Source organism: Shewanella sp. UCD-FRSSP16_17, assembly GCF_001675935.1.
Lineage (GTDB): Bacteria > Pseudomonadota > Gammaproteobacteria > Enterobacterales > Shewanellaceae > Shewanella > Shewanella japonica.
In genome coordinates, this window is the sequence record NZ_LZFV01000013.1 from 57,672 (window position 1) to 115,342 (window position 57,671).

Genomic DNA, 57,671 nt, shown 5'->3' on the forward strand with positions numbered 1-57,671 from the left:
CGGTAATCGCCGTCTTCTTGTCGATGACCAATTGGGGCGCAATAATGAATTCCGTTAACTGCACTGATGGTGAGTAAGGTAATTTCATAGTCAAAATCCACAAAGCCTTCGACTATGACGCGCCCACCGCCTGCGCGGCCGCCTTCTTGAGCATATTGCCAAGCTTGTTCAATTTGCTGTGCTGATTTGATCACACTTTGGCCTTTGCCTGATGAACTCATGACGGGTTTTACCACGCAAGGCAAGCCAATATCTTCAATTGCTGTAGTAAATTCAGCTAAGGTGTCGCAAAAATAATAAGGTGAAGTCGGGATACCTAAGGTTTCAGCAGCTAAACGTCTGATCCCTTCTCGATCCATCGTCAGCTGCGTTGCTTTGGCTGTAGGGATGATATTAATACCAGTGGCTTCAAGTTCCACTAAAGCTTGAGTAGCAATAGCTTCAATTTCTGGAATGACTAGATGAGGCTTTTCTAGTTCAATGACAGCTTTTAACGCCGCTTCATCCAACATATTTACCACATGACTTCGGTGTGCCACTTGCATGGCTGGTGCGTTAGGGTAACGGTCTACACCAATCACTTCTATTCCGTATCGTTGTAGCTCAATTGCTACCTCTTTGCCTAGTTCACCACATCCTAGCAGCATAGCTTTAATCGCACCTTCAGTACCGGCAGTACCAAAATCTAATGGGGTCTTCGCGTTCATTGTTTTACCTTCTAGGAAGCCTGTAGGGAGTTTGCTGCAGAATGTTAACTTGTATTCAAACTTGATTGATTAGCAAAGCCTATAAATGTGTAAAAGATCACGTGAAAAGAGTTATTTTTTTAACGAATAAACAGTGTTTTATAGTTATTTTATTGATATTCATGTGTTATCTTGATGTTGTGTTTGTGTTGCGCTAATTGGTTGCGAATTGGTGAGGTTAACTTAAAACAATACTGGTTGGTTTTCTGGCTATGAGTCGATAGGAGAGTCATATGTTTTTGGATTATTTTGCATTAGGGCTGCTGTTTTTTGTGGTGCTAGTGATTTTTTACGGTGTGATTGCAATTCATGATATTCCCTATGAAATTGCCAAGAAACGTAATCACCCTCAGCAGGATGCATTGCATATAGCGGGTTGGGTGAGTCTTTTTACCATGCATGCTATTTGGCCATTTTTATGGATTTGGGCAACCTTGTATCGTGAAGATAGAGGCTGGGGATTTAGTAATGGTAAAAAGCGAGAGTTAATTCTTGAAGGTGAGGTACGCGAGTTAATGGAAAAGGTTGAAGATTTAAATCAGCGCTTAGCCTCTATTGAGACGCCAAAAACTGACAAGGTTTCAGAACACACGCCAGAACAACAACCTAAGCAAGAGGTGTAATCATGGATCTACTACTGATTTTAACTTACACCGCGTTTTGTGTAGCAATATTCAAGATATTTAAGATCCCATTAACCAAATGGACAGTACCGACAGCAGTATTAGGCGGTATTGTGTTAATTGGTACACTGCTTATCTTAATGAACTACAACCACCCTTATACTCGTTTTGCACGTGAGTACTTTGTATCTATTCCAATCAACCCTGCTGTGCGTGGATTAGTGGTTGAAGTGAATGTGAAGCCTAATATTCCAGTGAAGAAAGGCGATGTTTTATTTAAAATAGACCCGACACCATTTATTGCTGCGGTTAAACAAAAGCAAGCTGCACTAGAAGATGCTAAGCAAGCAGTACCGCAGTTAAAAGCATCTTGGGATAGTGCTATTGCTCGTGTAACTCAAGCAGAAGCTAATCGCGATAGAGCGAAATCAGCTTTTGAACGTTATGATGAAGGTAAGCGAAAAGGTGGTAAAAACTCGCCATTCTCAGAAATTGAACTCGATAACAAACGCCAGTCATATTTATCTGCTGAAGCACAGTTTAAAGCCGCTGAAGCAGAAGAAATTCGCTATCGATTGGCTTATCAATCTAATATTGATGGAGTGAATACCGATGTTGCGGTTATTCAAGCGCAGCTAGAAGAGGCGCAATTTAATTTAGACAGTACAGAGGTACGTGCACCCGTTGACGGTGTTGTTACGCAAATGGCTCTTCGTCCTGGTGTAATGGCAGTTCCTATTCCCCTTAGACCTGCGATGACGTTTATACCTGATGAAGATAGATACTTTGCTGGTGCGTTTTGGCAAAACTCATTATTACGTCTTAAAGAAGGTGATGAAGCTGAAATTATTTTAGATGCAATGCCAGGGGTTGTTCATAAAGGTCGAGTAGCTAAAGTGTTACCAGCCATGGCTGAAGGTGAGTTACAGTTTGGTGGGGCACTTAGGTCTTCTAATCAATTGTTTCAGCGTGGTCGTGCTCTGGTATTGATTGAGCTTGATGATGAAAATGAATTGCTTAGAACATTACCTGCGGGTGTCGCTGGGCAATCGGCCATTTATACTGAGCATTTCACTCATGTATCGATTATTCGTAAAGTATTACTGCGTATGCAAGGTTGGTTGAACTACTTGTTTGCAGAAGGTCATTAACCGCTATCTTTCTGATACTGTCGATAGTAGTCAATCATGGCTATAGTAAATGGCAATAGTAAATAGTGACGATAATGAAACTAGCGCCATAATGAATAAGCACAATAATGGATAGTCACGAGCTAACCTTATAGCAGTAAAATAAAAGTCCGCACTATGCGGACTTTTTTGTTTTTGATTAAGTACCTTGAAGTTGTTTTAACACTTTGGCTGCTTAGTTAACCTTTGGGCTAGGGGGGAATAAGGCCAGTATATTGGTGATGGTTTTACTGGTTTCTACGACTTTCTCGTCGCCGCCAGATTCAAAATCAAACTCATCTGTTCCACGCCAGATAAGGCGGTTCTCTTTTGCATCGATGATGTCTACTTGAATAACTTGGATTTTCGCACTATCACTACCGATTGGGATCCCCATACTGGTGCCCACACCGACACCACCGTGGCTCCCACTGGTGCCAGTACCTAAACCAATCGATAACCCAGAGCTTTTAGGTTTATCTTTGGTTAAAAAGCCATAACTAACAGTAAAATCGCTGTTTTCTTGTTGTTCAACAAACCCCTTAGCTGTGAGAGTAGAAAGAATATTTGCCCGAATGCGTTCAGCGCTTAGTGGATCGCCTTGATCTGGCGTATCAATGAAATGGAACGTTTTTAGATCAGAGAAATCATACTTGGTATCATAATCAGACTGAACATTAGTGCTTTGGCAAGCCCCAAGGCACAGTAGCATGGTAAATAACATCATATATCGATAAAACATAAACTCTCCACTAATTCGAACGTTTCAGACTGCAACTCATGCTTTAATGAAATGTTTTAAGCACAATGTAGTTATTAATTTAACGGCAGTTTGTTCATAAACTTACTGTTAGCTTAATGCAAATTCAGTGCTTTAACCAATGTTAGCGATGGCATGCTACTGATTAATTGATGAATAATTGTTTAGTTATATGGCAATCTGCTTATTTAATGCTAAGTTAGAATGATTATTGTGCAATACGAAAGAGGTTATGGAGCAACTCAGTTTTCTGTCGGTACCCAGTCCGTGTATAGGTGTGTGTCAAACAGATGCGCGCGGATATTGTGTGGGCTGCTTAAGAAACCGAGATGAGCGTTTTAACTGGCTTCATTTTAGTGATGCGCAAAAGCACAATATTATTCGCTTATGTATACAGCGTAAACGTCGTAGGCAATATGCAAAATATAAAGCCCATCAAATAGCGGTAAAACAGCAGCAAGCCGAAGTTAACCCTCAATTTGATTTTGATGAAAAGCCAGATGATGACCTTGATTTTGGGGATTTTTCGTTAGATTAAACTCGCTAAGGTGTTTGATTTACCTTGGCCATATTAACGTAAAAGCCGTGGCCTTGTGGTCACTTTCTAACTTCACTTGTCCTTTATGGCGCTGCATTATTCGTTTAATAATCGCTAAGCCTAATCCGTGTCCTTTATTGCCTTTATGTTGAGATTTACTGCGATAAAATGGCTCAAACAGTTTAGGCTGATCTTCTTCTGGGATAGCTTCACCATCATTGACTACCGCTAAATAGACTTGCCTTTCATCATAACTTAGATAGATATGAATATCGGTGTTGGCGTATCGTTGTGCGTTTGTCACTAGGTTCTGAATGGCTCGCTCGACAAGCGATGTTTCCGCCATAATACCCATGTTATTCATAGAGTGATGAAAGTGAATAGGTTTCTCATTCAATGGCTGCAGGCGGCTGACGAGATCCTCTGTTAGACTCACTAGCTCGCATTTTTCTAATGTCGGCTCTAGTTGAACCTCAAGGCTTGCATAGGTTAATAGCTCTTGCAGTAAGGTTTCCATTTCTTTTATGTCTAACTGCATTTCATCTAGAAAAGCTTGTCTGCGCTCTGCATCACTTTTAGGAAGGCAGTATTGAGGTAGAAGCGCTAAAGCAAATTTTAATCTCGCTAAAGGGGTTCTTATTTCGTGTGATACTGCATTGGATAGGTGTTTCTGGTTCTCAATTAAGTCACTGATATGTTTTGCCATATCATTGAATGTATTGGCCAGTGGAGCAACCTGTGAACCTGCATTAAGTTCGATGCGAGTGTTCCACTTGGCCTCACCAAAGTTTTGGGTCGCTTTTTTTAATGTTTTAAGGTCTTTTGATAAAGGCCAAACCCAAATTAGCGCAACAAATGCGAGTAATAAATAAAAGAAAATGGTGAACAAGTTTCTAAGCTGACCTCTTGGGTCAACATCCACAGGGCCTGCCATCAGGACTTGATCGCCTACAGCAATGAATTGCAGTTCATGATCTTTATCTGCTGTGGTGGTAATGATTTGATTGTCAGAGAACACCACTTCAGCACTGAGTGCTATTTCATGTTTTTCAAATAGCTGTAAGGGGTATGGGTATTTTTCGATGATCGCTTCTAGCTGCTGTTGTCGATCAGCTTTAGGTTGTTGCGCCAATAGAAGGGCAAAAGCGATTAAAGGCGAGTCTATGTTGTCGTGTTCGTCGACTTGTTGTTGCCAGAGGCTATCTAAAGTCCAGCCTATACCTAAAAAGCTTAAGCTTAATAATAGGTATAGGCTGATGAAGAGTCTTTTCAAAGTCTTCTATAACTCGATTAGTTATTCCACGCTTCCGGCGCGAATAAATAACCTTGTCCCCAAACAGTTTTAATTCTGAATGGTGTCTCAATACTGTCGCCTAGCTTTTTACGCAAACGCGAAATACGGACATCGATTTTTCTATCTTTACCATCAAAGTCAATATTAAGCAGGTATTGGTAAATATATTGACGACTCAACACTTGGCCCGCTTGTGAGGCTAATAACCATAATAACTCAAACTCATGGCTAGTTAGATCTACTTCCGTATTCCCCAAGCGAATAGCTTGAGTATGAGGATCAATACTTAATTTACCAAAACTTAAACAGTGTGACTCAGGTTTTGAAGGCTGTGCCTGACGGCGAAGTAAGTTATTGATTCTAGCTACTAATAAACTAGGGTCAACAGGCTTAACTACGTAGTCGTCAGCACCCAATTCTAATCCTTTGATTTGATCTTCAGGTGAGCCTAATGCGCTCATTAATAAAATTGGACCTGCAAAATAGTCAGGTAATTTTTCACAAAGGCTTAATCCATCAAGTCCAGGTAGCATGATATCCAGTAAAATAATATCAGGCTTGTAACTAATTAATCGTGTTAGAACGGTATCGCCACGTCGCTCAACTTCAACGTGCATATCGTGTGACTTTAAATAGTCCACAATCAAATTGGCAAGACGAATATCATCTTCAACCAATAAAACTCTATGAGTTGATGGGGGGGTTGCCATTAAAATAAACTCCAAGGGTTTCGGTAACGTCGTCGAATTTTGGGCTCAGACGTTTTTGTGACTTTTAGGATTACTTCCGCCAGTTCATTATTATTGTTTTTATTTATTAAGATAAAATGAATATCTTCATTTGTACTTACTGATATTTGCAACGAGTGTTCATCAGTTGAATCACTACACCAGCGAGCAATAGGTTGGTAATTTGACTGGATACAAACCAATTGTTCGTTTTCGACCTGCCAATTTAGCTCAATGTCAATTTCACAAATACTATCATTTGCATCAATAAGACATAAACGAGGCGTAGCCGAAAGCTGTGCTTGCCCGATAAGCGTATCAGCTTTGGCAAAGAAAGCACTAAAAATCAGTATTAATATACCGAAAAGGTGATAGACCTTATGTTCTTTGAGGAACAAGGTTAGAACCTATATGCAGCTCCTGCAAAATAGGAGTTGGAGTAATCTTCATTTATTATTGGGCTGTCTATAATTTCATCTGCAAGTAGAGCATGGCGCAAAGCTAATAATAAGTCCCAACGCTCTGATATACGGTATCGCGTTGTTAATTCTATTGCTTTATTCCAGCCTGAACTTGGTTGGTATTGTTCACTCCAGTATGCATTTTCACTGGGGCGAATACCATAGTAATAATCAATGACTTCAGCGCTTTTCCATTCCGTTTCTAGAGTGAGATCAAAACGCCAATCACTCACAGCTAAAGAATAGTTCCAGCTAATATTTACTTCTTGCCCGTTATGGACATTCAGTAAGTCATGAGCGGCTGCTATTTTTAGCACGCCAAACTGGCCATACCAAAATAATTCAGCACCACCATATACGGTGAAGTTTCGACTTTCAAGTTCATTTAAAACAACGGGTTGCTCAACACTCTGTACTCCAAACCCTCCAATATTAGGTAGAGAAGAAACCGGGTCAGTATTAGCAGATTGAGGAAGAAAGATATTAGAAGGATCCCAGCGATAAAAAAAAGCGCGTTCATCGTTATAGCTTGTTGCTAAGTTGATGGTAAAGGTTTCTTGTTCTGTTAGGGTGTAGCCAAAATTAAAGTTGTCAAAAAACCAGCTTTCACCATAGTAAGCTATTGATGGTATTACATATAATGGAATGTCGTCGTAATTGGCAATAGGATTAGTTTTATTGCCATAGCCAACTGCAACACTAATATCCCATTCACCTACAACAACGCAATCACCGTCAAGTTGACAAGGTTCATCCGCAATGGCAGGAAAAAGAATAAATTGTGATACAAATAAGGCAAAAAATAATCGATACATCAAAAACAAACAACCTATATTTATCAATTAAACCGATGAATAGGTGCCACTTTAACACCTATTTAATCAATGAAAAATTTGTTTAATTGATTTGATACAAACTGATACTTATGTTTGCTTGGCGTTGCTTAGGTTGTGTGTTGGTTTGTTTTTGGCTATATCAATGTTTTTACAGGTTAAATGTTTTCTTTTGTCTCATCTGTTTTTGCTAGCTGACGTTGGCGTTGATAGCCCATTTCAATCAGTTGAGCATTGATGCAATCAGATACAAACTGTTGCCTTTCGTTTTTATCCACTTGTTCTTCGGTTGCTGTTGTTTCACAGGCGACAGTAAGTGAATTAACAATATCAATTGGCGCTTGCGTATTATTGGCTAAACTGGCTGAACTCACTATGAGTGATAATGAAATGAATGTATAAAAAGCTGGCTTTTTCATGTGTTGTCCTTTGAGAACTTATTATTGGTTTAAGGCCACAGTGACATCTTTTTTCATTGTTAACTCATTAAAATGTGGACAAATAATGTGAAGTATTTATCCACTTAAATTTACTAATGACTTAACCTCGTTACGCTCATAGGTAGCCTTGTACGTTATTTAGTCAGCTTAAAATGGTATTAGTTCAGTTTTAGATTAATAAACGCTATGGCAGCATCATTTAAGCAACGCTTAGAAATGTAATGCTTTAATGATTGAGTGGTTAATAAGAAGCCTTCACCGGTCTCTTTAGCACGACAGATATCTGTCCAAGGAAGAAGGTGATCAATATAGCTAGATTTAGAATGTATTCCCTGCTCATTAATCGTAATAGTAACGGGGTTGTTGGCCGACTTACTGATCATTTGTCTCATTAGCCACCATGCGCGATTAAAGCGAACCTGTAATGCTTCAACGCCACCTAAACCAATAAAAAAGTAGGCAAGATAAGGTGTCACATCGGTGAATGTCATTAAAAATCCTGCAACAGTAAAAGCGATCGCTTTGAGGTACCGTTTGGGACTTAAATTAACTTCGACAGATTGGTCGTAGGTTTCTTCAAAATGAGATTTATCAAGGATATATTCTTTAATGTAACTGAAACCGACGGTATTGGTGTCATCGGTTTCAGCAACATGATTAATAGTACTGGCTTCAGTTTGATTATGACTTTCAGACATATAAGGCTCTAATACAACAAAGATAAGGCAATTATAATGTTGAAGTGATCGATTTGACTAATTTTTCCTGCAGTTCAGCTTGCTCCAATTCAGTTAACTGTGCGCCATGTTGATTAGATAAGGCAAATACATTATCAGCACGTTCGCCCACAGTACTAATTGCTGCTGAATGAATGTTGAGATCGAGTGCTCTAAAGGCACTGGCAATTTGCCCCATAAATTCATGGGTTTCTAATGCCAGTACATGCACTAGTGTGCGGTCGGCCTTTTTAGAATGAATAAACTCAATCGTGGGTTTATTATCAAAGTTTTTGGTATGGCGAGAAGGTCGAGTTTTAGGCGGTGACATATTGTCATCGAGTACCTGACGTAATTTTTTAATGACTTGTTTACGGCGTTGGGCACTAAAAATAGGTTTGCCATCAAAATCGAGCACTTTAAATGCTTCAACAACATATCCGTCTTTGGTTTTAGATATTTGAGCTTGGTTAACGGAAATTTTTAGTGTCGACAGTGTGTTAAATAATGAAATAAATAATCCAGGTCTGTCTTTGGTGTAAACAAAAACATCACTACAGCCTTTAACGCTACTGTCATCAAGTAAGATGAGTGAGTGATCATCAGGATGATTTTCTTGTTCGTGGCTTAGAATACCTAGGCTGTATTTAGCGATTTCACTTGGAATTGCATTACTAAAGAATGATAACGGTAACCGTTTCCACAAGGCATTTATTTCAGTAAGTTGAGCTTCACTAGGACTAATAATGCCTAAAGCATCTTGTTTGTGCTCTCTGACGAGGGTTCTTAATTGCAACACATTTTCTAAGCCATTTCTGAGCGCTTTTCGCGTTGCAAAATAGAGGTCGGTAAGTAAGCTTGCTTTCCAGTCATTCCATAAATCGTCATTGGTTGCTTGGATATCTGCAACTGTGAGGCAATATAGTGCATCAAGTTTTGTAATACTACCAACTGATTTTGCAAAGGTTTTAACCACTTCTGGGTCGTGTATATCCATTCGTTGAGACGTAATAGACATTAATAAATGTTGCTCAACTAACCAGCTGATTAATTGCTGTTGTGAGGTTTTTAACCCGTGAAACTTTGCGAATAGTTTGGCATCTACTGCGCCAAGCTCACTATGATCGCCGCCACGACCTTTTGCTAAGTCATGGAATAACGCTGCAAATAATATGGATTCTTTTGCTTGAAAACGTTCAAAAATATCAGCAGCCAGTTTTTGATCTGCTGGCACTTCATCTTGAGTTAAGCCATATATTTTTTTCAGTAGCTTATGAGTATGCTCATCTACTGTATATGCGTGGAATAAATCAAACTGCATTTGACCTACGACTTCACGCCATTGAGGTAAGTAGGAGGCTAAAATACCGTGCTGATGCATTAAGGTTATTGCCAGACCCATTCCATGAGGGTGCTTAAATAAGCTAACAAATAACTCTCGGCAAACCTGATAATCTTGCAAGTCACCCATTAATCTTCGCCGCACTTGGCGCAATAGTCGTAATGTTTCTGGGGTGATACCCGTTACTTGCTCATGATAAATGGCAATAAAGGTAAACATCGACATGATTTGGGTACGATCAATAAAAACGTCTTGGTTTTGAGCGTGAATTTGCCCATTATAAATTTGGAAGTTTTCATTTATCTCAATTATCACAGGTGTTTTTTGTGGCACAATTTCACGTTCGAAATAAGCCATTAACATTAGATTTAGCTCACGAATACGTTTCATGGCTCTAAATAATTGACGCATCATTTTTTCAATGGCGATATTACCGCTATCGCCAAAACCTTGCAGACGTGCAACTTCAGCTTGGTGCTGGAGTAATAATCGATTTTCAGAGCGGTTAGAGGCCTGATGCAAAGCAAAACGGACACGCCAGATGAAGTTTTGACACTCCATAAACTCAGCGTATTCATCGTCAGTTAAAAATTTAAGTCGGCGTAGATCTTTTAAACCATCAATAGAGAAATGCTTACGAGCAATCCAGGTAATGGTTTGAATATCCCTCATGCCACCGGGACTGTTTTTTAAATTGGGCTCAATATTAAATGCGGTGCCTTGCGCCTTATTGTGACGCACTTTTTGTTCATCATATTTAGCATCAAAAAATGCTTCACTTGACCAAATCGTTTCGCCATAAAGCTTACTCAGAACTTGGTGTTGGTGATTCTCGTGGCCACAGATATGTCTAATTTCTAGCAGTGTTGTCGCAATAGTGACATCTTCTGCGCAGGCTTTAAAAGTATCATCAAGTCGTCTTACTGCATGGCCCAAATCTAACCCTAAATCCCATAATTGAGTTAAAAAATGGCTTAAGGAGTTTGCGTCATGTGTTGATAAGTCACTGTCATGGATAATGCAAATATCAATATCAGAAAAAGGGTGAAGTGTTTTACGCCCATAACCACCCACTGCATTTAAGGAAATGGTGCTGGTTTCAAACGGGGTAGCTTGCCAAAGGTGGTTTAGTAAAATGTCGAAAAACTGCGCTCGATGCTGCAGTATTTCTGCGATAGAACAACTATTTATTTGTTGTTCTAACCAGGTATCAAACTCAGTAATGGATTGTTTTAGGTCTACAATGCTCATTTCTGGCTGTAAAATCGGATAAGCTGGTTGCAAAGACATGTTACTCCTTTATTGTTTTGCCTTTAAACAGGGTATTCGATTTGGTTTGTTAACTCAAACGAAGTAACTAAATGAATCGGAATAAGTTAATTCTTTTAATTAGTTAATTGAGAATAAATTATAAAATGCGAAGTAAGCGAAGTCGGTTAGATCAATTTTTTGCTCAAAAGCTGCAAATTTCTAAGAAAGCTGTCAGGCAGTTATTGCTTGATAATCGCATTGAAGTGGATGGTGAAATTTGTAAGTCAGTCGATTTACAAATTGATGAATTTACTCATATACGCTTTGATGGTGAGTGGTTACAACATCATACTCGGCAATACTATATGTTAAATAAGCCTGATGGTGTCGTCAGCGCAACTAAAGACCGTATCCATCCCACTGCTTTGTCATTACTTGACAATATCGATCTGGATTTGATGCATATTGCAGGTCGCCTAGATTTACATTCAACTGGATTACTATTAATTACCAACGACAGCCGTTGGTCTAAAATGCTGATGGCACCTGATACTAAGGTTAATAAGCAATACTTGGTGACGTTAGCAAACCCACTCGATGAAAGTTATATTGCTGGTTTTTTACAGGGGATGCATTTTGGATATGAAGATATTGTCACCAAGCCAGCAAAATTAGAAATTCTATCGACTTTTCAAGCTAGGGTGACTTTACAAGAAGGTAAGTATCATCAAATAAAGCGTATGTTTGGGCGCTTTAGAAATCCTGTTTTGGCATTACATCGTGAGTCGATAGGTAGTATCAACTTAGATACTCAACTCGAGTGTGGAAAATTTCGTCATTTAACTGAGGAAGAGATTTTAATGAAATAATTTAAATAGATATGAGCAGATTCAAGATTAATAAGTCTGCACTGGATCAATATACTTTGTAAATATTAGTGCTAATGTTTTGGCTGGATGAAATTTAAACAGGCAATAACATGGATATAAAAGCACTAAAAAAAATTAGCGAACTTGATGTATTCAGTTTATTGGTTTTCAAAATTATCTATGAAACGGGGTTTGCCAATCTTGCTGCAAAAGAGCTTGGCGTTTCAGCGCCTAAAATTAGTCGCTGCCTCACAGCACTTAGGTTGACCTTTGACGACGAGTTGTTTTATCGTCGCCAGCAAGGTTTAAAACCTACCGCCTTAGCTGAACACCTTTATCAACCCATCTGCGAATTTTGTGAATCTGCCTCAAATATAGAAAGAATTGTTTGTGCAGGGAATAAAACCAATTCTTCTAAAGTCCTCAATATTGCTGTCACTCCTATCATTATTAATTCACTGGCTTTGTCTTTAGGCCGTGAAGAGGTGATGGATAAATTGGGTAAAGTGAGGCTTCATTTATGGAACGAATACTCAGAAGAGAAAATTCATCAAGGTGATATCGACCTCGGGATTAATTTTGGCGGGGCTTGTGTGACTGAATTAGAGTCTCAAGTTATTGGTACTTCTACTTCTACTTCTATTGCTGCTCGGCGAAATCACCCTATTTGGAACAGCGGTTATATTGATTTAGAAGAAATTAGCAACTATCCGTTTTTGATTCTTGAAGGAAAGGGGTTTAATGACAAATTAGATCCGTTTGAAATCTATTGTCGTCAATCGGGTATCGAACCACCAAGCATCAGTCGGGTGACTTCTGTTTCAGAGTGGTTTTGTCATCTATTGACGATGAGAAGCTTCAGTTTTATGTCGACTGCTGAATCCAAAGTGTTGGGTAGCTTAGACGATATACGTGTAGAAAAGCTCCCCGCTTTTGAAAGACAAAAATTGGTGGGTAAATGTTTATCCCCTGAGTACAACATTATTGAACGTTCATCGCCTTATAGACGTTACTGTGAAAATAGCAGAGAAATTATATTGGACTCAGTGAAGTATTTGATCAGTTTGTAACGCATAGTTTCTCGAAATAAACGCCTAAAATGAAGCCGAAAGGCTTCTTTTTTTAACCTTCAAATTAAGTCTGGTTTTTGAGTTAGTTTACTGTGTTTAAATGAGTTTATTTCTACTCAGACGATAGTACCTATTACCCATCATTTTGTTACTTTGTTTTCCTCCCAGTTTTGCTGATTATAAAATTGTAAATATTATAAATTGAACTCAAACTATCAAATAAAAGCAATAAGTTATGTGAGTTTTATATAGCGAAATTGCTAAGCTCGAATTGTGCAATTTTTAGCTAAGAATCTTTAAATTTCAATCACAATTACCACACAAGTTTAATACATATTACAGGCTGTCTTTTATATTGGAATCACTGCCACGGCAGAATCAAATACCTAAAATAAAGGGATACGATAATGAGAACTTATAAGAGAACAATACTCGCAACAGCGTTGATGGCTGTTATTGGGTTAGTGGGATGCAGTGATGGTGAAGATGGCCAAGATGGGGCTCCGGGTGAGCCAGGGGCACCTGGTGAACCGGGTACACCTGCGGGTAATGTTGTTTCAACAGTAGAATCTGCAGCAGACTTTATATTAACGGTTGCACCAGAAGATATCGTTGTAGTGGGGAGCGAAGAATTTTCTGTTAAATTTACTGCCACAGGTAAAAATTCAGCAGGTGAATCTTTACCTTTTACTGGTTTAGAGCAAGTGGCTATTTATGTGGCTAACCAAACGGAAAATATGACTGATACCGGTGCACCTCTTGTTTGGGAAAGTAATGGTTTAGCAAATGATTTTAGCTACAGCATGTATTGTACGCCTACGGGCAAAGCAGATTCATGGGGAACAGAGGTAGATGCCTGTACTCTGGTTGAAGATGAAGCCAATCCTGGTACATATACCGGGACTTGGGAGCATGATGGTAATGCGCCTATTGTCTTAGAAAATGGGGATACTAATAGTCTTCATCGTGTCATGGTTCGAACTTATAATATTGTCGATAGTTCTGGCACATCGGTTTCAGATAAACTGCTTTCTACCCCAATTGACTTTATTCCTGCGACTAATGAAATCGCAATTTCAGAGAAAGACTCCGTTTCAAATGCGGCATGTATTAAATGTCACGGCCAGTTAGATGGTTATGAAGATACTGATTCACGTATCGCTGATCTTAGCGCGCACCATAATTATCAAAAAGTAGAAAACTGTGTGTCTTGTCATAACCCTTCTTATCCAGTGACGGATGAAGAAGCGGAAGCCTTAGGTTATAACCTTAACTTTAATGCCATGATCCACACCATTCACGCTGGTCATCATATTGATAATCTAGAAGGTGCAGCTAAAGAGATGTTCTCTGAAATTGCCTTCCCTGCAGAGTTGAATGAATGTACAACCTGTCACGACAACGGTACTCAGTGGAATGACAATGTTTATGCAGAAGCCTGTGTGTCTTGCCATACCAATGTCGATTTTGAAACTGGTGAAGGTCACTTAGGAATTGTGCCTGAAAGTGACGCTTCATGTTCAGGTTGTCATGGTGCGGGCAGTTTAAGCCCTATGCAAGCTCATGGTGTTGGCGGCAGAGATGAGTTAGCTGATAAGTTTATTATTGATATTCAATCAGTAGCAGTAGAAGCTTCAGCAACTGCTGGGATGTCTACGTTAGTCGTTACGTCAGAAGTGAGCATGAACGGCTCCTTACTTGATGCTGCAACCTATGCGTCAATCACAGATTATATGACTAATGCTGGCCGTGGTTTATTAATCGGCACGTTAGATGCAGATACAGGCGCTGTGTCACATGGCTACGGTGCCGATGGTGGATTTAAAATGGACTTCGTTGGTGGCGTGATGAGTTCTGATGGCGTAGTCGTTAACGAAGCTGAATTTGCGACTGATTTATTAGTGGGTCCAATTTACGCAACAGCTGAAGTGCAATTATGCGGCTCAGGAAGTGAAATTGTCGAGTGTACCCAAGATGATGATGGTAATATTGTTGAAATGGGCGTGGCGAATCTGGCTGAAACTAAGTACTTTAACCTTACGCCTGATGCAGATATTGTTGAGATGCGTATCGCTGATGCAGATCGTACTTCAATTAGTGAAGCTAAGTGTAATGATTGTCATGGTAACTTAACGCATATAAAAAGCACTCACGGTGTCACTGAGTTCACACAATGTGCTTATTGTCATAGCGAAAACTTAGGTGGTTCTCCTACTTATCACCCTACAGCATCGTATAAAACTGACGAAGTAGATGCTGATGGCAATGCAATATGGGATGTCGTTGAAGGTTTATCTTTTGCTAACCGAGACCTCGTTACCGTTGCTCATAGATTCCATGCTGGCTACTGGGATGGCGAACCAGCTGTATACCGTGATGCTGAAGGCAATCTTAATGGGTACTCTGCAATGTTAAATAATTGTCAGGCTTGCCATAAAGAAGATAGCACCGTATTTGCTGCAGATGGTGGATTAACATCAGGTAAACGCTCTGTCGAAACTGATGCTGGTTTCATCTCGCCAATCTCTGAAGCTTGTCGTAGTTGTCACGTGAGTGCCTCTGCATTAGCTCACTTCAAGAGTAATGGCGCTTATGTACAGGATGAACCTGGTTCAGTGGTTGATTTACCGATTGAGTCTTGTTCAACGTGTCATGCCGAAGGTAAAACCTATGGTGTTGATGTGATGCATAGTGGAACAAGTCATTAATGACTTTTCGGTTTATTAGCATGCTAAAAAGGTTACGATAACTTTTTGTGATTAGCATAATGATTAAAGGAGCCTTAGGGCTCCTTTTTATGTTTTATTGCTTAGAAAAGGGTTAACAATGCAATCGCGAATTCAAATAGTTTAGAGTGAAGAGTTTAACGTGTAGTGTCATGATGTACGACCTTGAATTTTTACACTACTTTAATACTTGCCCAATAAAAAAGCTGACATCATAGTCAGCTTTTTACTATTTACATACTGAGTTTGGTATTAGCTTTGTTGTAATTTGTATAACCATTTACCGTAAAGGAAAATACCTACTGCTGAAATAGTGCCGATGGCAGCGATGATATACCACGCCATACCAATGTTATGGGTGTTATACAGCAAGGTTGTGAGTTCTTGAGCAGGTTCACCTGTGAAAGTCACTAATGTACTAAAGGCTTCACCTTGCGGAATAGCGCCAATTGTAGCAGCATCCATGCCTCGCTCAGCAAGGAGTTGTAGTGAGAATACTTCTTTTGATGCGTACATTTCATATAACTTAGGGCCAAAGTAGCCTTCAAGAGTCCAGCCAATCCCTTGCGGTAACATCACAAAACCTAAGTACATCGCTTTTTTGCCTTCAGGAGCAATATTACCCATGAACTCGTTTTTCTTCGGGCTAATCATCATTTCACCGAAAGAGAACATAGCAATGGCTAGTACAATCATCCATGCCGCATTAGTTGCACCTATAAATACAAATGCGAGGATACTCAGCAAACAACCACCTAGCATTGCTGTGGTAATACGGTATTTAGCAGTAAGCGCTGCCACCAAAAAACAACTGGTCATAATCATACCGGCATTGAGGTTAAGCATGCCTTCTGGCATGACCTTAGTGCCTGTGTTATCTAGGCCTAACCAGAATTGGAAAAAGCCATTAGATGTGCCATCGGGGCCAAATAGCGAGGTCACAATCACACTGGTATCGACCCATTCAGCAATATGAATAGGCAATACATCAAATAAGGCATTGAATAAGAACCAGAAACCAGCAAACACTAGCATGTAGTAAATCACCACTGGTTTTTTAAGCTCGTTTAAGGCATCACGCCATAGGGCTTCTTGTTTAATTTCGCCAGATTTAATTTTACGATTTCGCTCAAGACGTTCTTCTTTTCCTGGCTCTTTATAAGCTAATAGAAATAAAAAGTTTAACGAGATAATGGCAGCACAGGCATAAAACACATTATCCCAAGATAATTGGCGCATATGCACAGCAACTAGCGGACCTAAGAACCCACCAATATTAACGACCTGGTAGAATATACCCCAAGCCATTGAGGTGTTTTGTCTGCCAGTGGATAGCACTAAGGTACCTTGAATACCCGGTTTAAAAATACCTGTACCCGCCGCCAGCAAAATGGCACCAAAGAGGAAACCATAAAAGCTTGGGAAGAAAGCCATGACAAGATAGCCAGCGATTTTAATTATCGTAGAGGCAAAAATGGTTTCTTTGTAACCAACGCGATCTGATATGCCGCCCGTAAAGACAGGTATGAAGGTTTGCATGAAGGCCCAAATTGCGATGATCACACCATAATCGCTAAGGCTAATACCTAAGCCACCTTCAGAGGTGGGGGCTTTTGCATAAAGACCAGCACTGGCCTTTACACCGTAGTATGCGATACGTTCAACCAGCTCCATGCCGCCGACGATCCAAAAAATATAACTCAGGCTGGCAATCGATGCCCACATTCCAAGTTGTTTTACTTCACTGAGGTCGTTACCTGAGTGTGAATTTTCACTCATATCTCACCTTTTATTATGATTATTATTAACATTAAGCTGGCAGACACTTTACCTAATTTGAAACAAAATACAAAAGAACTGTGATAAAAATTGCGCTTTATATTGAATGTTAAATCTTTGAGAGGAAGATTGGCGTCATGCGAGGGTTACACAATTGAAATATGGACTGATTATTGCGCAGGTTGCTGCTTTTTTAATTATGGATAACCGTTCTTCAAATTATTTTTTAACCACTTAGGCATGATTTGTTATGAAGTAAAAAAGCGGTAACAGCCAATCCATGGCTAATGAAGCGGCAACTGGGGGTTAGAAATACCATCTAGTGGCTAATTGCCACTGCTGCTCTAGCATCTCTTTGGGTAAACCTTGTTCAACTTTGGCATCACGAGTCGCGTCTATACGGTTATATTCAGCTTGGATAAACCAGCTTTTTTGTAAACGATATTGATACGACAAGGTGAGGGCGTTGCCTTGTTCATTATTGTTATCGTCGAACGTGGCATCATTGTCTGATACCTCAAAATCTTCAGCTCGAATAGTCAGGCGATGTTTATCCCAACGTTTAGTTAATAAAACAAAGGCGGCTTGATAGTCATTATTAACCACATCTACCGCTTCTGGTGACTGCATTAACGTGCTGCCATACATGACTTGGCTGATGAGTTCGATTTGGTAGGGTAAACGCCATTTGACACCAGCATGAGTAAACTTTGTTAGCCAAGCATATTGGCCATTCTTAAAGACGAGAGTATTGGCATTGTTATCATAATAGCCTAATGACACTTCGCCATTTCCTTTAAACCGCCATTGACCATGTACGTGATAACCAAAACGATCATCTAGTTCGATAAAAGGATCTGATTCATCGGCCTGATCATCTAAACTGCCTCCTGCTAAGCTGGGCATATTACTTAATGGCAAGGATTCATGGAGTAAGGTTTGACGGGAGCTGAGTGTCCAACCATGCCAAGCGAGCATGGCGCCAGCGGTATCATTATATTGGAATAAAGCTGCAGATAAGGCTAAGTCATGTTTTGAGTTATGGAATTTTCCTAAGCGCTCAAGGGTGAGTTCTGCACCAAGATGGCGAAACTCCTCACCTAACCAGCTGTTTATCGCCGAATAGCTTAATGTATAAGGGGACGACCAAGCTGTGGCGATATTTTCCAGAGAAATATCAGGGAACATTAAGCCTAATCGACCTTTTAACCTAAGGCCATTTTGCCAGGGCAAACTGCGATAATTTAAAAATGCTTCGGTAATACCAATATCATTACGGGTATTATCAAGATAACCATTGGCTGTCACATGTGCTGAAAATGCGTTTTCCCAATCCACTTTATAGGTCAGGCCAACTTGGGAAAGTGATAATTGAGTGCCATCATCAAAGCGAAATTTTCCTAAGCCACCATCGACATAAGATTCAGTGCCATCTGTGTAACTGGCTCTTACATCAATCAGGCCTGAAAAGTGATGTTCTGCAGCAGTGGCTGAATGACAAGCTAAATATAAAATACAAATCCATTTTCCTGTTCTTTTCCAATATTTCATCCGCGTACCTTATTGATTTATTTATAACGGATTAGTGACGTGTTAACGGTAATTTGATTGTGATAACCATTGGGTTAACTTTTCGGCATCAACGGGTTTTGACAAGTAAAAGCCTTGGCCCATTTCACAGCCTCGCTGGATTAACCATTTGAGAGAACCTTCATCTTCAATGCCTTCAGCCACCACTTTTAAACCTAGGTTATGGGCAAGCTGCAAGGTTGAACTGACAATAATTTTATCGTCTTCGCTGCTCATCAAGTTTTGCACAAATGACTTGTCAATTTTTAGCTCATCCACGGGAAGTTGTTTTAGCTGTGCTAAAGAGGAGTAGCCAGTACCGTAATCATCAATTGATAGCTTAAGCCCATGCTGTTTGAGCTCTGTAAGTTGCTTGATGGCATGTTCAGGATCGGCAACAACGGCATCCTCGGTGATCTCCAGTGTTAATGCTTCGATAGGCACTTTCTTATCTTTAATCATTTGCAAAATATGCTGGCAAAATTGATCATCCTTTAAATTCTCAGCTGAAATATTGATTGCTATGGAGAGCTCAACTCCTTGTTGTTGCCATAGTAGGTATTGGTCTAGCGCTTGATTGATTACCCAGTTCGTTAGAGCATTCATTTGTCCCATTTTTTCAGCGATAGGAATAAAGCTATCTGGCGGGATCATGCCTCTTATCGGATGTTGCCAACGAACCAATGCCTCTACATGGGTCACTTTATTGAGCTTGAGGTTCAGCTTAGGTTGGTAAAATAACACTAGCTCATCTTGCTCAATTGCCAGTTTTAGGTCGTTGACTAGTTGCAGTCTGTCTACGGTATTAACATCAATTTGCTGGTGGTAAATCTGTAAATGTTGATGATGTTTCTTCGCATACTGTAAGGCGGTGTCGGCTTGGCGTAATAGTGTTTCGAGATCACTTGGGTAATAAACAAAACTGATGCCGATTGTGGTTTGTAAATGCAACGAAATGTCTTGATAGCAGTAATTGGCTTCAACAGTTTGTTGGACATGATTAATTAATGCGGTAAGTGATTTTTGCTCTGTGTGCTCAATAGCAAGGACAAATTCATCGCCGTTAATACGGCAGACGAGATCTATTTCATCAAAGCTTGCTAATCGACGGCCAACTTCTGTGATCACCATATCGCCAACAACATGACCTAAGGTACCGTTGATTTCAGTCATACGACGAATATTAATCAGGCATATTGCTAATGGAGATTTGCTTTCGAACCAACTCGAGGTGATGCGGATTAACTCGTTTTTATTACCTAGATTGGTCAGTGGGTCATGGTAGGCTTGAAAGGCGATTTTGTTTTCACGGCTTAATATGGCTTGTTGCATGGCAGTGATTTCTTCAGCGAGTTCTTTCATCTCTGCACTGTTGCCAACTTCTACCTTTGAATTGTAATTACCTTTTGCAATAAATCGAGCTTGTTTTATCAATAATGTAAGTGGCTTAGTGACACCTCGAGCAATAATGTAGGCCACAAATAGTGACATCGGCAACATTAATAAAATCAATAATAATTGTTGAAACCAATGATCTTGTGCTGATTCAAGCGCAGCATTGCGACTCAAATACATAAAGGCATGTAGTTGAACATTGTCTTGGCTATCACGCTTAACTTCACCTAAATCTGATTGCCATAAAATGTATTCATCATTGGTTTGATCGTGTTCAATAAAGTCACTGATGACTTGATGGTCTTCGTGGGTGAATCTGGTATTGGAGAGGCTAATTAATTGGTTACTTTTTTCAGATGTGAGCAAAAATCCTGTGTTCAAGCCGGTTTGCTCCGATAACGAATGCGTTAACTCGTCGCCAATGATAAAGCCAAAGCCCACCCAGCCAATAATGTTTGCTGCGCCACTGGTTAATGGTGAAAACCTTAACTGATAAACATGCTCGCCAAGAGGGTATAAGGGGCTACTGGTTTCAAATTCTGTTGCGAGCGGGAATCTAAATGGCTGACCTTGCTCTGGTCCAACATTAACTTTGCCTTTGTTAGGTCCTTTTGCTGTCGTTAACAGCTCGCCAATCACATTCCCTTGATGATCAACTGCAATAGCTAAGTCTGCATTGATGCGTTTTCGATGATTATTTAATGCCACCAAAAAACTGCGGCTGTCGCCATCAATAAAAATATCTTTAAGGCCAAAGTCTTTTGCTGCCGTTTCGGCAAAAGCGGATAAATAGTAATTTCGGTTGTCATATTCTGACTTAAATACCAACTCAGCTACTGACAGTTGGTTTTCTAACTGCTGTTTTTCTAAACGTTTATTCGAATAGTAATTAATGGCAAAAGAAATAGCTTGAACAGCTATTAATAACACCATGAAAAAGGTGAATATTCGAGTTTGAATACTATTAAACGTATTTCGCATTAATATCCATCCAGAAAGTCAAAGTCATCCAAACTTTGTTGAGTTGGGATGTCGTCCATTGATGCAGTTATTTGTATGGTTAATGCCTCTGCTAAAGGCGTTGTTATTGTCTGGCTAAATTGATTGTTATCTGCCCGTAATTGCGGGTGCCAGACAACGAGTTGATATTCAGAATCAGGTAGCTCGTCGAATATGACGTTACCATTTGAATCAGTCACGCCGTAATAAGGAGTATCGACCACCAACACATGTCCGCTCATCCAGTCATGGATGTTACACCCCATTGAAATGTGGCCTGCTTGATCAAATAGCATATCTTGTTGAGTGCTATCTTTGCGTAGTTTAAACGAAAAGCGTTTGGGGCCTGATGCCGAATAAATGTGGTGAGTAATATCATCATCATTAACAAATTTGAGTTGGTAACCTTGTTGAATAACCGTGATATATGGGCTGAACTGTTTATTTTCTTGATGTATTTCAATTGGAGGCTGAGTTGATTCAGGGGTTATCTTTTTTGCTGAAGAGAGAGAGGCAGGAGTGAGATATACCACCATATTTGCCATAGGAGTATGGTTACTGTTAACGAGACTAAATTGTTGACTCATGACGGGCCAACTTAGGGTAGCGCAGCACAAGATGCCCGCCGTTATCAAGGACTTTACTGCTATGACTGTGTTCACTCTGACCTCTAGTATCACGTTGGTTGATTAATTAACCTGTTGATAAAAGTGTTGCCTTTTATTAAGCACACTAAGACTGAGTATAATAAGAACGAAGTTAAGCTTATAATATTTCACAAAATAAAGATATTTTCATAACAAAAAATGGAATCAAAAACATGTTTTGATTCCATTTTTATTGTTCAAGCTAAAGTGGTGCTTAGTGCGTCGCTTTAAGCTGTTCTAATGAATTACTTAAGCCAAGACATGATTAACCACAGCACTTTTTGTATTTTTTACCACTGCCACAGCTGCAAGGAGCGTTGCGGTTAATTTTTGCTTCGGCTGTTACAGCGGTAGGCTTATTGATAATGCCCTCTAGCTCAATAATATTTTCAGGGTTATTTTCATCAACAGTCATGTTCGCAAACAGGTTTTTGTCATCTAGTATTTGCTGTACTTGCGCAGCCCTTTCTGCGGTTTGAACTGACAAGGTTAGTGGCTTAACTTTAGTACCAAGCTTAGCCTGACGTTTAGTATTGTAACCACTTTCGCCATAGGCAGGTTTAGGCGTTTGACGGCCTTTAAAGAAAAATTTGTCTGACATAATCGTACCTGCCCATCTTATAAATATGAAAAATTGAATCTTTATATTGATTGACTTTTATAACGTGCAAGCTTGTTGGCTTTGATGTTTGCAAACAAAGTGCTTGGTTAAGAAAGTTGAAAAATATTCTAGAGGCGATGCTTATACAGGAAATCAGAGCAATTGACTAGAAACACTTGTCAATATGCGAGTATTGTTTAGCACTTACAATAAAGACCTGTGAAAGAAAGCGCTATTGCGTTGTTTTGTCGGTTAGTGATAATTCACTTCAATGGTGTATGACAATTGCTGTTGCCCAACATCTTCAACGTTCAGCACATCCACTTTGCCACCGACATTGATAATTGTTGCTGTTTCAGATAATGCAAATGATTGCTGCTGATTGCCATTGGGCAGAATAGGGGTAAATAATACGTTGGACGTGGAAGTTGGGTAAACCCTCACGTTAATGGAAGACTCGCCATTACCTTGAATTTTAAATTGACCGAGTTGATTATCGGAAGTGAGGCAGCCGTTACCTTGACGGTTAAATTGATCTAATTGGCAATTAACGTTGGCTTGGTTGTATATCATTCCAAGATCCATTGGTCGAATTTGCTCAATAGACACAGGGGTCACTAAGTTAAAATGGGCTTGTGAAACGGCAACCACCAACATAAAGAGTGACATGCTTTACTTGTTTCCACATCAATAAATCCATAATTTATTCTAGTTGTTGCTGAATAAATGCGCACTTATTTATCTTGTTTTGGTTTAACGAGAAATGGTTTGTGTGGCGAGGGTCACATATTCACCTGGCTTCAGTTCGATTGGTGTGGCTTGGCGTTGTTTATTGATTTCAATTTGATAGCGACCGGGTACCAGTTGCTCAAAGATAAACACTCCATCGTACTCTACTCGGGCATGATATTGATTATCAGCGTCATCAATTAACGTCACCAGCACACCTTTTGCCGCAACTCCATCATCATAAAATATCTCGCCATCTAGCTCTGCAGTAAATAACACAGGAAATAGCACTTCGGCTACATTCCCTGGATGAGCGTTTACTAATAAAATGCTGTTTTGAGGCAGTAAAAATGGGTCAGGTAGTGATTGCTCATTTAGCACAAGACGATGTGGTCTTGAAGTTTGTATGTGGGTAATTAATAACTGGCCGCGCTCATCCGTTGCGCTATCAGCTTGACTGTGGCCTGAAAAACGTAGGCCACTGAGTGGTAATTCATCCTCATCAAATAGGCCGTTGTTGTTGTCATCTTGAAAAGCGATAATTTTTACACTTCCAGTATTTAAATGGCTCACTCTGTCGAGTAACCAAGTGTTATCGGGTGCAATTAATAGTGCTGAACTACTCCACTTAAATTGTGCAAACCAATCACCTTCAGAGTCATTTTCTAATGTCAGCCTTAAGGTACTGGTATCTAGAAAATAAGATAAAGAGTTTCTCACCGTGACTTCTGCTAATGCCGTTGGTTGGTAACGAACTTCAAACTGATAGTTACTTTGCTCGCTTAAAGACGTACTGGCATTAGACACTAACTGGGTGAGTTCTGTTGTGGGCAGCAGTGCAATATCAGCATAGCTACGTAAGTACCAGTCGGAGATTCGACCTGAAAGGGCTAATCGATTGGCCCAACTTTGTGTATCGGCGATGTTTTGCCAACTTAACTCGTTACTCAATGCTAGGTGCTGAAACTGGCCTGCTACAGTTGCTCCAAGGTAAATGCTGTCTGTACCAAAGTTTTGTTCTTGCCATGAGCCATTGAGTCCCCAGCTCATACTCGTGTGGTCTAGGTTGCCATTCACATTAATATTGGCCAGTTGTTTTACTTGGTTATTTGGATTCTCCCATGATTCAAAGTCTTGGTAGTGTGCCCATTCTGCTTGCCAGTCAATTAGGCTATTACTCCCTTGGGCAATAATGTTAGCTGCTGTTCCAGTTTCATTTCCTGTGAGATTAAGTTGCCAGACACTGTTGTCGGTTAACATACTGAAAGTCAAAGAAGGGTTAAACAGCCATTTGTTGTCACTAACCTGTTGCTCAATTAAGGCAATACCAGCCGAGAAGTTATCAGATATCGCCCAGTTTGCACTCGCATAAACTTGTTTTAAATCATCTTGCTCTCGTTGCATCACGCCAAAGTTCATTCCGAAGCTGTCGGCTTGCATTAAAGAAGGGTCGAGCAGTTTACTAAAGGACTCTGTTCGTGTTTCACCATTTGGCCCAAATAAACGTAATTGGTATTGGTTAGTTCCAATATAATAGGGGACTTGTTCAAAGCGATATTGTCCATTATCACCAACACGTTGGACACTGATTAAACCGCCATTTCGGTATAATTCAACATCCCACCCTGGCTCTAACTCACCTTCAACGACAATGTATCTAATGTCATCTGAAAATGCGTCACCAGCATTAAGAATGAGACCTTCACCAGAGCTGGCGCCTGAAACCAACGCCAAATTATGGGAGTCGATACTGCCAAGTCGATAGTATTTAACCCAAGTGTCGGCCATTGCTTTTTCTACATAGGCGTTAAATGTTTCGCCGTATTCCGACCAAGAGTAACCTGCATAGGCACTATGTCCGAGTAAATCAGTCCTCGCTTGGATAAACCCATCAACATTCGGTTGTTGGGTTTCTATTTGTTTACGTTGTGAGACGCCGACATCTGCATGTAACGCCAAATCGCCAATCGTGGCATACTCGCTAGTTACTTGACGCATTCTTTGTTGGCCATTGGCATTTTTTTGATGATTAAATTGCTGGTGGCGCTTTTGCCTCTCAAGCAGCTGACTTAGTGGAACTAAGGTATTTTCATTCACTGCTAGTAACTGACGAGCATGATCAAAGTGAATTTCTAATCCTAGTATTTGTTCTACCACCTCAATATCGACATAGATGTCCCAATCATCAAAATAGACGTCAGTTGGGTTTTGATTACAATTACTATTTTGCGTAGTAAATTGCATGAGGTGTTGGCTTATATCCACAGTGTTTTCCGTGGTCAAATACCAGCCGCTCACGCTTAATGGTTGCATGTTAACTTGTAACGGTAGCATCAAATTATCGGCTAAAAATTGTATTGGCAGATAAAGGGTTGCTTTATCTTGATAGATAAAAATCTCATCGCTTAGCTGCTCAGAACCATAATTAAACTGCCCGACAAGAAATTGCTCTTCATTTGCTGCAGAGCTTGTGTAACTTCGAGTCAGTCGTCGAGAACAATTCGCTAATGCTATTTCAGGGTTATTTGCTGTTGAGGCTACAGTCACTGGCGAAGTAGCCTGAATGAGCTTTGCCGCGTCAGATAGTGTCACTTGTTGGCTATTTTTTTGACTAGATTGTTGACTAAGTTCTTGATTAGGGCGCTGGTTGTTAAGGTCATTAATGGGGGCAGAGTCAATTGTTGGTGCTCTCTTGGAAGAGACAGTTTCAGGCTGAATGTTAACTTTTTTCTTGCTCTCAGAGTTCACTATGATGGGGTTGACTAACGCTGAAGTAGAAGCTGAAGTTAATACTGTTGATGTAAGTGCTATCGGCTTTGATGTGACAGTTAACTCAGGTTCTGGCGTAGTTGTTATTGATTCTGAGGCCATTGTCTTTGATTTGGTTTGACGTTGAAATGAAGTGCTTTGCTGTAATGATGAGGCCGTTTTCGTTAACGAGTCATTGACGGTAGCTTCTTTGTCAGGGATTTCTCTTTCTTTATGTTGGGATTGGTTGTTTGAGGCGGCGAGATTGAGATTGGCAATAAAATCAATTGAATCGGTTCTCCAGGGCGTTGATGATTCAAGCCCTGGATTGATTGTTTCTATGTATAGCAATAATAAACAAATACAAAAAGTATATTTTGCTATACGGTTGATATGCCGAAAAAGCATAATCTGCCGAGATAAAGTAGGTGTTTTTCAGTCACACTGTCCTTATAATTTGATCACGGATTCGATTGTTTTAGCCTCGAATAAAGTGTCATTTTCAACATATCTAATCAGTAGATCCGTCCCAGGTTTTACTGCTTGGTTAAGTGTTATAGCAAATCGACGTTGATCGTTTTCTGTATAGATGGATGCATTTTTTAAACTGCCAACTAATTGATTAGATGCACTGTCATACACTTCAATATCACCGTAACTGCTACGTTGACCGCTGCGGCCGATATCAACAATTAGTTGTTGCTGATTATCTGGGCTTGCTAGCAATTCTCCGTTCACTGTTAATTCTGCGATTAAATCACCGACTCTCATGATCACCGGAATGGCAATACGTAAATAGGCTGTGACTGATAAGTTCATCGTGTCATTGGATTCAGTGGTGTCTGAAACTGTGGTCGGGGCTAAAGGGATTTGATGAAAAACGATGTAGCTTCGGTATTCACCAGCTTTGATGTCTTTTGGCGGACGCACAGCAAGCCTTACTCTTGCACCTTGCTCAGGGGATAAACTGACTCGTCGAGGAGAGTAACGGGTGAAACTGGTAAGTGAAGTTGGACTTGTTTTAGGCGCTAAAGTTAAAAATTCGTCATTGGAGAGTAACTGTTTGTCTTCAAGGTAAATTTCGTAGCGAGCGGTGTCGCTGCTTTTATTAACTAATGAAAAAACGGCGCTTTTGTTGCGCTGGTTGTCAAGTTCGACACGGGTTGGTGTCACGAGTAAGTTTGCACTCACACTAGGTATAAGACTTAACACCAAAGTGGTTATAAGTAGTAAGTTTTTCATATTGTTGCCCAGCTAAATTTTGATGCATTAAATGCAAATTTATTAATTATTATTGTTAGCTTACTTCGAGCTTATTTTAATTTTGTTTGTTAGTGGGGTGAATATAATCCCGCAACCACGTTGCGGGATTCATCAATGTTACTGGTGATGTAAGCAATATAGGTTAGGGTAAATTGCTTAAATCAGATAACAGGTTTAGTAAACCACTGAAAGAGTGTACGACAGTGCGTGAGTCCCTTCAGTTGCTGAAGCTGCAACGATATCAAGTGTACCAGCAACGTCAACGTCTAACGTATTACCAGTGACAGTACCCGTTGCACTAGCAAGAGTTGGGGTAAACGTAACGCCAGAAACAGACGTATCAGGACCAGATACTGAAAGGTTTACTGTTCCGTCAGCGGCAGCCACATTGAACACACCAGTACGTGCAGCATTACCACCAGCAACACATGCAGCTCCAGAAGTTGTATCTGAGTAATCAAGAGCACACTGGCCATCAGCAGCGATTGATACATCACCAAATTCCATTTGGGTCGTTTCAGATACAGTGATTGGGTAGATTAAGTTGAAGTTAGCAGTACCTGTTTCGTCTGCGGCACCCACTTGAGTAGAAAGAAATAGCGTAGAGGCGATAACAGATGATAATAGTATTTTTTTAGTCATTTTATTGTTCCCAGGTGTAATATTATAATTTTAATAGCCCATAATTTTTATGTGGATATTTGTCGCTTTTAAACAAGGACTTAATCAATGGGTAAAGTCAAAATAGCAGCATTGAAATAATTTGCAACACTTTGGTTACAATTGTGTGTTGCATTTCTTTATATAGCTAAGAGTTATAAGTTATTGCTAAAGTTTAATTTAAAATACTAGCTACAAAGTATTAGATTTCAAACTAGCGTTTAACTCTATGAAAATTAGAATAATATCGGCTATGAAAGATCTTACTTATTAGTTGAGTAGTTTGATTGGTTTTTTGATGTTGTTGATATAATGGTGTTTTTGTTTAATTTTTGGTCAGTTAACAAGGTTTCATCTAGACGATCTTTTGATTTAAAAATGTACAACATTGATCTTAGGCTGGGAATTTTACAGAATTCAACGAAAAATTGAGTAGACTGAACTCGTCAACATTGTCTGACTTTCTTAGATGAGTTTGTTGATTTTTTGTAACGTTACTGAGATGATGCGAGAAAATATTGATAAGACTATTTGATACAAAATGTTTTTATAGACTTAATTTAGCTTTTATTTGCTTAAGGTTTATTAATTACATTTTTGTTTTTAAAATATTTTAAAATCAATGACTAATAAAAATAATAATAAAATTGGGTGGTCAGCGGTATGCCAACTTGTATTGACTCTTCCAGATATCTCCAGCTCATAAAGTTGACCTTGATCGCTGCGTTAAGTGTGCTGTGTTGTTCTTCAGCCTTCGCACAAATTGTTATTACAGAAATTCAGCCTATTAAATTTCCTACGGTGTTACAAAATAGTGGAACAAGTTCTACTGTGGTAGTGAACTGGAAAGGCGGGATTGGTAATTCAACCAATGCGACGTTGCTTGATGATGATTATTATCAAGGGCGCTATTTTATTACTTCTGATACTAGCGATCCCATAACGATTAATTTTATTAGTTTGAATAATGAGCCGCTAATCCAAATAAAAAACATTAAAATTCGCTATAAAAATACCACTTATAAAACGTTTCCAGCAATGGGGTTAGACAATCCTGGTGTCGATGGAGAGTACATCGAAATAGGCGCTAAGGTTGTGGCGAATAAAAAATCTAGCCAAGGGGCTAAATATCCGCAATATACCTTAAGCGTCAATGAGCAATAAGTTTCCTCATCTAGCATCTAGCACCTAAGATCGGCAGCAGTTCACAAATAGGCTTTGACTGTGCAAGTCAATTTAGACATAGAAGAAATAAAAAAGGCCATCAACTTTTGTTGATGGCCTTTTTCGTATTACTGAGGTTAACTTTCTAGTTTAGCCAGTTCAGCTTTTTGTTCGGTTAACTTTTCAATATCGCGTTGGTATTCCGCTTGTTTAGCACGCTCTTTTTCGATCACGGCTGCAGGTGCTTTAGCGACAAACCCTTGATTCGATAACTTGCCTTCAATACGTTTGAACTCGCCGGCTGCTTTTTCAAGTAGCTTGTCGATACGAGCCACTTCTTTAGCAACATCAATTAATCCAGCCATTGGAATTAACAACTCCATATCGCCTACAAGCTGTGTTGTCGACATTGGCGCTGTTTCACCGTCGGCAAGAATAGTCATAGATTCAAGCTTAGCTAGGGTCTTGAAGAAGGTTTGGTTTGCTTCTAGACGTGCTTTGTCTTGTTCACTCACGCCGCGTAGTAGGGCGTTAAGTGGTTTAGAAGGAGCAATGTTCAATTCTGCACGAATATTACGTACAGCCGTAATCACTTGCTTAACCCACTCAAGATCTTCCATCGCTTGAGAGTCTACTTTAGTGGCATCAAATTCAGGGAATTCAGCCAACATTAACGTCTCTCCCTCAACTCCTGCTAGCGGTTTAATGCGCTGCCAGATAGTTTCGGTGAGATAAGGCATCATTGGGTGCATTAAACGCTGCATTTGTTCTAGTACAGTGACTAGAGTATGACGTGTACCACGAAGCTGTGCTTCGCTACCGCTTTGCATTACAGGCTTCGTTAGCTCTAAGTACCAGTCACAGAACTGATTCCAAGTGAACTCATAAATAGTGTTAGCGGCTAAGTCAAAGCGGTAGTTTGCCATATGCTCATCATAAGCTTTTACCGTTTGATTGAACAAACCGATAATCCAGCGATCAGCAAGAGACAACTCCATCGCACCTGGCTTGCCATCAACGAGCAGTTGACCGCAATCTAACGCTTCACCGATAGCATCATCATCAGCGCCTTCAGCTTGTACTTCGGTGTTCATTAGTACGTAGCGTGAAGCATTCCAGATTTTGTTACAGAAACTGCGGTAACCGTCTAGGCGTTTCATGTCCCAGTTGATGTCACGTCCTGTTGAAGCCATTGACGCTAAAGTGAAACGTAGCGCATCAGTACCATGTGCTTCGATACCGTCAGCAAACTCTTTACGCGTGCTTTTTTCAATTTTAGCTGCAAGTTTAGGCTGCATCATGTTGCCAGTACGCTTAGTCACAAGTGACTCAAGGTCAATACCGTCAATCATGTCTAATGGGTCAAGTACGTTACCTTTAGACTTCGACATTTTGTTACCCGCTTCATCACGGATAAGACCTGTCACATACACAGTCTTGAACGGGACTTGCGGTTTGCCATTTTCATCTTTAATGAAATGCATGGTCATCATGATCATACGGGCAACCCAGAAGAAAATAATATCAAAGCCTGTAACCAACACATCTGTTGGGTGGAAAGCTTTTAATTCTTCGGTGTTTTTTGGCCAACCTAATGTTGAGAATGTCCATAACGCAGAGCTAAACCATGTGTCCAATACATCGTTATCTTGGCGTAAGACAATAGACTCATCTAAGTTATGCTTTGCACGAACTTCAGCTTCGTCACGGCCCACATAGACTTTACCTGCTTCGTCGTACCAAGCTGGGATACGATGKCCCCACCAAAGTTGGCGAGAGATACACCAGTCTTGAATATCGCGCATCCAAGAGTTGTACATGTTCTCGTATTGTTGTGGTACGAATTTGATGTCGCCATTATCAACAGCTTCCATCGCAGTTTTAGCCATTGGCGCAACAGAGACATACCACTGATCTGTCAGTAAAGGTTCAATGACAACACCTGAACGATCGCCATAAGGCACTTTCAATCCGTGAGGGTCGATTTTGCCAAGTAAACCTAGTGTTTCGAACTCTTCAACAATGGCTTTACGGGCGGCAAAACGTTCAAGACCGGCATAGCGCTCAGGCAAGCTGTTATCAAGTTCATTATTTGCTGTACCATCTGTATTGACGACTTCTGCAGCACTGCGGATTTCTGCATTAATCGTTAAGATGTTGAACATGGGTAGGGCGTGACGCTTACCGACTTCATAATCGTTAAAGTCATGTGCAGGTGTGATTTTCACACAGCCTGTACCAAATTCCATGTCTACATAATCGTCAGCAACGATAGGGATAAGACGGTTAACGATTGGCAATAAAATGAACTTACCAATCAGTGATTGATAACGTTCATCGTCAGGGTGAACAGCAACTGCACTATCACCTAACATGGTTTCAGGACGTGTGGTGGCGACTTCTAAATAGTCTTTACCATCAGCAGTTAATGCACCCTCAGCAAGCGGATAGCGGAAATGCCACATGCTGCCTTGCTTTTCTTTGTTTTCAACTTCAAGATCAGAAATTGCAGTGTGCAGTTTTGGATCCCAGTTTACTAAGCGTTTACCACGGTAAATCAACTCATCATCGTATAGACGTACAAACACTTCTTGTACGGCTTCAGACATGCCTTCATCCATGGTAAAACGTTCACGGTCCCAATCAACTGATGCCCCTAAACGACGTAGCTGTTTAGTAATAGTACCGCCAGATTCATTTTTCCAATCCCAAATGCGCTCAATAAAGTTATCGCGGCCTAAGTCGTGGCGGCCTAATCCTTCTTCTGCAAAGACTTTACGTTCAACCAGCATTTGAGTTGCAATACCCGCATGGTCAGTACCCACTTGCCAAAGGGTATTTTTACCCTTCATGCGTTGGTAACGAGTCAAGGTATCCATGATGGTATCTTGGAATGCATGACCCATGTGCAAACTACCCGTCACATTCGGTGGCGGGATCATGATGCAATAGTTACCTTTTGACTCATCGCCATGTGGTTTGAAGTAGCCTTGCTCTTCCCAGTTTTGGTAAAGAGATTGCTCAATTGACTGCGGATTATATGTTTTTTCCATGGGATTTTTGTTTTCTCAATCTAAATTAATAGTTGGTATTGTTAACGAATCAACTGACTTAAACGCCAGTGAACTCAGTTGTTGTGAGTTCAATGCCTAATTGCTTATATTCGCGATAGCGAGCACGTGCAATTTGTTTTAGCGCATCATCATTAGCAACAAAATCGATAATATGCGGAAAGTTAACCGCAAATGATGGCACTTGATCTGCGAGATTAATGAGTAAATGGCGGCTTTTATTCGCGCCTAATTTATCAAAACCAATTTCCACAGGTGAACCGGTTACCGGTCCTTCCCCTTTTAAATTGTGGGGAACAAATGCCGTTGGCTCAAATTGCCAAAGTAATTCGTCAATGGCGTATGCCTGCTGCTTGTCTTGGCAATGAATATAAATTAATTGCTGCTGACGATAATGCTTTTCTGCTAATTGGCAGGCGCTTAAAAATACACTTTCGATTGCACTTGGCTGCGTATTGATGGCGGGCATTAAGTAAAACAGAGTCTTTGGCATGCTTTTACTGTATTTGACGAAGTAAAGACGGATTTTACACTAAAAGCAACTCATGGGGCTAGGGTGGACAGCGGTTAAATTAACATTTAGATGTGATTAGTTTTAAATCATTTATAAATAAAAAAGGTGAAGAATGATTTCTTCACCTTTTTTCATAAAACGCATTGTCTAACTTGGATAATAAGGCTTATTCGCCTTGATCAACACCAGCTCTGTTAATTAAGAACTGACTTAATAATGGCACAGGGCGACCCGTAGAACCTTTATTTGCGCCGCTGTTCCAAGCTGTACCAGCCACATCGATATGTGCCCAGTTATATTTCTTAGTGAAACGAGATAAGAAACATGCTGCAGTAATAGAACCTGCGGGACGACCGCCTAAGTTAGTCATGTCAGCAAATGGGCTCTCAAGCATTTCTTGATACTCATCCCAAATCGGCATACGCCATGCTCGGTCACCTGATTGCTCACCCGCATTTAATAGTTCGTGAGCTAACGGGTTATGTGAAGAGAATAAACCAGAGGCATGTTTACCTAAGGCAATCACACAAGCGCCAGTTAATGTTGCGGTATCGATAACCAATTCAGGGTCGTAACGTTCAACATAAGTCAGTACATCACAAAGCACTAAGCGTCCTTCTGCATCAGTATTTAATACTTCGACAGTTTGGCCTGACATAGTGGTTAAAATGTCACCTGGACGGTAAGCATCACCTGATGGCATGTTTTCACAGCCAGCAAGAATACCAATAACGTTTATAGGTAAATTCATTTCACATAAGGCTTTCATTGCGCCAATAACACCTGCTGCGCCGCCCATGTCATACTTCATCTCATCCATGCCATCACCTGGTTTTAATGAGATGCCGCCTGAGTCAAACGTCAGGCCTTTACCAATGAGGACAATTGGTTTTTCTGTTTCATCAACAGCGCCTTTGTACTCCATGATTGTCATAATGGATTCATTGGCACTGGCACGGCCAACTGCTAGGTATGAGTTCATGCCTAGCTTAGCCATTTGCTCTTCACCGACAGTCGTTACTGTCAGGTTTTGGTGAACTTCACCAATCTGACGTGCTTGAGATGCAAGGTAAGCAGGATTACAGATATTAGGTGGCATATTGGCAACGTCACGACATAAATCCATACCTGATGCGACAGCCATTCCATGATCGATTGCACGTTCACCAATCGTTAGTTCACGACGTGTCGGTACATTAAACACCATTTTACGTAATGGACGACGAGTTTCGCCTTTACGTGTTTTTAAGGTGTCAAAACTGTATAAGCTGTTATAAGTCGTCTCAACGGCTTGGCGAACTTTCCAGTACGTATCGCGACCTTTAACGTGCAATTCAGTCAAGAAGCAAACCGCTTCCATCGAACCTGTTTCGTTTAAAGTATTGATGGTTTTGGTGATGATTTGTTTGTATTGGCGTTCATCAAGTTCACGCTCTTTACCACAACCAACCAATAAAACGCGCTCACTTAGCACATTCGGAACATGATGTAATAACAACATCTGTCCTGGCTTGCCTTCTAAATCACCGCGTCGAAGTAGGTTACTGATGTAACCTTCACTGATTTTATCCAATTGCTCCGCGATACCAGATAAACGACGTGGTTCGTATACACCGACAACGATACAAGCTGAACGTTGCTTCTCGGGGCTGCCGCTCTTTACGCTAAACTCCATGAGCACTCCTAGATTATTAAAGACAAATTTTTATATTTATTAGATAATGTTTTAATTAGGCCTGTTAGGCCATATTTACAACCCTTTAAGGAAATAAATCCTTGGTAATTTTCTGCTATAGCTGCTAAATGAATTACACTAAAGGAAGCTCACGAGCTGGTCAGAAAACTATCAATAACTGCTAAAAGCAGACATTTTATAGTGAACTTACTCTGATACCAGCAAAAAGACAAGTTTAGACAGTGGATCCTACCTGTGATTGTATTTAGATACTTGATCGTTGAAGTTTTAAAAGCGCAATTTGCGATACTTTTGGTGCTATTAACTATTTTTATTAGCCAGCAATTTGTGCGTGTATTAGGGGATGCCTCAAATGGCGAATTTCCCGCCACATTAGTATTGACCTTATTAGGTCTAAATTTACCGCAATTGACGGTATTGGTGCTGCCATTAAGTTTTTTCTTGGGCATTTTACTTGCTCACGGGCGAATGTATGCCGAAAACGAAATGGTGGTGCTCCATGGCGTTGGGATCAGTGAGTGGTATGTCACTCGCGTTACCTTACTGATTGCCGTGGCCAATTTAATATTCACAGGTATTTTATCTGTGTATGTTGGCCCGTGGGCGGAAGAGAGGCAAAATCAAGTATTAGAGCAGGCCCAGTCAGAAGCAGGTCTTGCTGCGATTGTTCAAGGCCGTTTTCAGGCAAGTCCTAATGGTAGGGCGGTTCTTTTTGTAGAAAAAATATCTAAGTCCAATGAACTTGAAAAAGTATTTGTTGCGCAACTTCCCGATCCAGAAGACGAAGAAGGTCTAACTAATATTGTTGTTTCTGAGCAAGGTCGTGTGGTTGAAGACAGCTTTGGCAGTCAACAATTACAGCTAGATAATGGTATTCGTTATCAAGGTAGCGCTCAAAACCTCGACTATCAAATGATTGAGTTTGGTGGTTATCGGATGGAGATTAAAGAGCAAGAAGTGGATGAAAGGCGGCGTAAAATGTCTGCTCTGCCAGTGAGTGAGCTACTTGATACACCTGGGCCAGAGGCAGTTGCAGAGTTCCAGTGGCGATTAGCGTTACCACTAGCTATTCCACTGATGACGTTAATTGCTGTGCCATTAGCTCGTGTCAATGTAAGGCAAGGTAAGTTTGCTAAAATGTTCCCTGCTATTTTGCTCTATTTAGGCTATTTCGGATTAATGGTTGCAGGTCGAAAAGCCTTGGAAGATGAAGTTATACCACTTGCTTTAGGCATGTGGTGGATCCATGGGTCCGCATTAGTGATAGGATTATTTTTGTTAGGTAAGGAACGTCCAAGTGGCGCCAAATTACTGCAAAGCTTTAAGCGCAAGCAGGTGGCATCATGAAAATATTAGACCTCTACATTGCTCGCGTTATTATTAGTACATCTGCCTTATGTCTACTTATCTTGACAGGTTTGTCAGGAATTATTAAATGGGTTGATCAACTGCGAGTTGTGGGGCGTGGTGCTTATACCATGTTAGATGCAGTGATTTATGTGCTGTATTTAATTCCACGTGACATTGAGTTGTTTTTCCCTATCGCGGTATTACTGGGTGCGTTAATTGGTATGGGGATGCTCGCCTCTAATTCAGAATTAGTCGTGATGCAGGCTTCAGGCATGTCTCGGTTACAAATCACTGTTTCTGCGATGAAAACAGCTATTCCCCTCATGATTATTGTTATGGCATTAGGCGAGTGGGGCGCTCCAGTTGCTGAACGAAGTGCTAAAGAGCTACAAGCAACTAAGGTATCTGGTGGTAGTTTGATTAAGTCTCATCGTGGTGTATGGGCGAGAGACGGTGATTTATTTGTCAATATTGGCGAGGTAGAGTCCATTAACACCCTCAACAATATCACTTTTTATGAATTTGATGATGACCTTAAATTAAAAACCATGACCCAAGCGATGCGAGCGAATTTCGCTAATGGTGTTTGGCGATTAATGGATGTGAAAAATACGCACATCACAGAAGAAAAGATTACCCTAGAGTACCAAGAAGAAAGAGTGTGGAACTCAACACTCACCCCAGATAAGCTAAGTGTCGTATCGGTAAAACCTGAAGCCTTGAGTATTCAAGGACTCATTGGCTATTTGGACTACTTGAAAGTAAATCAACAAGATCCTAGTCGTTATGAATTAGCGCTTTGGCGTAAAATTATGCAACCAGTGACGGTCGCAGTGATGATTTTGGTTGCCTTATCTTTCGTATTTGGGCCTTTACGAACGGTAACAATGGGCGCACGAGTGTTATTAGGCGTGGTGGCTGGGTTTAGTTTTTATATCTGTAGCGAAATCTTTGGACCATTGAGTATTGTTTATGGTCTGCCAGCATACATCAGTGCTGGGATGCCGCCGTTATTATTTAGTTTAGGTGCGCTTTACTATATTCGTAAGTAACTCAATCGCGCCAAATACAAGCGGCATCTTATTTAAAAAATAGTCCTAAAAGCCAGCCGTTGCTGGCTTTTTTATTCCTGGAATATCAACAAAGAACGTTAATGATGGGAAGAGAAATGTAAATGGCTAGGCTATTTTGTCCACTTTGGGATAGACACTATCACGTCCTTCTTCTTTAGCTTGATATAAATGTTCATCGGCTTGAGATATTGCCGAGTCAACAGAATGATGGATATCAGCTTTACCTATACCGATGCTGACCGTTATCTCAATCGTTTTATCATCGAATGTTATAGGATTTTGTTGGATAGTTTTCCTGATTTTTTCTGCCACTTCAAATGCGTCATTAAACCCCGTGTGAGGCAATAAAATCAGAAATTCTTCACCACCCCAACGTGAAATCATATCTTGCTTACGTAAAGTGGCAGTAAAGGATTTTGCCAACTTAATAAGCACTTCATCACCACATTGATGACCGTATTTGTCGTTAATCTTTTTGAAAAAATCCACATCAATAAGCAGTATGCTCATATCATAATTATTTCTAACGACTCTGGCATACTCGTAATTAAGTTGCTCCATCATGGCGCGTCGATTAGGAATATCGGTTAAGTGATCCCGTAAAGCTTGTTGTTCAAATTTGGCGCTCAATTGCTTTACATGCTGAAATGATTGATGGCGAGAGTATTCGTAATAACCAGATAAGAAAGTCAGTGTAATTAATGAGTACAGCACACGGGTTTTAAACTCGTGTGTGTAACTCGCTTCAAGTAATTGATTGTCTGGGTAAAACATGATGATGCAGTAACACGTGATAAACACACTAGTATTGCGTAAACCACCTTTAAGCCCGCCAAAGAACATCATGACAGGAGGGACTAAAAAAACCCATAATGGCCCAGTGTTATTGGCCCCACCGCTATAAACTAAATACAGCATTAAGGCGAGCAAACTAAGCTGGATGAGTGTGGCGGAGGTTTCAAACCGATACTGTTTTAAAAACTTCCAGTGATTCAATAAAGATAAGAAAAAAAGAACGCAAGATAGCAGCAGAACAATGGCAAGTCGGTCGTTATTTTGAAAGTAAGCGTTGATACCTAAAATAAATGTAATCGAAAAGCCAACCATCCCGAACCAATTGATAATGAGAATTCTATGACGCTTTTCTGGATCGTCATAAAGCTCAGTACCTCGGTTAAGATAATTGACAAGCAATGTTTTAATCGCTGTTAAAAATTTCAACTGTTAATCAGCTTCCTTTTGAGAACTTAATATTCCTTTATTAAGATGTCACTTCACAGAGTCTCTTAGATTACTCAACACCTTGTCCCCTAAGATAGCGTAGTATTTAACCAACGCCAAGTTAGATTGAACTTGCTGTGCAGGAATTGTTGGTCAAATAGAGTATTTTCGACTTCTTTTGAGAGGACAACACCTGTCACAAAGGCTTTTTATCGGATAAGGCAGTAATTCCATTAAAAAAGCCAACTGAAAATTCAGTTGGCTTATGAAGATTAAGCAGGTTTTCTCGTTAGCTAATATTGCGGTTAAGCACCATGCCAGTTACGCATTTGATTAGCCTCAACCGATAGCACTACAACTTCGGAGCGTGTCATTTTATCTTGCAGGGCAAGCTTGTCAGGGTTAATTAAGATAAACAGGTTACTAATCCCTGCCAATGACCATACAACCCGAGCTACGGCTGTGATGAAACTTAAATTTTGTCCGTTAGGGTGCTGAACTTTCAAGCGCCACGCTCGCATGCCGAGAGTTTGGCCACCACGACTCCAAAATAGCGCATAAAAAGCCACAACACACATCACCAACCAAAGCTGGTAAATTCCTTGATAAAGCGGTGTTTGATTTAGTAGATCTGATACATGCTCGTGACCATTCATGCCGATAACACCTGTGCTGGTTAGGCCTAAAAATAAACCAAAGCCGACAGCCCCTGCCACCATATAAACGGCAACGGCTAATAGGCCGTCATAAATCATTGCACCGCAACGTCTCGTGAAGCTGGCTCGAGGAAAGTTTGCGTGTTCTGTGTTGATCATGTGATTTCCTATCGATTAGCTATTTGATGTTTCTTCGTCGTCTTCGCGCACAAACTTAATGCTTGAAAAGCCAAAGCGAGCAAACTCAGTTTTACGGAAATCCTTTTCGGCGCGAGCCCCTTTTTTAGAAGTGAGCGCTATTTGCTGTTCCATCGCTAAAAAGCGGCTTAAGTCGATACCTTCAGCTTCTGCAGCAGCTTCGTAAAGATCATGATGTTTGTCGTAACTGAATGCGATAGTTTTGGTTTGACCTTTAAAGGTATAAATGACTTGGCGAGCCATGGGAACTCCTGAAACAAATGCTGTAGGTATAAGGTTTATGGCTTATACAAAAATAGTGTATGACAAAGTAAGTTCACAATAACTACTGTCAACAGGCGCCATTATAACCAAACTGATCTGTGCAAGATAGTTTTGTTATTGCTCAGCTATACGCATACGCTTGGCAAATACCGACAGCTTATCTATTGCTTGTTAAATCAACATTAACTGATTAGAGTTTGAAAGGTTTATTACGCATCTTCATAAATCGTATTATCACAAGGAAGCAGATTAAATGGTTAACTATTATCAGCAGGTTTTCAATGTCAGCACAGTGCTATTTATTGGAGCGCTTATGCTGATGTCACCGTCAGCCATTGCAGGCAAAGAGGCTTTTAAATCCGGCGAGACCATAAAAGAATACGGTAAGATTGCGCCAGTGACGTCGAGCTTAGTGATCCCAAAAGGTATGGTATTTAAAGTGGCATTTGATATGAGCAAAGCGGCTAAGCCCGGCGAAGTTAATCGTAGCCTAAATACCTTAGCACGGTTTATTAATATGCATGTTGAGGCAGACGTTAAGCCACAAGATATTCAATTAGCTATGGTCGTTCATGGATCGTCGATAACTGATTTGGCTAATGATGTTTTTTACCAACAGGTTCATGGCAAAGATGTTAGTGAGGGAAATCCTAATAAAGAGTTAGTGCAGCAGCTGGTAAATCATGGCGTTAAAATTTATATTTGCGGCCAAAGCGCTGCTTATTATGGTTTAGAACACACGGCATTATTACCAGGTGTCGATATGGCTTTGTCGGCAATGACAGCTCATGCCGTATTAGCCCAAGAAGGTTATAGTCTTAACCCATTTTAGCCAAGATGTCTGGCTACCTTAATTTAGAAAATAAATAATAAAGCCCTCGAAAGGGCTTTATTTTTATCCAAAATACCGCTGATTTAACGACAAGGACGTCAATGTGATCACTATTTATTGACTGGTGATATTACTAATCTCGAACTTGACCATCACCTGAAACTAAAAATTTTTCAGCCGTTAACGATTCCAGTCCCATTGGACCATAGGCGTGTAATTTTGTCGTAGCAATACCGATTTCAGCGCCTAAGCCTAATTGGCTACCGTCAGAAAATCGCGATGAGGCATTCACCATCACGACTGAAGCATCAACACTGCGCTGAAATAACTCACCACGCTGCTTGTCTTCAGTGCAAATAACCTCGGTATGATTACTGCCAAACTGATGGATATGATCCAGTGCTCCGTTCAAACTATTGACAGTTTTAACCGCTATTTCAAGGTCGAGATATTCTGTACCAAATTGGTCATCTTGCAATAATTGAGCTTGGTTAAAAAATGGGAGGCTGGTTTGGCAGGCGTTAATCAAGACATTTTGCTCTGCCATATGTTTAGCAACTAACGGCATAAAGTCATTTAAAATGGCTTTATGAACGATTAATCCTTCTAGCGCATTACACACACCTGTTCTTTGTGTCTTACCGTTTAACAGTAATTTAATGGCTTTTTCGAAGTCCGCATATTTGTCTATATACAAATGGCAGACTCCTTTAAAGTGCTGAATCACAGGCACTTTACTGTTATCTGTGACAAAGTTAATTAACCCTTCACCGCCTCGAGGAATAATGACATCAATATATTCACGTTGTTGCATTAAATCCATTAATAAGGCTCTGTCAGCGTTGGGCACGACACTAATGAGTGCTTCAGGTAAATCAAATTTGACTAAGGTTTTTTGTAGTATTGAGGCAATGGCTTTGCTTGAATGCAATGCTTCTTTACCGCCACGTAAAATAATGGCATTGCCTGATTTAAAGCATAATGCGCCAGCATCAGCGGTGACATTGGGTCTTGCTTCATAGATCATGCAGACAACGCCAAGTGGGATGCGCATTTTACTGATCTTAATGCCATTAGGCTGCTCACCTAAGTCGCGGATTTTACCAACAGGATCCGGGAGTAGTGCTACCTCTTCTAGTCCTTTTGCCATTAGTTCAATTCGTTGTTCGTTTAATAGCAATCTGTCTTGCATGGCACTGGCTAAGTTATTTTGTTTTGCATTGTCCATATCCAGCTGATTCGCTTCGAGGATCGTGGTCACCGCATTGCGCAATTCTGCTGCCATAACGTTTAGAATATGGTTTTTAGTTTCGGTGTCTAAGTTAACTAAAGAGCGTGAGGCCTGGGAGGCCTGCTTTGCAATATCTGTAATTAATTTCATTCGTTCTCCAATACGGTTAAGTGCTCTTTCGAAATAATAGAATCGTTTTGCGCAAAATAGCTTTGGCTTGTATTCTCGTCATCCTGTTCTTGAGCGATATAATTAAGTAAACAGCTACTGTAATTGGTTTTAGCTTTAGCCACTTTGGTGCCATCATCGGTCGATACTAAGATGGTATCTCCTGCCGAAAACTGCCCCTTCACTTCAAGGATATTGCCACTTGTGAGCATATCTTCATCACTTGCAAAGTGGGTGGTTGTGGTGTCATTAATGATGACTTCACCACGCTCTTTGACAGTGTGCGTCATCCAATGAATCGCGGGAGAGAGTGGCTCGATATTGGCGAGGAAGTGGGTGCCAGGGTTTTTACCTGCCAGTAGTTGCTCAAAAGAGGCATTCTCAAATCCATTAATAATTAAGGTATCAATACCCTGTGCAGTGGCTTTTTCTGCCGCTTGGATTTTAGTTAGCATCCCTCCTGTGCCAGTTGCGCTTACCGCGCCTCCCGCCATTGCATATATCTTGGAGGTTATCTCATTCACTTGCTGAATAAGTTGGGCGTTGTCGTATTGATGTGGGTTTTTATCATAAAGGCCGTTAACGTCTGTGCACATGATAAGGGTATCAGCATCAATTGCCGCCGCTGCCATCGCTGCTAGGTTGTCGTTATCACCCACTTTAAGTTCTTCAGACGTCATGGTGTCATTTTCATTAATTACAGGCAGTACATTGTGCTCTAACAATGACTCAATGGTGTCTTTGATACTGACGTAGCGTTCTCTATTACATAAATCTGCATGAGTTAACAGGATTTGTGCTAATGGCATATCGAGTAACTTAGCCCATATTGCCATCATGTCATTTTGACCAGCCGCTGCCATGGCTTTCTTTAACGCTTTAGTTGGCGAATCAACATCAAACCATTGTCGCCCTGCAGCAACAGAGCCAGATGAAACAAGTATTACTTGTTGTCCTTGCTGGCGACAGTTTTGAATAAACTGAGCAATATTTTTAAGGTATTTAGCGCTACAGCCATCGTTTCCTGGTGCAATAAGGGCACTGCCAACTTTGACTACGATGCGGGTGTTGTGACGTAAAGACATAGTTCCTCTTGTGATGTGCTTTTGACAAGCTTTCGATTAACTAATTTAAATTTAAGGGTTATTTGTTGAGGTAGTAGATGGCTAAAGAAGAAAGCGACTTTTGTGGCTAGTGCACTGTTGGTGGCTAGTGCGTTAATGCTTAATTTAAGTCGTAAAAGAATGGCAAGCCGAATAACTGAAAAACTACCTTGTAGCATTGTTATGCAGAACCAGTTAATCAATACACTGATACTGATAAATGTGTTTTTGAATGAAGTGGAATATGAATAATATCGTTGGGATAAATTGAAAGTAGGGTCTGAAAGCTCGGCAACGAAAGCTGTAAAAACTAAGCTAAAGTAAAATTGTGGTGTGAACTTGAAACCAAACACAGCAAAAGAGCTGATAAATAACCCAACAGCAGTATTGGTTTTCTTAGAGCTAAAAAAATACTCATACAGCCTACTACACGCCTGTAAACAAGAGTGTATAGGTCTTTGGGCACAGCAAAGGCGATTCAGCTTGTTGTGTTTATGCTGAATGTGGGATTTGCTTGTACTGGGATAATTGATCGTATTGCCAGTTAACATCAATATCAAAAAATAATTTAATGCGAATGTTAAATACGAATTTTTCATCACTTTATATTATTATCGTTTGAGTACGATTTATATATTGTATACAAAGGGCTGAATATATAACTTGCGAGGATTAACCAAAAACAAACGAATTCCAGTGAATTTCTTGCTATTAGTCTAGATTTTGAGATTGAAAACAGTGACGACTTTAAAACGCGTGGTTGCAACATGTGTTTACTACTAATAATTAGAATACAAACTATTATGATACGGAGTTGTTAAATAAGATCAACCTATGTTGCATGAAAAGTTTACAGGTTCGTGCTTTATTAAGACTAAAGGCGGTATTTAGGATTGAGTACGCATTTGATAGAATTGAAATCATTAGTATTGAACTGAGTTTGTCTTATGAAAAAGTATGAAGAGTTACTCGTCTCTTTGCGGCAAGTGATTCGAGCCATTGATTTATATTCAAAAAAGCTGAGTAAAGAAACTGGATTGACTAGCCCACAATTATTAGTGCTCCAAGCAATTGCAGATCATGATAATGCGATGGTAAAAGAGGTCGCACTGACAATTAATCTCAGCTCTGCCACGATTACGAGTATTTTAGATAGATTAGAAAAACGTGAACTGGTGACGCGTACAAGGTCATTAACGGACAAGCGTAAAGTGGGGATTAGTTTAACGGAAAAAGGCAAAGACATCATAAAAGACTCGCCAACACCGCTACAAGAGCACTTTATTACCCGTTTTGAATCAATGGAAGAATGGGAACAGTCGCAAATGCTGGCCACTATGCAGCGTATTTCAAGTATGATGGATGCTGAAGATTTAGATGCATCACCTGTCTTAGAAGTGGGTCAGTTACATACCCACGAGCATCAATAAATCCAATCTCAATAGGGCGCTAAAAGTTAGTCTAAAGCGCCCATATCTTCATGGCTATTTCGTTGTCACTCATCGCTTTGTTTAGCGTTAAGGCGTTATCTTATTGAGGTGACGACTAAATAGAGACAAGTAAGCAAAGCTCACCTAATTGATTGTTTGGTGCAATTAAATAAGTTTTATGGTGCTTAATCATACTGGTTTTTTTATTTCCAGGGCTGACTAATAAGCCTTTATCTAACGCCTTTTGTGCAAAATGCTTTTCGTCACCTCGAACATAAATTGGCAATGCTCTAGTGAGTTTATCACCTTCAAAGTGCTGCGCTAGTTGATCTTCACATACCACCAAACTTGATTGACCATTTCCTGCAAGCTTTAGTTTAGTTTTAGGCTCATTTGAAAAAGCGCTATCTGCGATAACAAACCAGTCGTCCGTTTCCAGTTCTGCAAGTAACTCCTGTACTGCTTGATGTTGGGATATGGCAGGTTTTTCGACTTGGCGGTATTGAGTCGCAATAGCATCAAACAGCTGCGGAAGCATGGCGCCGGCGCCTTTGCTACGAGCTAACGTAATCCAGCCAGAAATATCATTGGCAACGATTTTAGGGAAACGTTTAACTTTATACATTTCCACTAACCAAGCACACAAGAAGTGGCTTTCTTGGGCGGATGTTCTTTTGGCTTTTTGTTTTGCTGCAGACTCTGCTAATGCGATTTGAGCGGCTTCTGCCACAGCTAAAATGGCTTGGTTATAGGTTTGGGTTTGCACTTTGTTTACACCGTTAGGTTGAATTGCCGTATCAGATAAATCGTTCAGTGATAGGGCGTTGTCATCAGACGAATAATATAAGATGTATTGTAGCAGAGGAGCTTGAATTGCTGCTACCAACTTGGCTTCAGCGATTAAATAATTGTTATGTCAAAGCCTTTTGATAAGGTGATACCGATTGTGATTAAAAGAAGAAAAAGCGGGTAAACCAGACTGATTAAAGAAGAGGGGAGTAGGCGACAACAATAAGTTATCGCCAAGGTTGACGCTAAGATTCAGATTACTGATTTTGCAGTAATTCTGCAGCAGTCAAAATTAACTCTGGCGCCGGACGGACTTTGTAGTTCGGATTAATATATTGAAAATGCACTAATCCAGTTTTATCTGCAACATAAACCGCAGGAACAGGGAGAACTAGGCGTTTGTCACCTTCAGGTGTCGTCCATAAGGTATTGTCCACATTAAGTTTAGCTTGATACATGCTGGTGACTTTTTCGCTAGTATAGAATGCAATACCAAATGCTTGTGATGCTGCCATTTTTTCATCTGAAAGCAACAAGTAATCTAATTCATTATCAGTCATTGATGCTTTTAATTTAGCGGGTGAGTCAGGTGAAATCCCCACTAATTGAAAGCCCATTTCAATTAGCTTCGGCTCAATCGCTTTTAGCTGACCCATTTGGATATTACAGAATGGACACCAGCCACCACGGTAGAAAAAGAAAATGGTTGGCTTTTGCGCTGTTAGCTCAGCTAAATCTACTTTGTTGCCTTTCACATCTTGTAAAACAACACTTGGGATCTGCTGACCATTCATTAATGGCATGACGTGGTATTCATCACTGGCTATTGGTTTAGCCAGCGAAGGCAAACTAAACAAGGTGATTGCTGCGGCTAACATAAGTTTTTTTAACATGCTGAAATCCATATTCAAATAAAAAGGGTTAGTCTTATTGAATGCCACACAAGGCATTACTTCATTGTTGTCTCAATTTAAAGTGTGCATAGCAGTGACTTTAGATTCACAATCTACTAGACCCGAACATAACAGTTTTTATTTCATGATATAGATTTAAAAGTGAATTTAAATTTACATCTTAGATGTGTAGCGATAAAAATGACCGCTATTGAACTTTGAGGGGCAATAAAAAAGGCGCTTGTAGCGCCTTAATTTAGATAAGCTTGTGATATTAAGTTAATGAACTATTTTAGTTTTTTATACTTAACTGTGCTGGTTGATTTACCAACAGTGACACGGCGTCCCTGCATGTTTCGCTCTGCAACAACTTGTGCACCCGCATTGTCAACTCGTTGCTGTTTTTTGGCAAAGCTACGACGTTTTTGAATTTGTTTTAGCAATAACTCTCTGCTGCCGACTTCGTAACCTGGCATGGTAATTCTGCGAATAGGCTGATCGATTAACTTTTCAATATCCGCAAGAGTTCGCTCTTCTTCACGGCTAACAAATGAAATTGCAGTGCCAGATTTACCCGCTCGACCTGTGCGACCAATACGGTGAACATAATCTTCAGCAAGGAAAGGTAAATCATAGTTAACAACATAACCTAGGTTTTGAATATCTAAACCACGGGCTGCCACTTCTGTTGCTACTAGCACACGAACTTTACCTTCAACAAATTCACGTAATGCACGGCGACGGCTGCCTTGGCCTTTTTCACCATGAACAACTGCAGATGGAATCCCATCTAAATTCAGTTCTTTAACCAATACATCGGCGGCATCACGTGTTGCGGTAAACACTAATACTTGTTGCCAATTCTTGGTACCGATGAGCTCTGATAATAACTCACGCTTACGGCGCTGCTCTACGGGGTAAACTACTTGGCTTACTGTTGCTGCTGTGGTGTTTTGCTTATCAGCGGTAATCACTTTTGGCTTATTAAGCATTTCATTGGCTAACTTTTTCACTGATGTTGAAAAAGTCGCTGAGAAGAGTAAGTTTTGACGTTGCTTATTAACGGCTTGCAGGATTTTTTGAATATCAGTGCTAAAGCCCATATCTAACATACGATCGGCTTCATCAAGTACTAAAAATTCCACGTTTGATAAACTTAAATTACAGGCTAATAAGTGTTCTAAAAGGCGACCAGGGGTGGCAACAATAATATCTGCGCCGCGCTTTAGTTTTTGCGCTTGGGTTGCCACTTTTACACCACCATAGATGGTCAGCACTTCAATGTTAATATTTTTACTGTAATCGGTGATGTTTTCAGCAACTTGTGCAGCAAGCTCACGTGTCGGCGTTAAAATAAGCGCGCGGGTGTTTGAGTGTTGCACTTCACGTGGGTTCTCAACCATTTTTTGTAGTAAAGGCAGTGCAAAAGCAGCTGTTTTACCTGTGCCTGTTTGCGCACTTGCAAGTACATCTTCACCACGGCGGATAGCTGGAATAGCTTGTTGCTGAACGGGTGTCATAGTTTTATAACCGCAATCAGCGATCGCACTTAATATTTCAGGGGCGAAGCTAAAAGATTCAAATTTCATCGGTATATATTCCTATCATTATCACGTCGTTCAACGGGTTATTTACAAGCTCAGTATAACTGCTATAAGAAGCGGCGGCGGAGTATAACAAATATAATTGATTAATTCTTAACTTAATCTAATGACATTTTGAAGAAACAGGCAAAAACACAAAAAAATACCAAGTTTTTGTTCAAAACTTGGTATTCAGTGGTCGTTAGCGTTGACTTATGGCGCCGTTATAACTCACTCGTCACTTGAGTAAGCCAAGTTAAATCTTCGCCCTGCATGAGTGGCGATAACGTGCTAAATACTTTGGCATGGTATTGATTGAACCAATTGATTTCGGCTTTAGTTAACAGTGATTTATCAATTAGGCGTTTATCCATCGGAATTAAGGTGAGTGCATCAAATTCCATCATGTCACGTTCAGCATTAACCAGTGTCGGTGAAGGGATAACTGCCACCAAGTTTTCAATTCGAATACCAAATTCATCAGCACGGTAATAACCTGGCTCATTAGAAAGCACCATTCCTGGTAATAATGCTACGCCATTAACATTTTTACCTATGCGTTGTGGGCCTTCATGAACACTTAAAAAATGTCCCACGCCATGACCTGTGCCATGATCATAATCAAACCCATGTTGCCATAAATACTGGCGAGCAAATCCATCAAGTTGTTGGCCTGATGTGCCTTTCGGGAACTTAGCTTGATCAAGAGCAATATGGCCTTTAAGCACTAAGGTGAACATTTTTTGTTGTTCAGCAGTGACATGACCAATTGCGATGGTGCGAGTGACATCAGTCGTACCGTCAATGTATTGAGCGCCAGAGTCAACAAGGTAAATGCTGTTCATGGTCATTTGGCTTGGCGTGCCATCAAGGTGATTGTAATGGCACATTGCGCCATTACCACCCGTTGCAGAAATGGTGTCAAAGCTAGGCTCACGGTAAAGTGGATCCGTTAAACGAAATGATTCAAGCTTATCAGCGAGCTGTGCTTCATCGTGCATCACATTAGCGGCAACTTCACGGTCAAGCCATGCAAGGAAACGACTAACGGCTACGCCATCTCTGACATGGCTTGCGCGCATTCCGTTTAGTTCTGCTGCATTTTTTTGTGCTTTTGGTAAAGCGACAGGGTCGCTACCTGCAACTAATACGGCACCCGCTTGTTGGGCCGTGAGTTGGCTCCACGCATTGGCAGTATTTGGGTCAGCTAATAGTTTTACACCGTTAAGTTGCGATAAAGAATCAGCTAGAAGTGACTCATCTTTGAAATCAACACCAGCGCCAACATGTTCAATGAATCCAGCTGGCATTTTGGCAATATCGGCAAATAAGGTCATATCACCATTGGTTGATAATAATGCACAGCCCAATGTGACAGGTAGACGTGGARCGTCATTGCCACGGATGTTAAGTAGCCAGCAGAAAGAATCTAACGCAGCAATCAATGCCATATCTGCGCCTTCTTTAGCGACTAGTGCACCAATCTGTTGACGTTTTTCAAGGCTATTTCGCCCGGCGCCTTCATGGCTAAATAGGGTAATAGGTTCACTAGGTAATACTGGGCGGTCATGCCAATGAATATCAATAGGGTTTTCTGCAACGCTGATGAGCTCAAGTCCCGCTTTGGTAAGTTTATGCTCAGCTTGTTGGTACCAAGCTAATGTATGCAGTCGAGTGTCGATTCCAACACGTTTACCTGAGCCTAATTGATCAATGAGCCATTCAACTTGCGGGGTATCGTATAAGCTTTCGTAACTAAATAGTTCGCCATTAACCTGTTGCTTAACTTGTACGGTATAGCGACCATCAACAAAAATTGCCGCAGAATCTTTTAAGACAATTGCCATCCCAGCAGATCCAGTAAATTCCGTTGCCCATAGTAGGCGCTCATTTCGCTCAGGGACATATTCTCCGAGGTATTCATCAGCTCTAGGAATAATAAACGCATCGAGATTATGTTTAGTTAGTTCTTCACGAATGGCCTGTAGGCGCTGATTAATAATGTCTGACATGATAACTCCGTTGGAGAGGGCTGATTGATTCAGTCTTATTGATGAAAGGCGATTATCGCAATTGCCTGAGGCGCTTTGCAAGTTAAAGACTATATTGGGCAAATGTTACATGGGCTATAAACCAGTAAATATTGATATGAATTTATATTGTATACATTTTCAAATTGCAGTTTACACTAAGACAGAAATCTCATCACCCTTAACTTTTTTTGGAGTCATTTATGACGATTGGAGTTGGTACTCAAACTCAAGAGCAAGCGCTGGCAAGTTTATCGGACATGACAGAGGATGTAGTTAGTATTGCACTTGTGGAATTTGAACAACGTATTGCTAAAGCGCAACAGTTAATGCAGCAGCAGGGCATCGAAGCCATTTATGTTAATGCTGGTACCAATTTATACTATTTTACTGGGACTAAATGGTACGCCAGTGAGCGCATGGTTGGAGCCATCATCCCAGCAACAGGTGACGTTGAATATATTGCACCTGCGTTTGAGCTAGATACTTTAGAAGGCTTCATGGCGATTAAAGGTAAGGTAAATACGTGGCATGAAGATGAAAGCCCTTACGCACTTTTTGCCAACACAGTCAGCCAGATGGGGATTTCCACCGGTAAAATAGGCATCGATGAGTCAACTGCATTTTTCATTTTTGATGGCATGCGATTAGCGAACTCTGAGCTTGAATATGTCAATGCTAAAAGTATTACTGCTGGCTGCCGGATGATTAAGTCAGCATCAGAGCTTGCTTTATTACAACGTGCCAAAGACATGACTTTGGCTGTTCATATTGCAGCAGCTAGCATATTACGTGAAGGGATCACGACTGCTGAAGTGGAGCTATTCATTCATGAAGCGCATAAAAAGGTAGGCGCCCCTGCTGGTTCTTATTTCTGTATTGTGTTGTTTGGTGAAGATACTGCTTATCCTCACGGGGTTAAGTCGCCTAAATCTCTTGATGTAAATGATACGGTACTTATTGATACTGGCTGTCAGCTACAAGGCTACAATTCTGATATCACTCGTACTTATGTTTTTGGTGAGCCTAATGATCGCCAACGCGAACTATGGCAACTAGAGCAACAAGCTCAGTTAGCTGCTTTTGAGGCTGCTCAAATTGGTAAAACCTGTGCGAGTGTCGATAAAGCCGCGCGTGAGGTTATTGTAAATGCGGGGTTTGGCCCTGGTTACGATGTACCAGGTTTACCTCATAGAACCGGTCATGGTGTTGGACTAGACATCCATGAGTGGCCTTATTTGGTATTAAATGATCATACTGAACTGACTGCTGGAATGTGCTTTAGTAATGAGCCTATGTTATGTGTGCCGGGAGAGTTTGGCGTGCGCCATGAGGACCATTTTTACATGACCGAAAAGGGAGCGGTTTGGTTCACTGAACCCGCTAAATCAATCGATGATCCTTTTGGCCTAGCGTAGATTTAGTTATCGTTTTGATTAAATCGACATCAGGAAGTAAACGTTGATATTTACCTAATGCTGAAAAACGCCCATTAGCAATGACTAATGGGCGTTTTGTTAAGTATTAGAGTGATAATTGAGTTAATACTTTGATTTAGTTGAACGCTTGATTTAGTTGATCGCGAGTAATTCAACTTCAAAAATTAACACTGAACCGCCTTCAATTTTACCTGCCGCGCGGTTACCGTAAGCCAAGGTGCTTGGCACAAAAAATTTAAATTTATCACCAACTGTCATTAGCTGAACACCTTCAGTCCAACCTGGAATTACACGATTAAGTGGGAAATCGATACTTTGACCACGCTCCACTGAGCTATCAAATACTGTGTCATCAATCAAAGTGCCATGATAATGCACAGTAACTGTGTCCGTTGCTTTAGGATGCTCAGTTCCTTCACCTTTATGCATGACTAAATATTGAAGCCCTGACAGTGTTGTTACAACCCCTTCTTTTTTCTGATTTTCTAGTAAGAACGCATCACCTTTTATAATGTTTTCTTGAGCTGCTTTTTTATTATTTGATTGAGTAAAAAAGTAAAAGATGAGTCCAGCGATGACGCAAATAGCCAATAAGACTTTCATAGTAAGTTCTCGTGTGTATTCTGGTGGATTGTCGTTTTACGCATGTTACTGATTGATAGTGCAGGGGTAAAGTCTCACGCTTGCTTAAGGTGACTTTGCGTTAATTTATGCCTATGTGTCTTAACTGCAAGTAACACATGCTTATAACTAATAAAATATTTAAAACAATCATCACCCAATAAATCCACTTAAAGGGCGTTTTTTGCGTTTTATGGCGGAAATATTGTTGCGCAAGAACGCCCGCTGGCCAGGCGCCAATGAAGGCTAAAATATATAAGGTACGCTCTTTCACTCGCCATGTTTGCTTACTGGCAGCACGTTTATCATGCCAAGTCACAGCGGCACAAATCAGGTTTATGAACAGCACGTAATAACCTAAATAGCTAGATAGGCTAAAGCTTGCAATGATGAGTGCTAGGCAAGATATCAATCCAAATAGTTTCATTGGTGCTCGTTTGGTTAAATGTTCATGGCGATGTCAATAAGGGGTACTTTACATAAGGGATGCCATAAAAGGGCTACTTTAAACAAGAGCCGCTTTAAGCAAGAACTATTTTAAAAATTCAGCATAAATTTCTAAATCTATTTCATCACCGACAATCGGTATATAACTGCTCATGTTAAAGTCAGAACGCTTAATGCGGCCTATGGCACTAAACCCTACAGTGTACTTACCTGTCATCCAATTATCTGCGCCGCCATGAAAGGTTGCTTTGAATGTGACAGGTTGAGTGACCCCTTTAAGCGTTAAGTTGCCAGTAAAATTAAATTGGCTCTCAGATATAGGGGTGACTGTATGGCTTGCAAATACCGCTTGAGGAAAAGTTTCAGAATCAAACCAAGTGGATTCTTGTAGGGTCTCAGCTAAGTCTGGATTGTTGATATCAACAGATTGAATATCGACTACAGCGGTTAAGCTCGCTGCGGTCATATTGTCTGGGTCAAAAGTCAGTTCAGCATCAAACTGATTAAAACGCCCCACATAAGTCGATAAACCAAGGTGCTGAATTTTAAAGAGAAGTGCAGCATGATTCTTATCGAGTTGATATTCACCGCGCTGCAGTGCAACCAGTTCAGATTTAACATTAGGGGCCACCCAGCTGACGCAGCTTGATAACATCAATATTGCGCCGATTGAGCACACAAGCGACTTGTTAATAATCCATTTATTCATAAGGTAGCTCACAGTGAGGTCATCTTGTTTTGACTATGGCGAACTCGATTTCGCCATAATGCTTCTAATGGCCCTTGCTTGAAGAACCGCAAATACAATGGGGCTAACACTAGCTGTAATCCAATAATTATCCCAGCAATAAAGACGTAATCAATTCTATTCAGAATCAAATGTAATTCAGGTGCATAGTATTGAATAATATAGCGAAATAATATCACGCCAATAACGGATTGGATAATGTAACAACTCAAGGCTAGTTTACCGACATCTTGCAATCGACTTAATGCATGTGGACTGTTTTTGCACAGGTTAACGATCAAATGGATATAAATCATTGCCATGGGAATGGCACTTATTATTACTGTGGTTGCGGAGAGCTCTTTTAGCACCGGATTAGATGAAAAACCCAATAAAGTATCAATAACAGAAAATATAATGGTCCACGAAATGCATTTTAGTAACGTGACTCTATCTAACCCGTGTTCAAACATTCCTTGCCTGTAAAGCGCCATTCCCCACATCATCAAGCCGCCAATAAACCAAATGAGTGTAAAGGGCGTTATGATAAGCATGAATCCCACTTGAATAAGCTGCAATATTACGGTGTTGAGATAGCCAGCTGACCATTCTTGTAATTGCTCAAGGTGCAGTTCGGAGCCCCGAAAGTACAGATCATCTTCAATTGTTAAACTAAACAAAGCGACTAAAATCAGTGAAAGAGCAACAAATTGAGTTGCACGCTTTTTGAGTATTTCGAGATCGCTATTGATATAATTAAGCGCTAAAAAAGCACTGATACCATAAGTTAATAATATATCGCCAGCCCAAATAAATACGCCGTGCATTAGCCCAATTAACATAAGCCATAAGAGGCGTTTTTTCATTAATGGGTAAGCAGGTAGACTTTGCGATTCATAGCGCTGAAATTGCACCAATAAACCTGCACCAAATAAGATGGAAAGAAGGCTTAAAAATCGGCCTTCCAGAAATACATTACTCACTACCTCTGTGAATATATCCATTTTTGGCTGTATTAAATGCGGGGCATAACCGTAAAAACTATCATTCATAAAAAATATATTCATGAATAAGATGCCAAGAATAGCTAATCCCCTTAAGGCGTCGATATTATGGTTACGGTTTCCATGGCTTTCGTTGATGGTATTGACTTGATTTGGGCCAGTATTGGTGACGCTGGTAGGCGTACTAATATGATCTGCAGCATCCATTTCGCTATTCATATTGTTTTTGTGTGGTGATCGATGATTAAAAGCCTAACAGTCACTGAATCAAAAAGATAGCAACAGCTAGGCTGTAATAGAAAGGCTTATTTTTGTGGTTTTTCAGAGATCCACAATTTAATTGTGCCGCGAACAACCACATTACCATCGGTGTCATAGGCATTGACAGGAACCAGTAAGTCACCAACTTGCCATTGTTCGGGGGTGACTTCTGCAACACATAAAATATCACTGCCTGCCTTGGCGGTATAATCGACTGTCATTCCTTTTGGGATCCAGCGTAGGTGCTTAGGTATCGATGCTTCGGCCATCACACCCATTGCCATTTCTAAGCCATTACAAATAGCAATCACATGTACAGTTTTAATATGATTGTGCACCGCTTTGCGCTTTTTGATTAAACAAGCACAGCGATTGACTTTTAGTTCAGTAACGAGAGGCTTTACCGTGGCAAAATAGGGAGCCATACGTGACACCATAATCGAGAAAATTTTATTCCCGAATGGGTATTTGGTTACTTTGTTATATAAAGCTAATACATGGTTAGGCTTGTTGCTCATATCGATCCTTCTCTTATTAGAATTATTTTAACATCTGGTCTGATGAGTTGGTTTGGGTTAGTTTAACATCCTTGTAACGCCTTGCACATATGCCAATGAAATTGAAAAAAGATTAATGACAGAGATTAGAGAATATCGAGGTATAATTTATTTAAATTAATGATGAGGTTTGAGAACTTTACTCATAGGCCTAGGTCATAGGACGCATCAAGAACATCATACAAGCTACCACTGAGTCAAAGCGCATGTTTTGACAAGGTAATGCAATTTTAAATAATTAAATTCAGCGTTTTATTAAGGATTAGCTTTGCAGCAATTATTAAATTTTTTCAAAGGAATGGCGATGGGCGCCGCGGATGTTGTACCGGGCGTATCAGGCGGCACGATTGCGTTTATCACAGGGATTTTAGATCCACTTTTAGACGGTATTCGAAAGATCAATCCGTCTTTGTTTGGAGTGATAAAACAACAAGGTATCAAAGCGGCTTTTTTACATATTAACGGTCCATTTCTAGTCGCTGTTTTCGGCGGTATTCTGACCAGTATTTTTACACTGGCTAAGCTCATCTCATGGTTACTGACAAATCACCCAATCCCTGTGTGGTCGTTCTTTTTTGGGCTTATTCTCTTTTCTGTTGTGCACATGCTCAAACAGGTGAGCATGATTAATTTGATACGTTGTATTTTGTTTGTACTCGGTGTGGCGTTCGCTTGGTTTATCACCGTACTTAACCCTATTGAACTTGATGTCAGTTATCTTACCTTTTTCTTTGCAGGCTGCATTGCCATTTGCGCCATGATTTTACCAGGGATCTCAGGTAGTTTTATTTTATTACTGCTAGGACTTTATCCTGCGGTATTAGCGGCAGCTAAAAGCTTTGATGTGCTTATGCTTGCGTGTTTTGCATTAGGCTGCGTGGCAGGTTTATTGAGTTTTAGCCACGTATTGTCTGCCATGTTACGTAAGTTTCATGATGAGACATTGCTATTTTTAACTGGATTGATGCTGGGCACCTTAGGGAAAATCTGGCCATGGAAAGAAGTACTAACTTGGCGTGAAAATTCGAAAGGTGAGCAAGTCCCTCTAACTGAGCAAAATTTATCACCGATGCAGTTTGAGCAATTAACTGGGGAGTCGTCACAACTGCTTGCCGCTATTGCCTGTTTATTGGTTGGTATTGGACTGGTGTGGGGCTTGGAAAAATTTGGTAAGCATTCTGCTAAGTAGGCAGACTAATATTGAGAATTAGCCCGTAATGGGCTAATTCTCGCTAATGTTACTTTGAGAATAAATTAATTTTACTTTTTATTATAATTTAATGAGTTAAAGACTAATATTTAAAGACACAAGTGATCTCAATAGCATGACATGACGTAATGCTTATTAAGCCACAAGGAGTTGTATCGTGAACAAAGAAATCTTTAACCCTGAAAAAATTCAAATTGGTATTAGCAGCTGCCTATTAGGTCAAAAAGTGCGTTTTGATGGCGGCCATAAAAATTCTAACTATTGTAATATCGACCTAGCACCATTTTTTGACTACATCAGTGTATGTCCTGAAATGGCGATTGGAATGGGGGCTCCACGAAAAAGTATACGTCAAGAGCGTGATGGCGATAAAATCTTCGTCAAAAGTGCAGACGGTTCAATTGATGTTACTGATAAATTAAACGAATACAGCGAAAAACGAGTTGGCGAGCTCGATTTTATTGGCGGATATATTCTCTGCGCTAAATCACCGACTTGCGGTATGGAACGTGTTATCGAATATAAATACGGCACCAATAACGGGACTAAAAGTGGCGTGGGTGTTTTTGCCAAAAAGCTGATGGACAAATATCCTCATCTTCCAGTCGAAGAAGAAGGGCGTTTACATGACCCTTTACTTAAAGAAAACTTCATTACTCGTGTTTATGCATATCATGAATGGCATTGTTTACAGGCTGAAGGTTGGACAAAGCACAAACTGATGCAGTTTCATGCTCGTTACAAGTATTTACTCATGGCGCATAGCCCGCAATGGTATCGAGATTTAGGTCCAATATTAGCCAACATAGAAGATCTAAATGAGTCAGCTCAAACTTATTTTGAAGGGTTTATGACGGCGCTGAAACTTATCGCGTCACGAAAAAATCACACCAGCACACTGCAACATATTCAAGGATACTTTAAAAAGCATCTGTCAAAAGAGCAAAAGCAAGAGTTGAGCGAATCAATTATGAAGTACCGTGAAGGTGTGTTGCCTTTGTTGGTACCAATAACCCTGATTAACCATTACTTACGTGAGTACCCAACGCCTTACATTGAAGGCCAGGTGTACCTAAATCCTCATCCTGAGGCATTACGACTACGTTACGCCTACTAAATTTATCTCACTGATAATGTAAATAATTGTTCCTATTGAGATAGAGGCTTAATGATGAAAACACTCATTTGGTTTAGGCAAGACTTGCGTCTTGCTGACAACCTAGCGCTTTGTGAAGCATTTGCTTACGCGAAATCTGCGTTATCAAGTCCAACAAAAGCGAACAACGAACAAGTCGAAGCCTTGTACGTTGTCAGCACAGAGCAGTGGCGCCGCCATGATGTTGCTCCTATTCAAATTGATTTTATTGAACGACATGTCAATATTTTAGCCAAAGGGTTAGCAACACTTGGAGTTAAACTTCACGTAGTGCACCTTCCTTTATTTGATGATGTTGTTGAGTGGATGCCATCGTTTTTGGCGCAACATCAAATAGAAAAAGTGTTTGCGACTCAAGAACCCGAAATTAATGAACGTCAACGTGATGAGAAGCTGCTTAAATTAGGACTTCCAATTGATTTTGTGGCTCAAGATTGCATTGTTAACGCTGGTTGCGTGAACAACCTATCAGGGCAAATGTATAAAGTTTTTACTCCCTTTTCTAAAAAGTGGCGTGAGATTACTGCAGGTATGGCTATAGCACCGCTTGCTGTTCCGAAACCAATTGCTGCGGCCTTACCCGAGCCAAGTGCAATTGTCTTTGATGCAGAAAAAAAGTCGAGTCATCTTTGGCGTGCTGGAGAAGGAGAGGCGAAACGCATTTTAGAGCAATTTTGCTCGCAGAGTATTCAAGATTACCAATTAGAGCGAGATTTCCCTGCTTTAGACAGTACCAGTAAATTATCCCCCTATTTAGCGATTGGAGTGATTAGTGCTAAGCAGTGTTTAGCCTCTGCCCTTAATCGATTTCCTGAAGCGCTGGTGGACGACACCAGTCCTGCGAAAACTTGGATTAATGAACTGGCATGGCGTGAGTTTTATCGTCATTTATTAGTGGCTTTTCCAAGGCTATCAAAAGAAAAAAGCTTTAATGAGAAAGGAGATTCCGTTCAATGGCGGAATAACATTGAAGAGTTTTCTGCTTGGTGTGAAGGACGAACAGGTTACCCGATTGTTGATGCTGCCA

General features: G+C 40.4%; 51 protein-coding genes (2 of these 51 cut by a window edge). 16 read left to right on the forward strand and 35 right to left on the reverse strand.

Features of this window, described 5'->3' with window-relative positions:
* Positions 1 to 707: the 5' portion of a formate-dependent phosphoribosylglycinamide formyltransferase gene (gene purT / locus A9267_RS09305; RefSeq protein WP_065108977.1), read on the reverse strand. 490 nt of this gene lie to the left of the window's left edge; 707 of the gene's 1,197 nt are visible here — the first part of the coding sequence; the start codon lies at positions 705 to 707; its stop codon lies off the left edge, out of view.
* 272 nt (positions 708 to 979) lie between these two features.
* On the opposite strand from purT, the gene A9267_RS09310 reads away from it, so the two are divergent.
* Positions 980 to 1,369 (forward strand): DUF3302 domain-containing protein, encoded by a 390-nt coding sequence (locus A9267_RS09310; RefSeq protein ID WP_065108978.1) that lies wholly within the window; start codon positions 980 to 982, stop codon positions 1,367 to 1,369.
* Positions 1,370 to 1,371: 2 nt separating this feature from the next.
* Positions 1,372 to 2,520 carry an HlyD family secretion protein gene (locus A9267_RS09315; RefSeq protein WP_055024308.1) on the forward strand — a complete coding sequence of 383 codons (1,149 nt, stop codon included), beginning with the start codon at positions 1,372 to 1,374 and terminating at the stop codon, positions 2,518 to 2,520.
* Positions 2,521 to 2,734: 214 nt separating this feature from the next.
* On the opposite strand, the gene A9267_RS09320 is transcribed toward A9267_RS09315, so the two are convergent.
* Complete coding sequence (locus tag A9267_RS09320; protein ID WP_065108979.1) at positions 2,735 to 3,280, reverse strand: DUF4136 domain-containing protein; 546 nt, start codon at positions 3,278 to 3,280, stop codon at positions 2,735 to 2,737.
* A gap of 250 nt (positions 3,281 to 3,530) precedes the next feature.
* Here A9267_RS09320 and A9267_RS09325 point away from each other — a divergent pair, with 250 nt between their 5' ends.
* Positions 3,531 to 3,836: a DUF1289 domain-containing protein gene (locus A9267_RS09325; RefSeq protein ID WP_065108980.1), complete on the forward strand. Its 306-nt coding sequence runs from the start codon at positions 3,531 to 3,533 to the stop codon at positions 3,834 to 3,836.
* A 19-nt stretch (positions 3,837 to 3,855) separates the two neighbouring features.
* Here A9267_RS09325 and A9267_RS09330 read toward each other — a convergent pair whose 3' ends face one another.
* From A9267_RS09330 to glnD, 7 genes are all read right to left on the reverse strand, one after another.
* Positions 3,856 to 5,109 carry an ATP-binding protein gene (locus A9267_RS09330; RefSeq protein WP_065108981.1) on the reverse strand — a complete coding sequence of 418 codons (1,254 nt, stop codon included), beginning with the start codon at positions 5,107 to 5,109 and terminating at the stop codon, positions 3,856 to 3,858.
* A 17-nt stretch (positions 5,110 to 5,126) separates the two neighbouring features.
* Positions 5,127 to 5,840: a winged helix-turn-helix domain-containing protein gene (locus A9267_RS09335; protein ID WP_055024304.1), complete on the reverse strand. Its 714-nt coding sequence runs from the start codon at positions 5,838 to 5,840 to the stop codon at positions 5,127 to 5,129.
* The gene (locus A9267_RS09340; RefSeq protein WP_065108982.1) at positions 5,840 to 6,256 is read right to left on the reverse strand and encodes a DUF3019 domain-containing protein; all 417 of its coding nucleotides are present in this window, start codon (positions 6,254 to 6,256) and stop codon (positions 5,840 to 5,842) included. The genes A9267_RS09335 and A9267_RS09340 overlap by 1 nt, the downstream gene beginning before the upstream one ends.
* 2 nt (positions 6,257 to 6,258) lie before the next feature.
* Positions 6,259 to 7,134: a MipA/OmpV family protein gene (locus A9267_RS09345; protein ID WP_065108983.1), complete on the reverse strand. Its 876-nt coding sequence runs from the start codon at positions 7,132 to 7,134 to the stop codon at positions 6,259 to 6,261.
* Positions 7,135 to 7,310: 176 nt separating this feature from the next.
* A complete protein-coding gene (locus tag A9267_RS09350) occupies positions 7,311 to 7,571 on the reverse strand; it encodes a hypothetical protein (RefSeq protein WP_065108984.1) in 261 nt (86 codons plus the stop codon).
* 179 nt (positions 7,572 to 7,750) lie between these two features.
* Complete coding sequence (locus A9267_RS09355) at positions 7,751 to 8,290, reverse strand: YcxB family protein (RefSeq protein WP_082972320.1); 540 nt, start codon at positions 8,288 to 8,290, stop codon at positions 7,751 to 7,753.
* A gap of 31 nt (positions 8,291 to 8,321) precedes the next feature.
* Positions 8,322 to 10,940, reverse strand: a complete 2,619-nt coding sequence (gene glnD / locus A9267_RS09360) for a [protein-PII] uridylyltransferase (RefSeq protein WP_065108985.1) — start codon at positions 10,938 to 10,940, stop codon at positions 8,322 to 8,324.
* Positions 10,941 to 11,065: 125 nt separating this feature from the next.
* Here glnD and A9267_RS09365 point away from each other — a divergent pair, with 125 nt between their 5' ends.
* From A9267_RS09365 to A9267_RS09375, 3 genes are all read left to right on the forward strand, one after another.
* Entirely contained in the window at positions 11,066 to 11,770 is a 705-nt protein-coding gene (locus A9267_RS09365) for a 16S rRNA pseudouridine(516) synthase (RefSeq protein WP_065108986.1), read from the forward strand.
* Between the two features lie 110 nt (positions 11,771 to 11,880).
* Entirely contained in the window at positions 11,881 to 12,840 is a 960-nt protein-coding gene (locus tag A9267_RS09370) for a LysR family transcriptional regulator (protein ID WP_065108987.1), read from the forward strand.
* 407 nt (positions 12,841 to 13,247) lie between these two features.
* Positions 13,248 to 15,548, forward strand: a complete 2,301-nt coding sequence (locus A9267_RS09375) for an OmcA/MtrC family decaheme c-type cytochrome (protein ID WP_082972321.1) — start codon at positions 13,248 to 13,250, stop codon at positions 15,546 to 15,548.
* Positions 15,549 to 15,818: 270 nt separating this feature from the next.
* Here A9267_RS09375 and A9267_RS09380 read toward each other — a convergent pair whose 3' ends face one another.
* From A9267_RS09380 to A9267_RS09420, 9 genes are all read right to left on the reverse strand, one after another.
* Positions 15,819 to 17,345: an MFS transporter gene (locus A9267_RS09380; RefSeq protein ID WP_055024296.1), complete on the reverse strand. Its 1,527-nt coding sequence runs from the start codon at positions 17,343 to 17,345 to the stop codon at positions 15,819 to 15,821.
* A 306-nt stretch (positions 17,346 to 17,651) separates the two neighbouring features.
* Positions 17,652 to 18,896 (reverse strand): hypothetical protein, encoded by a 1,245-nt coding sequence (locus A9267_RS09385; RefSeq protein WP_065108989.1) that lies wholly within the window; start codon positions 18,894 to 18,896, stop codon positions 17,652 to 17,654.
* A 42-nt stretch (positions 18,897 to 18,938) separates the two neighbouring features.
* On the reverse strand, positions 18,939 to 21,290 hold the full coding sequence (locus A9267_RS09390) for an EAL domain-containing protein (RefSeq protein ID WP_065108990.1): 2,352 nt from the start codon (positions 21,288 to 21,290) through the stop codon (positions 18,939 to 18,941).
* Positions 21,290 to 21,895 carry a hypothetical protein gene (locus tag A9267_RS09395; RefSeq protein ID WP_156669134.1) on the reverse strand — a complete coding sequence of 202 codons (606 nt, stop codon included), beginning with the start codon at positions 21,893 to 21,895 and terminating at the stop codon, positions 21,290 to 21,292. Before A9267_RS09395 ends, A9267_RS09390 begins: the two co-directional genes overlap by 1 nt.
* 325 nt (positions 21,896 to 22,220) lie before the next feature.
* Positions 22,221 to 22,556, reverse strand: a complete 336-nt coding sequence (locus A9267_RS09400; protein ID WP_065108991.1) for a PBPRA1643 family SWIM/SEC-C metal-binding motif protein — start codon at positions 22,554 to 22,556, stop codon at positions 22,221 to 22,223.
* Between the two features lie 252 nt (positions 22,557 to 22,808).
* On the reverse strand, positions 22,809 to 23,225 hold the full coding sequence (locus tag A9267_RS09405; RefSeq protein ID WP_065108992.1) for a hypothetical protein: 417 nt from the start codon (positions 23,223 to 23,225) through the stop codon (positions 22,809 to 22,811).
* Positions 23,226 to 23,309: 84 nt separating this feature from the next.
* On the reverse strand, positions 23,310 to 26,441 hold the full coding sequence (locus tag A9267_RS09410) for a carboxypeptidase-like regulatory domain-containing protein (RefSeq protein WP_156669135.1): 3,132 nt from the start codon (positions 26,439 to 26,441) through the stop codon (positions 23,310 to 23,312).
* Between the two features lie 42 nt (positions 26,442 to 26,483).
* A complete protein-coding gene (locus tag A9267_RS09415) occupies positions 26,484 to 27,275 on the reverse strand; it encodes a hypothetical protein (RefSeq protein ID WP_065108993.1) in 792 nt (263 codons plus the stop codon).
* 195 nt (positions 27,276 to 27,470) lie between these two features.
* On the reverse strand, positions 27,471 to 27,938 hold the full coding sequence (locus tag A9267_RS09420) for a hypothetical protein (protein WP_065108994.1): 468 nt from the start codon (positions 27,936 to 27,938) through the stop codon (positions 27,471 to 27,473).
* 681 nt (positions 27,939 to 28,619) lie between these two features.
* On the opposite strand from A9267_RS09420, the gene A9267_RS09425 reads away from it, so the two are divergent.
* Complete coding sequence (locus A9267_RS09425) at positions 28,620 to 29,120, forward strand: hypothetical protein (RefSeq protein ID WP_156669136.1); 501 nt, start codon at positions 28,620 to 28,622, stop codon at positions 29,118 to 29,120.
* Between the two features lie 137 nt (positions 29,121 to 29,257).
* Here A9267_RS09425 and A9267_RS09430 read toward each other — a convergent pair whose 3' ends face one another.
* The 3 genes from A9267_RS09430 to pepA all read right to left on the reverse strand — a co-directional run bounded on the left by A9267_RS09430 (position 29,258) and on the right by pepA (position 34,380).
* A complete protein-coding gene (locus tag A9267_RS09430) occupies positions 29,258 to 32,173 on the reverse strand; it encodes a valine--tRNA ligase (RefSeq protein ID WP_065108996.1) in 2,916 nt (971 codons plus the stop codon).
* A gap of 58 nt (positions 32,174 to 32,231) precedes the next feature.
* A complete protein-coding gene (locus A9267_RS09435; protein WP_055024286.1) occupies positions 32,232 to 32,684 on the reverse strand; it encodes a DNA polymerase III subunit chi in 453 nt (150 codons plus the stop codon).
* A 187-nt stretch (positions 32,685 to 32,871) separates the two neighbouring features.
* Complete coding sequence (gene pepA, locus A9267_RS09440; RefSeq protein WP_055024285.1) at positions 32,872 to 34,380, reverse strand: leucyl aminopeptidase; 1,509 nt, start codon at positions 34,378 to 34,380, stop codon at positions 32,872 to 32,874.
* 255 nt (positions 34,381 to 34,635) lie between these two features.
* Here pepA and lptF point away from each other — a divergent pair, with 255 nt between their 5' ends.
* Positions 34,636 to 35,748, forward strand: coding sequence for an LPS export ABC transporter permease LptF (gene lptF / locus A9267_RS09445; protein WP_065108997.1), 1,113 nt, complete (start codon positions 34,636 to 34,638; stop codon positions 35,746 to 35,748).
* Positions 35,745 to 36,803 (forward strand): LPS export ABC transporter permease LptG, encoded by a 1,059-nt coding sequence (lptG, locus tag A9267_RS09450; RefSeq protein WP_055024283.1) that lies wholly within the window; start codon positions 35,745 to 35,747, stop codon positions 36,801 to 36,803. The genes lptF and lptG overlap by 4 nt, the downstream gene beginning before the upstream one ends.
* Positions 36,804 to 36,929: 126 nt before the next feature.
* On the opposite strand, the gene A9267_RS09455 is transcribed toward lptG, so the two are convergent.
* From A9267_RS09455 to A9267_RS09465, 3 genes are all read right to left on the reverse strand, one after another.
* Positions 36,930 to 38,045: a GGDEF domain-containing protein gene (locus A9267_RS09455; protein ID WP_082972322.1), complete on the reverse strand. Its 1,116-nt coding sequence runs from the start codon at positions 38,043 to 38,045 to the stop codon at positions 36,930 to 36,932.
* 305 nt (positions 38,046 to 38,350) lie between these two features.
* Positions 38,351 to 38,860 (reverse strand): RDD family protein, encoded by a 510-nt coding sequence (locus A9267_RS09460; protein WP_065108998.1) that lies wholly within the window; start codon positions 38,858 to 38,860, stop codon positions 38,351 to 38,353.
* 15 nt (positions 38,861 to 38,875) lie between these two features.
* Complete coding sequence (locus A9267_RS09465) at positions 38,876 to 39,142, reverse strand: DUF2960 domain-containing protein (protein ID WP_055024280.1); 267 nt, start codon at positions 39,140 to 39,142, stop codon at positions 38,876 to 38,878.
* Between the two features lie 274 nt (positions 39,143 to 39,416).
* Between A9267_RS09465 and A9267_RS09470 the strand changes: the two genes are divergently transcribed.
* Positions 39,417 to 39,995, forward strand: coding sequence for a DsrE family protein (locus A9267_RS09470; protein ID WP_065108999.1), 579 nt, complete (start codon positions 39,417 to 39,419; stop codon positions 39,993 to 39,995).
* A gap of 133 nt (positions 39,996 to 40,128) precedes the next feature.
* Here A9267_RS09470 and A9267_RS09475 read toward each other — a convergent pair whose 3' ends face one another.
* Complete coding sequence (locus A9267_RS09475; RefSeq protein WP_065109000.1) at positions 40,129 to 41,376, reverse strand: glutamate-5-semialdehyde dehydrogenase; 1,248 nt, start codon at positions 41,374 to 41,376, stop codon at positions 40,129 to 40,131.
* Complete coding sequence (gene proB / locus A9267_RS09480; protein WP_065109001.1) at positions 41,373 to 42,479, reverse strand: glutamate 5-kinase; 1,107 nt, start codon at positions 42,477 to 42,479, stop codon at positions 41,373 to 41,375. Before proB ends, A9267_RS09475 begins: the two co-directional genes overlap by 4 nt.
* 102 nt (positions 42,480 to 42,581) lie before the next feature.
* Between proB and A9267_RS21775 the strand changes: the two genes are divergently transcribed.
* Positions 42,582 to 42,749 carry a hypothetical protein gene (locus tag A9267_RS21775; protein ID WP_156669137.1) on the forward strand — a complete coding sequence of 56 codons (168 nt, stop codon included), beginning with the start codon at positions 42,582 to 42,584 and terminating at the stop codon, positions 42,747 to 42,749.
* Between the two features lie 695 nt (positions 42,750 to 43,444).
* Positions 43,445 to 43,927 (forward strand): MarR family winged helix-turn-helix transcriptional regulator, encoded by a 483-nt coding sequence (locus A9267_RS09485; RefSeq protein WP_055024276.1) that lies wholly within the window; start codon positions 43,445 to 43,447, stop codon positions 43,925 to 43,927.
* Between the two features lie 115 nt (positions 43,928 to 44,042).
* Here A9267_RS09485 and A9267_RS09490 read toward each other — a convergent pair whose 3' ends face one another.
* From A9267_RS09490 to A9267_RS09505, 4 genes are all read right to left on the reverse strand, one after another.
* A complete protein-coding gene (locus A9267_RS09490) occupies positions 44,043 to 44,813 on the reverse strand; it encodes a DUF2913 family protein (RefSeq protein ID WP_231919066.1) in 771 nt (256 codons plus the stop codon).
* A 160-nt stretch (positions 44,814 to 44,973) separates the two neighbouring features.
* On the reverse strand, positions 44,974 to 45,609 hold the full coding sequence (locus tag A9267_RS09495) for a peroxiredoxin-like family protein (protein ID WP_082972323.1): 636 nt from the start codon (positions 45,607 to 45,609) through the stop codon (positions 44,974 to 44,976).
* A gap of 287 nt (positions 45,610 to 45,896) precedes the next feature.
* The gene (locus A9267_RS09500) at positions 45,897 to 47,198 is read right to left on the reverse strand and encodes a DEAD/DEAH box helicase (RefSeq protein ID WP_065109002.1); all 1,302 of its coding nucleotides are present in this window, start codon (positions 47,196 to 47,198) and stop codon (positions 45,897 to 45,899) included.
* A 218-nt stretch (positions 47,199 to 47,416) separates the two neighbouring features.
* Entirely contained in the window at positions 47,417 to 49,204 is a 1,788-nt protein-coding gene (locus A9267_RS09505; protein ID WP_065109003.1) for an aminopeptidase P family protein, read from the reverse strand.
* A 221-nt stretch (positions 49,205 to 49,425) separates the two neighbouring features.
* Between A9267_RS09505 and A9267_RS09510 the strand changes: the two genes are divergently transcribed.
* Positions 49,426 to 50,640, forward strand: coding sequence for a M24 family metallopeptidase (locus A9267_RS09510; protein ID WP_065109004.1), 1,215 nt, complete (start codon positions 49,426 to 49,428; stop codon positions 50,638 to 50,640).
* 153 nt (positions 50,641 to 50,793) lie between these two features.
* Here the strand turns inward: A9267_RS09510 and A9267_RS09515 are convergent, their stop codons facing one another.
* The 5 genes from A9267_RS09515 to A9267_RS09535 all read right to left on the reverse strand — a co-directional run bounded on the left by A9267_RS09515 (position 50,794) and on the right by A9267_RS09535 (position 54,239).
* Complete coding sequence (locus A9267_RS09515) at positions 50,794 to 51,264, reverse strand: FKBP-type peptidyl-prolyl cis-trans isomerase (RefSeq protein WP_055024272.1); 471 nt, start codon at positions 51,262 to 51,264, stop codon at positions 50,794 to 50,796.
* Between the two features lie 100 nt (positions 51,265 to 51,364).
* A complete protein-coding gene (locus A9267_RS09520; protein WP_082972324.1) occupies positions 51,365 to 51,709 on the reverse strand; it encodes a DUF1294 domain-containing protein in 345 nt (114 codons plus the stop codon).
* Between the two features lie 105 nt (positions 51,710 to 51,814).
* Positions 51,815 to 52,438 carry a YceI family protein gene (locus A9267_RS09525; protein ID WP_065109005.1) on the reverse strand — a complete coding sequence of 208 codons (624 nt, stop codon included), beginning with the start codon at positions 52,436 to 52,438 and terminating at the stop codon, positions 51,815 to 51,817.
* Positions 52,439 to 52,446: 8 nt separating this feature from the next.
* Positions 52,447 to 53,679: a DUF418 domain-containing protein gene (locus A9267_RS09530; protein WP_082972326.1), complete on the reverse strand. Its 1,233-nt coding sequence runs from the start codon at positions 53,677 to 53,679 to the stop codon at positions 52,447 to 52,449.
* Positions 53,680 to 53,765: 86 nt separating this feature from the next.
* Positions 53,766 to 54,239 carry a hotdog fold domain-containing protein gene (locus tag A9267_RS09535; protein WP_055024269.1) on the reverse strand — a complete coding sequence of 158 codons (474 nt, stop codon included), beginning with the start codon at positions 54,237 to 54,239 and terminating at the stop codon, positions 53,766 to 53,768.
* Positions 54,240 to 54,576: 337 nt separating this feature from the next.
* Here A9267_RS09535 and A9267_RS09540 point away from each other — a divergent pair, with 337 nt between their 5' ends.
* From A9267_RS09540 to phrB, 3 genes are all read left to right on the forward strand, one after another.
* Positions 54,577 to 55,467, forward strand: a complete 891-nt coding sequence (locus A9267_RS09540) for a DUF368 domain-containing protein (RefSeq protein WP_443018792.1) — start codon at positions 54,577 to 54,579, stop codon at positions 55,465 to 55,467.
* A 178-nt stretch (positions 55,468 to 55,645) separates the two neighbouring features.
* Complete coding sequence (locus A9267_RS09545; protein ID WP_372037444.1) at positions 55,646 to 56,605, forward strand: YbgA family protein; 960 nt, start codon at positions 55,646 to 55,648, stop codon at positions 56,603 to 56,605.
* Positions 56,606 to 56,656: 51 nt separating this feature from the next.
* Positions 56,657 to 57,671: the 5' portion of a deoxyribodipyrimidine photo-lyase gene (phrB, locus tag A9267_RS09550; RefSeq protein WP_065109008.1), read on the forward strand. The gene runs 452 nt beyond the window's last position; the window shows 1,015 of its 1,467 coding nt (coding positions 1-1,015); it begins with the start codon at positions 56,657 to 56,659; its stop codon lies beyond the right edge, outside the window.

Excerpts from the sequence above, each read along its gene's own strand:
- A9267_RS09310 (WP_065108978.1), top strand. The coding sequence starts at position 980 with ATGTTTTTGGATTATTTTGCATTAGGGCTGCTGTTTTTTGTGGTGCTA.
- A9267_RS09325 (WP_065108980.1), top strand. The coding sequence starts at position 3,531 with ATGGAGCAACTCAGTTTTCTGTCGGTACCCAGTCCGTGTATAGGTGTG.
- A9267_RS09420 (WP_065108994.1), bottom strand. The coding sequence starts at position 27,938 with ATGACTAAAAAAATACTATTATCATCTGTTATCGCCTCTACGCTATTT.
- pepA (WP_055024285.1), bottom strand. The coding sequence starts at position 34,380 with ATGGAGTTTAGCGTAAAGAGCGGCAGCCCCGAGAAGCAACGTTCAGCT.
- A9267_RS09540 (WP_443018792.1), top strand. The coding sequence starts at position 54,577 with ATGGCGATGGGCGCCGCGGATGTTGTACCGGGCGTATCAGGCGGCACG.
- A9267_RS09535 (WP_055024269.1), bottom strand. The coding sequence starts at position 54,239 with ATGAGCAACAAGCCTAACCATGTATTAGCTTTATATAACAAAGTAACC.
- A9267_RS09495 (WP_082972323.1), bottom strand. The coding sequence starts at position 45,609 with ATGTTAAAAAAACTTATGTTAGCCGCAGCAATCACCTTGTTTAGTTTG.
- A9267_RS09385 (WP_065108989.1), bottom strand. The coding sequence starts at position 18,896 with ATGAAATATTGGAAAAGAACAGGAAAATGGATTTGTATTTTATATTTA.
- A9267_RS09435 (WP_055024286.1), bottom strand. The coding sequence starts at position 32,684 with ATGCCAAAGACTCTGTTTTACTTAATGCCCGCCATCAATACGCAGCCA.
- A9267_RS09470 (WP_065108999.1), top strand. The coding sequence starts at position 39,417 with ATGGTTAACTATTATCAGCAGGTTTTCAATGTCAGCACAGTGCTATTT.
- A9267_RS09520 (WP_082972324.1), bottom strand. The coding sequence starts at position 51,709 with ATGAAACTATTTGGATTGATATCTTGCCTAGCACTCATCATTGCAAGC.
- glnD (WP_065108985.1), bottom strand. The coding sequence starts at position 10,940 with ATGTCTTTGCAACCAGCTTATCCGATTTTACAGCCAGAAATGAGCATT.
- A9267_RS09460 (WP_065108998.1), bottom strand. The coding sequence starts at position 38,860 with ATGATCAACACAGAACACGCAAACTTTCCTCGAGCCAGCTTCACGAGA.
- A9267_RS09400 (WP_065108991.1), bottom strand. The coding sequence starts at position 22,556 with ATGTCAGACAAATTTTTCTTTAAAGGCCGTCAAACGCCTAAACCTGCC.
- A9267_RS09465 (WP_055024280.1), bottom strand. The coding sequence starts at position 39,142 with ATGGCTCGCCAAGTCATTTATACCTTTAAAGGTCAAACCAAAACTATC.
- A9267_RS09475 (WP_065109000.1), bottom strand. The coding sequence starts at position 41,376 with ATGAAATTAATTACAGATATTGCAAAGCAGGCCTCCCAGGCCTCACGC.
- A9267_RS09405 (WP_065108992.1), bottom strand. The coding sequence starts at position 23,225 with ATGTCACTCTTTATGTTGGTGGTTGCCGTTTCACAAGCCCATTTTAAC.
- A9267_RS09500 (WP_065109002.1), bottom strand. The coding sequence starts at position 47,198 with ATGAAATTTGAATCTTTTAGCTTCGCCCCTGAAATATTAAGTGCGATC.
- lptG (WP_055024283.1), top strand. The coding sequence starts at position 35,745 with ATGAAAATATTAGACCTCTACATTGCTCGCGTTATTATTAGTACATCT.
- A9267_RS09365 (WP_065108986.1), top strand. The coding sequence starts at position 11,066 with ATGCGAAGTAAGCGAAGTCGGTTAGATCAATTTTTTGCTCAAAAGCTG.
- A9267_RS09335 (WP_055024304.1), bottom strand. The coding sequence starts at position 5,840 with ATGGCAACCCCCCCATCAACTCATAGAGTTTTATTGGTTGAAGATGAT.
- A9267_RS09390 (WP_065108990.1), bottom strand. The coding sequence starts at position 21,290 with ATGCGAAATACGTTTAATAGTATTCAAACTCGAATATTCACCTTTTTC.
- A9267_RS09515 (WP_055024272.1), bottom strand. The coding sequence starts at position 51,264 with ATGAAAGTCTTATTGGCTATTTGCGTCATCGCTGGACTCATCTTTTAC.
- A9267_RS09320 (WP_065108979.1), bottom strand. The coding sequence starts at position 3,280 with ATGTTTTATCGATATATGATGTTATTTACCATGCTACTGTGCCTTGGG.
- A9267_RS09345 (WP_065108983.1), bottom strand. The coding sequence starts at position 7,134 with ATGTATCGATTATTTTTTGCCTTATTTGTATCACAATTTATTCTTTTT.
- A9267_RS09485 (WP_055024276.1), top strand. The coding sequence starts at position 43,445 with ATGAAAAAGTATGAAGAGTTACTCGTCTCTTTGCGGCAAGTGATTCGA.
- A9267_RS09525 (WP_065109005.1), bottom strand. The coding sequence starts at position 52,438 with ATGAATAAATGGATTATTAACAAGTCGCTTGTGTGCTCAATCGGCGCA.
- A9267_RS09415 (WP_065108993.1), bottom strand. The coding sequence starts at position 27,275 with ATGAAAAACTTACTACTTATAACCACTTTGGTGTTAAGTCTTATACCT.
- A9267_RS09510 (WP_065109004.1), top strand. The coding sequence starts at position 49,426 with ATGACGATTGGAGTTGGTACTCAAACTCAAGAGCAAGCGCTGGCAAGT.
- A9267_RS09375 (WP_082972321.1), top strand. The coding sequence starts at position 13,248 with ATGAGAACTTATAAGAGAACAATACTCGCAACAGCGTTGATGGCTGTT.
- A9267_RS09395 (WP_156669134.1), bottom strand. The coding sequence starts at position 21,895 with ATGAGTCAACAATTTAGTCTCGTTAACAGTAACCATACTCCTATGGCA.
- A9267_RS09355 (WP_082972320.1), bottom strand. The coding sequence starts at position 8,290 with ATGTCTGAAAGTCATAATCAAACTGAAGCCAGTACTATTAATCATGTT.
- A9267_RS09370 (WP_065108987.1), top strand. The coding sequence starts at position 11,881 with ATGGATATAAAAGCACTAAAAAAAATTAGCGAACTTGATGTATTCAGT.
- A9267_RS09425 (WP_156669136.1), top strand. The coding sequence starts at position 28,620 with ATGCCAACTTGTATTGACTCTTCCAGATATCTCCAGCTCATAAAGTTG.
- A9267_RS09350 (WP_065108984.1), bottom strand. The coding sequence starts at position 7,571 with ATGAAAAAGCCAGCTTTTTATACATTCATTTCATTATCACTCATAGTG.
- proB (WP_065109001.1), bottom strand. The coding sequence starts at position 42,479 with ATGTCTTTACGTCACAACACCCGCATCGTAGTCAAAGTTGGCAGTGCC.
- A9267_RS09530 (WP_082972326.1), bottom strand. The coding sequence starts at position 53,679 with ATGAATAGCGAAATGGATGCTGCAGATCATATTAGTACGCCTACCAGC.
- A9267_RS09380 (WP_055024296.1), bottom strand. The coding sequence starts at position 17,345 with ATGAGTGAAAATTCACACTCAGGTAACGACCTCAGTGAAGTAAAACAA.
- A9267_RS09315 (WP_055024308.1), top strand. The coding sequence starts at position 1,372 with ATGGATCTACTACTGATTTTAACTTACACCGCGTTTTGTGTAGCAATA.
- A9267_RS09410 (WP_156669135.1), bottom strand. The coding sequence starts at position 26,441 with ATGCTTTTTCGGCATATCAACCGTATAGCAAAATATACTTTTTGTATT.